52 protein-coding genes (1 of these 52 only partly in view) are annotated in these 57,671 nt (G+C 66.0%); 26 read left to right on the top strand and 26 right to left on the bottom strand.

Translation table 11 applies throughout. The features are described 5' to 3' along the window. Nucleotides 1-83 precede the first annotated feature (83 nt). A complete protein-coding gene (locus tag OG474_RS01610; RefSeq protein WP_405060360.1) occupies nt 84-1,301 on the bottom strand; it encodes an SWIM zinc finger family protein in 1,218 nt (405 codons plus the stop codon). Further along, nucleotides 1,298-4,123: a DEAD/DEAH box helicase gene (locus OG474_RS01605; RefSeq protein ID WP_405060359.1), complete on the bottom strand. Its 2,826-nt coding sequence runs from the start codon at nt 4,121-4,123 to the stop codon at nt 1,298-1,300. The genes OG474_RS01610 and OG474_RS01605 overlap by 4 nt, the downstream gene beginning before the upstream one ends. Nucleotides 4,124-4,218: 95 nt before the next feature. On the opposite strand from OG474_RS01605, the gene OG474_RS01600 reads away from it, so the two are divergent. After that, nucleotides 4,219-5,193, top strand: a complete 975-nt coding sequence (locus OG474_RS01600; protein WP_405060358.1) for a zinc-binding dehydrogenase — start codon at nt 4,219-4,221, stop codon at nt 5,191-5,193. 3 nt (nt 5,194-5,196) lie between these two features. Here OG474_RS01600 and OG474_RS01595 read toward each other — a convergent pair whose 3' ends face one another. Beyond that, the gene (locus tag OG474_RS01595) at nt 5,197-6,528 is read right to left on the bottom strand and encodes a diguanylate cyclase (protein WP_405060357.1); all 1,332 of its coding nucleotides are present in this window, start codon (nt 6,526-6,528) and stop codon (nt 5,197-5,199) included. Nucleotides 6,529-6,646: 118 nt separating this feature from the next. On the opposite strand from OG474_RS01595, the gene OG474_RS01590 reads away from it, so the two are divergent. The 3 genes from OG474_RS01590 (at nt 6,647) to OG474_RS01580 (ending at nt 10,650) form a co-directional block, all read left to right on the top strand. Continuing rightward, nucleotides 6,647-6,844 (top strand): DEAD/DEAH box helicase, encoded by a 198-nt coding sequence (locus OG474_RS01590; RefSeq protein ID WP_405060356.1) that lies wholly within the window; start codon nt 6,647-6,649, stop codon nt 6,842-6,844. A 644-nt stretch (nt 6,845-7,488) separates the two neighbouring features. Continuing rightward, nucleotides 7,489-10,041 carry an MXAN_6230/SCO0854 family RING domain-containing protein gene (locus OG474_RS01585; RefSeq protein WP_405060355.1) on the top strand — a complete coding sequence of 851 codons (2,553 nt, stop codon included), beginning with the start codon at nt 7,489-7,491 and terminating at the stop codon, nt 10,039-10,041. A gap of 105 nt (nt 10,042-10,146) precedes the next feature. Next, the gene (locus tag OG474_RS01580; RefSeq protein WP_405060354.1) at nt 10,147-10,650 is read left to right on the top strand and encodes a hypothetical protein; all 504 of its coding nucleotides are present in this window, start codon (nt 10,147-10,149) and stop codon (nt 10,648-10,650) included. Here OG474_RS01580 and OG474_RS01575 read toward each other — a convergent pair. Beyond that, the gene (locus tag OG474_RS01575; protein WP_405060353.1) at nt 10,647-11,402 is read right to left on the bottom strand and encodes a FadR/GntR family transcriptional regulator; all 756 of its coding nucleotides are present in this window, start codon (nt 11,400-11,402) and stop codon (nt 10,647-10,649) included. The genes OG474_RS01580 and OG474_RS01575 overlap by 4 nt on opposite strands. Nucleotides 11,403-11,591: 189 nt before the next feature. Between OG474_RS01575 and OG474_RS01570 the strand changes: the two genes are divergently transcribed. From OG474_RS01570 to OG474_RS01530, 9 genes are all read left to right on the top strand, one after another. Further along, entirely contained in the window at nt 11,592-13,103 is a 1,512-nt protein-coding gene (locus tag OG474_RS01570) for an ABC transporter substrate-binding protein (RefSeq protein WP_405060352.1), read from the top strand. Nucleotides 13,104-13,107: 4 nt separating this feature from the next. Continuing rightward, entirely contained in the window at nt 13,108-14,058 is a 951-nt protein-coding gene (locus tag OG474_RS01565) for an ABC transporter permease (protein WP_405060351.1), read from the top strand. Beyond that, nucleotides 14,055-14,873 carry an ABC transporter permease gene (locus OG474_RS01560; RefSeq protein ID WP_405060350.1) on the top strand — a complete coding sequence of 273 codons (819 nt, stop codon included), beginning with the start codon at nt 14,055-14,057 and terminating at the stop codon, nt 14,871-14,873. Before OG474_RS01565 ends, OG474_RS01560 begins: the two co-directional genes overlap by 4 nt. Then, the gene (locus OG474_RS01555) at nt 14,870-15,835 is read left to right on the top strand and encodes an ABC transporter ATP-binding protein (RefSeq protein ID WP_405060349.1); all 966 of its coding nucleotides are present in this window, start codon (nt 14,870-14,872) and stop codon (nt 15,833-15,835) included. The genes OG474_RS01560 and OG474_RS01555 overlap by 4 nt, the downstream gene beginning before the upstream one ends. Next, on the top strand, nt 15,828-16,667 hold the full coding sequence (locus tag OG474_RS01550) for an ATP-binding cassette domain-containing protein (protein ID WP_405060348.1): 840 nt from the start codon (nt 15,828-15,830) through the stop codon (nt 16,665-16,667). The genes OG474_RS01555 and OG474_RS01550 overlap by 8 nt, the downstream gene beginning before the upstream one ends. Beyond that, nucleotides 16,664-18,097: an aldehyde dehydrogenase family protein gene (locus OG474_RS01545; RefSeq protein ID WP_405060347.1), complete on the top strand. Its 1,434-nt coding sequence runs from the start codon at nt 16,664-16,666 to the stop codon at nt 18,095-18,097. Before OG474_RS01550 ends, OG474_RS01545 begins: the two co-directional genes overlap by 4 nt. Nucleotides 18,098-18,112: 15 nt before the next feature. After that, the gene (locus OG474_RS01540; RefSeq protein WP_405060346.1) at nt 18,113-18,913 is read left to right on the top strand and encodes an SDR family NAD(P)-dependent oxidoreductase; all 801 of its coding nucleotides are present in this window, start codon (nt 18,113-18,115) and stop codon (nt 18,911-18,913) included. A gap of 48 nt (nt 18,914-18,961) precedes the next feature. Next, nucleotides 18,962-20,338: an amidase gene (locus OG474_RS01535; RefSeq protein WP_405060345.1), complete on the top strand. Its 1,377-nt coding sequence runs from the start codon at nt 18,962-18,964 to the stop codon at nt 20,336-20,338. Nucleotides 20,339-20,437: 99 nt separating this feature from the next. Then, nucleotides 20,438-21,283: a chitosanase gene (locus OG474_RS01530; protein WP_405060344.1), complete on the top strand. Its 846-nt coding sequence runs from the start codon at nt 20,438-20,440 to the stop codon at nt 21,281-21,283. A 10-nt stretch (nt 21,284-21,293) separates the two neighbouring features. On the opposite strand, the gene OG474_RS01525 is transcribed toward OG474_RS01530, so the two are convergent. Then, a complete protein-coding gene (locus tag OG474_RS01525) occupies nt 21,294-22,178 on the bottom strand; it encodes an NAD(P)-dependent oxidoreductase (RefSeq protein ID WP_405060343.1) in 885 nt (294 codons plus the stop codon). A 109-nt stretch (nt 22,179-22,287) separates the two neighbouring features. Between OG474_RS01525 and OG474_RS01520 the strand changes: the two genes are divergently transcribed. Both OG474_RS01520 and OG474_RS01515 read left to right on the top strand, forming a co-directional pair. Further along, entirely contained in the window at nt 22,288-22,668 is a 381-nt protein-coding gene (locus OG474_RS01520; protein WP_405060342.1) for a winged helix-turn-helix transcriptional regulator, read from the top strand. A 1-nt stretch (nt 22,669) separates the two neighbouring features. After that, a complete protein-coding gene (locus tag OG474_RS01515) occupies nt 22,670-24,520 on the top strand; it encodes a hypothetical protein (RefSeq protein ID WP_405060341.1) in 1,851 nt (616 codons plus the stop codon). Here the strand turns inward: OG474_RS01515 and OG474_RS01510 are convergent. From OG474_RS01510 to OG474_RS01500, 3 genes are all read right to left on the bottom strand, one after another. After that, nucleotides 24,445-25,935, bottom strand: coding sequence for an SDR family oxidoreductase (locus tag OG474_RS01510; RefSeq protein ID WP_405060340.1), 1,491 nt, complete (start codon nt 25,933-25,935; stop codon nt 24,445-24,447). The genes OG474_RS01515 and OG474_RS01510 overlap by 76 nt on opposite strands. 36 nt (nt 25,936-25,971) lie before the next feature. After that, a complete protein-coding gene (locus tag OG474_RS01505) occupies nt 25,972-27,975 on the bottom strand; it encodes a catalase (protein WP_405060339.1) in 2,004 nt (667 codons plus the stop codon). A 154-nt stretch (nt 27,976-28,129) separates the two neighbouring features. Then, nucleotides 28,130-28,342, bottom strand: a complete 213-nt coding sequence (locus OG474_RS01500) for a CDGSH iron-sulfur domain-containing protein (RefSeq protein WP_405060338.1) — start codon at nt 28,340-28,342, stop codon at nt 28,130-28,132. A gap of 78 nt (nt 28,343-28,420) precedes the next feature. Between OG474_RS01500 and OG474_RS01495 the strand changes: the two genes are divergently transcribed. Further along, complete coding sequence (locus OG474_RS01495; protein ID WP_405060337.1) at nt 28,421-29,416, top strand: iron-containing redox enzyme family protein; 996 nt, start codon at nt 28,421-28,423, stop codon at nt 29,414-29,416. Nucleotides 29,417-29,421: 5 nt separating this feature from the next. Here the strand turns inward: OG474_RS01495 and OG474_RS01490 are convergent, their stop codons facing one another. Further along, nucleotides 29,422-30,234, bottom strand: a complete 813-nt coding sequence (locus OG474_RS01490) for a L,D-transpeptidase family protein (RefSeq protein WP_405060336.1) — start codon at nt 30,232-30,234, stop codon at nt 29,422-29,424. 171 nt (nt 30,235-30,405) lie between these two features. Here OG474_RS01490 and OG474_RS01485 point away from each other — a divergent pair, with 171 nt between their 5' ends. Next, nucleotides 30,406-33,345 carry an AfsR/SARP family transcriptional regulator gene (locus OG474_RS01485; protein ID WP_405060335.1) on the top strand — a complete coding sequence of 980 codons (2,940 nt, stop codon included), beginning with the start codon at nt 30,406-30,408 and terminating at the stop codon, nt 33,343-33,345. Here OG474_RS01485 and OG474_RS01480 read toward each other — a convergent pair. After that, a complete protein-coding gene (locus OG474_RS01480; RefSeq protein ID WP_405060334.1) occupies nt 33,342-33,755 on the bottom strand; it encodes a hypothetical protein in 414 nt (137 codons plus the stop codon). The genes OG474_RS01485 and OG474_RS01480 overlap by 4 nt on opposite strands. Nucleotides 33,756-33,757: 2 nt before the next feature. Beyond that, entirely contained in the window at nt 33,758-34,519 is a 762-nt protein-coding gene (locus tag OG474_RS01475; RefSeq protein ID WP_405060333.1) for an SEC-C domain-containing protein, read from the bottom strand. A 51-nt stretch (nt 34,520-34,570) separates the two neighbouring features. Between OG474_RS01475 and OG474_RS01470 the strand changes: the two genes are divergently transcribed. After that, nucleotides 34,571-34,741, top strand: coding sequence for a hypothetical protein (locus OG474_RS01470; RefSeq protein WP_405060332.1), 171 nt, complete (start codon nt 34,571-34,573; stop codon nt 34,739-34,741). A gap of 276 nt (nt 34,742-35,017) precedes the next feature. On the opposite strand, the gene OG474_RS01465 is transcribed toward OG474_RS01470, so the two are convergent. Further along, nucleotides 35,018-35,422: a hypothetical protein gene (locus tag OG474_RS01465; RefSeq protein WP_405060331.1), complete on the bottom strand. Its 405-nt coding sequence runs from the start codon at nt 35,420-35,422 to the stop codon at nt 35,018-35,020. 509 nt (nt 35,423-35,931) lie between these two features. Next, nucleotides 35,932-36,531, bottom strand: coding sequence for a DUF6318 family protein (locus OG474_RS01460; RefSeq protein WP_405060330.1), 600 nt, complete (start codon nt 36,529-36,531; stop codon nt 35,932-35,934). Between the two features lie 142 nt (nt 36,532-36,673). Between OG474_RS01460 and OG474_RS01455 the strand changes: the two genes are divergently transcribed. The 3 genes from OG474_RS01455 to OG474_RS01445 are packed head-to-tail and all read left to right on the top strand — an operon-like array spanning nt 36,674 to nt 40,614. Continuing rightward, nucleotides 36,674-37,561, top strand: coding sequence for a LysR family transcriptional regulator (locus tag OG474_RS01455; protein ID WP_405060329.1), 888 nt, complete (start codon nt 36,674-36,676; stop codon nt 37,559-37,561). Between the two features lie 29 nt (nt 37,562-37,590). Further along, complete coding sequence (locus OG474_RS01450; protein ID WP_405060328.1) at nt 37,591-39,099, top strand: plasmid pRiA4b ORF-3 family protein; 1,509 nt, start codon at nt 37,591-37,593, stop codon at nt 39,097-39,099. Nucleotides 39,100-39,159: 60 nt separating this feature from the next. Further along, a complete protein-coding gene (locus OG474_RS01445) occupies nt 39,160-40,614 on the top strand; it encodes a plasmid pRiA4b ORF-3 family protein (protein WP_405060327.1) in 1,455 nt (484 codons plus the stop codon). A 62-nt stretch (nt 40,615-40,676) separates the two neighbouring features. Here OG474_RS01445 and OG474_RS01440 read toward each other — a convergent pair whose 3' ends face one another. Beyond that, complete coding sequence (locus tag OG474_RS01440; RefSeq protein WP_405060326.1) at nt 40,677-41,651, bottom strand: aldo/keto reductase; 975 nt, start codon at nt 41,649-41,651, stop codon at nt 40,677-40,679. A gap of 155 nt (nt 41,652-41,806) precedes the next feature. On the opposite strand from OG474_RS01440, the gene OG474_RS01435 reads away from it, so the two are divergent. Both OG474_RS01435 and OG474_RS01430 read left to right on the top strand, forming a co-directional pair. Next, the gene (locus OG474_RS01435) at nt 41,807-42,562 is read left to right on the top strand and encodes an alpha/beta fold hydrolase (protein WP_405060325.1); all 756 of its coding nucleotides are present in this window, start codon (nt 41,807-41,809) and stop codon (nt 42,560-42,562) included. After that, nucleotides 42,559-43,218 carry a YdcF family protein gene (locus OG474_RS01430; protein ID WP_405060324.1) on the top strand — a complete coding sequence of 220 codons (660 nt, stop codon included), beginning with the start codon at nt 42,559-42,561 and terminating at the stop codon, nt 43,216-43,218. Before OG474_RS01435 ends, OG474_RS01430 begins: the two co-directional genes overlap by 4 nt. Before the next feature lie 15 nt (nt 43,219-43,233). Here OG474_RS01430 and OG474_RS01425 read toward each other — a convergent pair whose 3' ends face one another. From OG474_RS01425 to OG474_RS01385, 9 genes are all read right to left on the bottom strand, one after another. Next, a complete protein-coding gene (locus tag OG474_RS01425; protein WP_405060323.1) occupies nt 43,234-44,370 on the bottom strand; it encodes a hypothetical protein in 1,137 nt (378 codons plus the stop codon). A gap of 536 nt (nt 44,371-44,906) precedes the next feature. Further along, on the bottom strand, nt 44,907-46,145 hold the full coding sequence (gene fxlM / locus OG474_RS01420; RefSeq protein ID WP_405060322.1) for a methyltransferase, FxLD system: 1,239 nt from the start codon (nt 46,143-46,145) through the stop codon (nt 44,907-44,909). A gap of 148 nt (nt 46,146-46,293) precedes the next feature. Further along, on the bottom strand, nt 46,294-47,307 hold the full coding sequence (locus tag OG474_RS01415) for a hypothetical protein (protein WP_405060321.1): 1,014 nt from the start codon (nt 47,305-47,307) through the stop codon (nt 46,294-46,296). Further along, on the bottom strand, nt 47,301-48,323 hold the full coding sequence (locus OG474_RS01410; RefSeq protein WP_405060320.1) for a hypothetical protein: 1,023 nt from the start codon (nt 48,321-48,323) through the stop codon (nt 47,301-47,303). The genes OG474_RS01415 and OG474_RS01410 overlap by 7 nt, the downstream gene beginning before the upstream one ends. After that, nucleotides 48,323-49,615, bottom strand: coding sequence for a serine--tRNA ligase (gene serS, locus OG474_RS01405; RefSeq protein WP_405060319.1), 1,293 nt, complete (start codon nt 49,613-49,615; stop codon nt 48,323-48,325). Before serS ends, OG474_RS01410 begins: the two co-directional genes overlap by 1 nt. Nucleotides 49,616-49,693: 78 nt before the next feature. Continuing rightward, nucleotides 49,694-50,296: a histidine phosphatase family protein gene (locus OG474_RS01400; protein ID WP_405060318.1), complete on the bottom strand. Its 603-nt coding sequence runs from the start codon at nt 50,294-50,296 to the stop codon at nt 49,694-49,696. Beyond that, complete coding sequence (locus OG474_RS01395) at nt 50,293-51,219, bottom strand: phosphotransferase (RefSeq protein WP_405060317.1); 927 nt, start codon at nt 51,217-51,219, stop codon at nt 50,293-50,295. Before OG474_RS01395 ends, OG474_RS01400 begins: the two co-directional genes overlap by 4 nt. Then, nucleotides 51,219-52,415: a methionine adenosyltransferase gene (locus OG474_RS01390; protein WP_405060316.1), complete on the bottom strand. Its 1,197-nt coding sequence runs from the start codon at nt 52,413-52,415 to the stop codon at nt 51,219-51,221. The genes OG474_RS01395 and OG474_RS01390 overlap by 1 nt, the downstream gene beginning before the upstream one ends. 106 nt (nt 52,416-52,521) lie before the next feature. Then, nucleotides 52,522-53,529 carry a phosphotransferase gene (locus OG474_RS01385; RefSeq protein WP_405060315.1) on the bottom strand — a complete coding sequence of 336 codons (1,008 nt, stop codon included), beginning with the start codon at nt 53,527-53,529 and terminating at the stop codon, nt 52,522-52,524. Nucleotides 53,530-53,979: 450 nt separating this feature from the next. On the opposite strand from OG474_RS01385, the gene OG474_RS01380 reads away from it, so the two are divergent. Genes OG474_RS01380 through OG474_RS01370 form a run of 3 tightly spaced genes read left to right on the top strand, consistent with a single transcriptional unit; the run spans nt 53,980 to nt 56,042 of the window. Continuing rightward, nucleotides 53,980-54,918: a hypothetical protein gene (locus OG474_RS01380; RefSeq protein ID WP_405060314.1), complete on the top strand. Its 939-nt coding sequence runs from the start codon at nt 53,980-53,982 to the stop codon at nt 54,916-54,918. Then, nucleotides 54,911-55,600: a RibD family protein gene (locus tag OG474_RS01375; RefSeq protein ID WP_405060313.1), complete on the top strand. Its 690-nt coding sequence runs from the start codon at nt 54,911-54,913 to the stop codon at nt 55,598-55,600. The genes OG474_RS01380 and OG474_RS01375 overlap by 8 nt, the downstream gene beginning before the upstream one ends. After that, nucleotides 55,593-56,042 carry a dCMP deaminase gene (locus tag OG474_RS01370; RefSeq protein ID WP_405060312.1) on the top strand — a complete coding sequence of 150 codons (450 nt, stop codon included), beginning with the start codon at nt 55,593-55,595 and terminating at the stop codon, nt 56,040-56,042. The genes OG474_RS01375 and OG474_RS01370 overlap by 8 nt, the downstream gene beginning before the upstream one ends. Before the next feature lie 148 nt (nt 56,043-56,190). Here the strand turns inward: OG474_RS01370 and OG474_RS01365 are convergent, their stop codons facing one another. From OG474_RS01365 to OG474_RS01355, 3 genes are all read right to left on the bottom strand, one after another. After that, nucleotides 56,191-56,412, bottom strand: a complete 222-nt coding sequence (locus tag OG474_RS01365; RefSeq protein ID WP_405060311.1) for a hypothetical protein — start codon at nt 56,410-56,412, stop codon at nt 56,191-56,193. A 304-nt stretch (nt 56,413-56,716) separates the two neighbouring features. Then, nucleotides 56,717-57,322: a hypothetical protein gene (locus OG474_RS01360; protein ID WP_405060310.1), complete on the bottom strand. Its 606-nt coding sequence runs from the start codon at nt 57,320-57,322 to the stop codon at nt 56,717-56,719. Next, nucleotides 57,315-57,671, bottom strand: the 3' portion of a protein-coding gene (locus OG474_RS01355; protein WP_405060309.1) for a very short patch repair endonuclease. The gene runs 51 nt beyond the window's last position; the window shows 357 of its 408 coding nt (coding positions 52-408); its start codon lies off the right edge, out of view; its stop codon occupies nt 57,315-57,317. The genes OG474_RS01360 and OG474_RS01355 overlap by 8 nt, the downstream gene beginning before the upstream one ends.

The following is a 57,671-nucleotide window of genomic DNA, read 5'->3' as shown; positions in this document are numbered from 1 at the left end:
AGATGGCCAAGGGGATGGCGCGGTCGGCGACCAGGGATCTCGTGGCCTATGGCTGGGGCAGCTGCCGTCCAGCTAGCCAACCTTCAGGAGTCCAGGAGCTCTTGTGGGTAAGGGGATGGTGGGCGGCTGAGGGTCCAGTCGCCGAAGTGTTGGTCGAAGCGGTACCAGAGGTTGTCGGGGCCTAGGCGGAGTTGGCGTTTGCCGGCGGTGATGCGGTTGGCTTCGACGGATGCTTTCGGCATCAGGGTCGCGGCTTCGGCGAGGGCCTCCGGGTCCAGGTCGGTCGGCGAATCCACGGCTGCTGACAGGCCGCCCGGGCCGCCTAGGCGCCAGGCGGCCGCCCAGCTGGTCAGTTGACGAGCCGGTACGCCGGAGCGATGCGCCAGCTCGGCCAATTCCGCCGTACCGGTCAGGAGTGCAGCGCGGCGCGCGAGATCCTGCTCGAAGGTCAGCACGGAAGCGCCGTCACCGGACGCCAACTCCCATGCGCGCTGTGCAGCGTCGGTAGCCAACGCCACCAGATCCCGTACGTCGATCTCCGACGATCGAGGTGGATCCAGCGCCTGCACAGCGGCCGGCGTCCGCGCCGTCCGCAAGGGCCGCGGGACCACCGGCAGGACACCGATCCGAGCCGCATAGGCAGCGCGGGCGGGGATGCCCGGGGGAGCGGCCTTGACTACAGGCGCGGTTTCGGACGTCCCGCGACGCGCGCGGAGAGCCGCCAGCAGGTCGTCTTTGGAACGACCCCGAAGCAGCAGCAACGCGAATGGATCGCTGTCGAGCGCGTCGGTGATCACGTAGCAGACGGCCGCCGAGTGTTTGCACGGCACGGCGAAGTCGGGGCAGTTGCAGTTCGTCAGGATCTCACCCGCGCCAGGCAAGAGATCCAGCCCAGCGGCTCGGACATCATCAACCACCTCGGGCGGCAGCTCCCCATCCAGCAACGCCGCCACGCGCCCGATCTGCGCAGACACGACGTCGAGCACGGCATCCCACTCGGCACCCGAGAACGCGCGGATCCGCACCGTCACCTGATACGGATTCACCCGGCTGCCCTGCACAACGGCTTCGACCTCGCCGGGCGTGACCGTCAGCTCCAGCACGCTGCCGCGCCGCGCATAGGAACGCCCACGCGCCAACCGGTTCGGATCGAGTCGGGCCCGTTGCTCCAACGCCTCCAGCCAGGCGCGTCCCCACCAGGTCGCGCCGAAGGGCCGCCGGCTGCCCGGACCTCGTGCCGCGGGAAGCCCCGCGTTCTCGCCCTTGTCGCGCCAGCCCTGCCATGGCGTCCGGTCGCTCATGGCCGCGCCTTCCCAACAGCAGAAGGGTTGTACCCACTCGCCGACCCCGAACGAGCCGGCCCGGTCGACAGCTCGACAAGCTCGGACAGCTCCGCGTTGGACAGCTCACTGAGCCACGCCTCACCCGAGCCGATCACCGCATCGGCCAGCTCGCGCTTGGCCGCGATGACCGCCGAGATTCGGTCTTCCAGAGTGTTCTCCGTGACGAGGCGATGCACCTGCACCGGCCGATCCTGGCCGATCCGGTACGCGCGGTCGGTCGCCTGATCCTCGACCGCCGGATTCCACCAGCGGTCGTAGTGCACGACATGGGTCGCCTGCGTCAGCGTCAGCCCGACACCACCAGCCTTGAGCGAGAGCAGGAAGACGGGCGACTCGCCGGCCTGGAACTGTGCCACCATCTGCTCCCGCTTCCGCACCCCGATCCCGCCGTGCAGGAACAGTGTCGGCACGCCACGCGTCGCCAGGTGAGCCTCGATCAGTCGGCACATCTCGACGTACTGGCTGAAGATGAGGACTGATTCGCCTTCGGCCAGGATCACATCGAGCAATTCGTCGAGCGCGGCCAGCTTGCCGGACCGCCGCTCCAACGGCCCCGGCTGATGCAGGAACTGGGCCGGATGGTTGCAGATCTGTTTGAGCTGAGTCAGCAGACTGAGCACCAGCCCACGTCGCGCGATCCCTTCGGCGGCCTCGATCTCCGCGAGCGTCTCCTTCGCGACCGCTTGGTACAGCGTCGCCTGCTCCCCGGTCAGCGGCACGACAACGTCCTGCTCGGTCTTCGGTGGCAGCTCCGGCGCGATCCCCGGATCGATCTTGCGCCGCCGCAACAGGAACGGGCGGGTGATCCGCGCCAGCCGGGACGTCGCCTCTTCGTCGTGATACCGCTCGACCGGCACGGCGATGTCCTGCCGGAACCGGTCCAACGTGCCGAGCAACCCGGGGGCGGCCCAGTCCAGGATGGACCAGAGCTCGGACAACCGGTTCTCCACCGGTGTCCCGGTCAGCGCGATCCTGGTTGCCGACGGCAACGTCCTCAGTGCGCGGGCCGTCCGGGACAACGGGTTCTTCGCGTGCTGTGCCTCGTCGGCGACAGCCAGCTCCCACTGCACTTCGCCGAGCACCCGATGATCCTGCCGAACAACGCCGTAAGTCGTCAGCACCACCTCGTCCGGCGCGAGATCGCTCAACGATCGCCCCGCCCCATGGAATCGCCGCGTCGGAACGTCAGGCGCGAACCGGGCGAACTCCCGCTCCCACGTGCCGAGCAGCGTCGATGGGCAGACCACCAAAGTCGGCCCGCGACCACGCCGCAGCAGGTGCAGCGCGATGACCTGGATCGTCTTCCCCAGGCCCATGTCATCGGCCAGACAACCACCGAGCCCGAGATCGGCCAGTTGCGCCATCCACGCGACTCCGCGGCGCTGGTAGTCGCGAAGCGTGGCCTGTAGCCCGGCAGGCTCAACGAACGGAGCATTCTCGTCACCCGACCGCAGCCGGGCCAGCATCTCCGCCAGCGACCCGTCGGCGTCGAACGCGACCAGCTCACCATCGATCGCGATCGTCCCGGTCAGAGCAGCCCCGAGGGCCTCCGCACCGGTCAGCTTGTGCGCGCCGGCGCGGCGCAGCTTCCGGACCAGGTCGTGATCGACACGCACCCAACGCCCGCGCATCCGGATCATCGGCCGCTTCGCCTCCGCGAGCGCGGCGACCTCCTGCTCGGTCAGCTCCTCCCCGTCCAGCATCGGCCGCCACCGGAACGCGACCAGATCGCTCAAACTGAAGTCAGGCCCGGTCACGGCTCCGGGAGTCGGAGTCCCGACCGTCCCGCGAACGGCAAGCCCGCTTCCGAATAGCTCAGCTGGCCAGAGCACCTCGATACCTGCGCCCTCCAGCGCCGTACTGCCCTCGGCCAGCTCCTCCAATGCCTCGTCATCGATGTCGACCGCCGCCGGTGCCGCGTCCTGTAGCGCGGCCGACAGCGGCGGCCACACCCGCGCTCCGCGACGCAAAGCCAGCAGCAGATCGGTCTCCGCTCGCTCGCCCAGCGCGGCAAGCACCGCCGCTGGTGCGGTCCAGACGTCGGCCACATCGACCAGCAGACTCGGATCCAGCTCACTCCGAAGCTGCAGGACGGCTTGAAAGTCAGAGAGCTCCACAGACGGTGGCTCGATCCGCAGCACCAGCCGCGCTCCCGCGTCCTCGCTCTGCGCGCTCTCGGCCAACCACGCCGTCGGCCCGGTCACCGCCACCGGCTCGATAGCCGCGAACGGCGCCGCTCCGGCATCCACTGAAACCGCAGCTGCTGGACTCCGCACGAGCGTGTCCGCGATCGCATCCCAGAACGCCCGAATGAGCTGCTCCGGATCGACCAACCGCACCGGCCGCGAGCCCTCGATCGGCAACGCATGCCCGTACGGCGGCATCGCGGCGGCCAGCTGCTTCAGCCAGCCGCGGTCTAGCGGATCCAGCGGAGCGACCCGCCAGCCGCCCCACCCACTCGGGGTGAGGTCTGGCACCAGCCGGCCGCGCGCGATCAGCCCGAGCCCGGCCAAGGCCGCTGCTCGCCACGCCTCCCAACTTGCGTTGCCCTGCAGCGGTGTCGCCGCCAGCTCAAGCGCTTGCGGGATGGTCAGCAGTCTCGCCGAGACCGACGTCCTCCGGACCTGCGATCCCTGTGGGAGCACGAGGTTGACGGTCGAGTCGGTCGCGTCGACCTCGCCGTACAACGCCAAACGGCCCGCTCGGGGCGGGTCGGCTGGCACGAAGACGGCGTCGAACATGCCCTGCACAGTACGCCGGACGACCGACAACTTTCTCATCGCCGGAGCAGGCCTGTGGACAACTTCGAGGCGGCTTGACCTCAACCAAGGTTCAGGGACGAGTCTGGGGGCTACTCGACGACCAAGGAGCAGGAATGCATGCAGCAGTGGTGACCCAGTACGGCGACCCTTCGGTGATCCGGACCGAGGAGTGGCCTGACCCGGTTCCGGGCGCGGGACAGGTGCTGGTCGAGGTCGAGGTGGCCGACATGATCTTCGTCGACACGGCGATCCGCCGTGGCCAGCATGGAGGGTTCTTCGACGTACAGCCGCCGTACGTGCCGGGCACCCGGTTCGGTGGACGAGTGCGGTCGACCGGCCCCGGCGTACCGGACTCCTGGATCGGTAAGACCGTCGTCGGGCGCGGTGTGGACTTCGGCGCGCACGCCGAGCTGGTAGTCGCGGCCGTCGACACCCTGTCCGAGGTACCTGCCGGTCTGAACCTGGAGACCGTGGTCGCCGTGACCGGCGACGGTTTCACCACGCTGCTGCTCGAGCGGCTGGCACCGGATCTACAGGGCAAGGACGTACTGATCACTGCGTCGGCAGGCGGCATGGGGCTGTTGCTGATCCAGCTCGCCCACCGTGCTGGCGCGCATGTCATTGCTGCGGCGCGTGGACAGGCCAAACTCGACCTGAGCAAGGCACAGGGCGCAGACGTGGTGATCGACTACTCACAGCCGGGCTGGGAGAAGGCTGTCCTCGAAGCGACCGGCGGCCGCGGCGCCGACCTGGTCTTCGAAGGTGCCGGCGGTGAGCTGGGGGCGACAGCGTTCGGTGTGGTCAAAGACGGTGGCTGGTTCTCCGCGCACGGTGCACCGAGCGGAACCTTCGCGCCCTACGACCCAGCCGACGCGGAGCGCCGGGGGATCATCGTGAAGGGGATCGCAGACCTGCGGGTCGACCTCGTCTCGACGCCGGTGACCAACGAGGAGGTGTTGCAGCGGGCCGCCGCTGGCGACCTGGTGCCGGTGGTCGACCGAGTCTTTGACCTGGACCACGTGGCAGACGCGCACACGGCCCTCGAGCAGCGCGCACTGCTCGGGAAGGCCTTGATTCGAGTGCGCTGAACCTCAGTCGACCGGCTGGTCGGCGTGGTCAGTGACAGCAGGTGGGTTCGGCTGGGCCGCGACGATGCGGTTCCGGCCGTCTCGCTTGGCGGAGAGCAATGCGTTGTCGGCAGCCAGCACCAGCTGATCCATGGTCTTCGCGACGTCCGGATAGACAGCAGCTCCGATCGAGGCCGGCACACCGCTGAGCACTGCCGTCTCCTCGGCCGCAGTGTCGACGGACACGGTCAGCGTGCTCAGGCGGTCGCGAATTCGCTCCGCGACCTCCAGCAGCTCAGTCTCCGAAGCACCGGGCAGCAGCACTGCCAGTTCGTCGCCACCGACCCGCGCGACCAGATCGCCCTGCCTGACCTCCGCACGGATGCTCTGACCGACAGCCTTCAGGGCCTGGTCCCCAGCCGGGTGACCGTAGGTGTCGTTGATCTCCTTGAACCTGTCCAGGTCCAGCATCAGCAAGCCAACCGTGCTGCGCAGAGTCTCCGCCCGCGCCAGCTCAACCGGCACTGCGTTCGCCCAGTACGCCGGGGTCGCCAGACCGGTCTTCACATCAGTCCCGGCCGCACGCTGGAACTGCGGTAGCAGCAGATCGCGGTGCAGCGCCAGCACCGTCACCATCAGGATCGGCACAACCCAGGGGTACGACGCCTGGAGCGCACCGACTGCCACCCCGAGGCCCAGGCCGGCGACCACCACCAGCTGATCGGACAGGTCACCCAGCGCACCACGTGCAGTGGCATCAGGGGACGACATCAGGATCGCGCCGATCACCAGCGCGAAGTTCACCAGCCACCAGGTGGCCGCAGCACCCAGCACGACGATCAGCGAGAACGGACCGGTCGGCACCCGCGGCTCAGTGACCAGCCCACCACCACGCAGTACGGCGGTGGCCGCAGCGCTGGCCAGGATGAACGTGCTCGCGGAGAACACCTTGCGGTGCGCGACTGTCCGTCCGTAGACGCGGATCCACGAGTACCCGTACGAGACGGCGATCAGAGCGATCACCAAGCTGAGTGGCAGCAGCAGGAGGCCGGCGAAGACCCAGAGGCTCTTCAAGTTCGTGTACGGCGAGCTGTTGGCCGCCATCTCGCGTCGCCGCTCGATTCCGCGGGCGGACTCCAGATGCAGGATCGAGGCGGTCGCGAGCACTGCGAACGCGATCCACTCGGAGGGCCTGACGCCGGCTTTGGCGCCGAAGATCGTCGAGGCCACAGCCAAGGCGGTGATCGTGACTGCGACAGCCTCCACACCCAGGACATAGCTCAGCGCCGGGCGTGGCAACGACCAGAGCGTCCATTGGCGGGGTGGCACCCACTTGCTCCGACCGATCAGAATCATGTGGCCTCACACGGATAGACCTGAACGGTTATTCCTGAATAGTAACTGCCTGTTCACGCGAGGTCATCCCGGACCGCGCGTTATTCCATCTGGCGGATGGTGAAGGAAGGATCCCACCATGTACAGGATCGGCACCGGCAACGAGTGGTTCCGCGGCTCCAGCGGGCGCTTGGCAGGCGGCGGAAACGAGTGGCTGCACGGCGGGAACGAGTGGTTCCACGGCGGGAACGCGGCGTTCACGGAGGGTGGCAACGAGTGGCTGCACCGGCCGGCCGGAGGCGGCAACGAGTGGTTCACCAACGGCAACGAATGGTGATCCACGGAACCTTCTTGGAATTCTTTACAAATACTTTACGGAGTGCCACCCGGAGATAATTCCCGGAATTCTCCGGGCGGCCCGCCGAAGCGGTTCAGCGGGAAATCAGGCGAGGCGAATTCCTCCCGGGCGGCGGGCGCGCGACCAGGCGCGCCCGCCGCCACGGGAAGGCCTGGCGCATCAGTGCCAGTTGTCGGAGCCGGCCTGCTACGGATTCAGTGCCGCGGACGCCTGGAGTCGATCCACTGTCCGTAGGCCCACACTTCCCGTCCGTGACGAGTCGGGGTTTCGGGCACGGATCCGGTGTGGTTCAAAGGTTTGCTGGCGGCGCATCAGTGCCATCTCATGTCCAAAACGGCTACCCAGTGACGTGAGGTTTGATCAAAGGTTCTATTCTGTAGATGTTCCGGTACCGGGGTCTGGGCGGGGCGGCCCCGACCCTGGTGCCGGACTTCTCTTTGTCCGGGCGGCTCTCTGAGCAGCCGCCCGAGCCGGGCCGCAAAAACTGTCGGTGGCGCCCGGTAGCGTTCTTCTTGCCAGGGGCGGCTCCTGGACGTGCTTCCTTCTCCTTCACCAGGCCAAGTAGCGCGGCCACTCTCCGCCCCTGGCGTCATTCACTCATGACGTCTTGCGGGGAGGACGCGATGCGGGAGGCTGCTGCCGTTCTGTTGCGGCGCCGGCGACTGGTCGACGCGGTCGCGCTGACTCCGCCGGTGCGGAGCTCTGCCTGGCAGTGGCTGCGGCGTCCGCTGACGATCCAGGCCGGCATGTCCGCGTTGCAGGCCGACCTCATCCAGCGCGGCTTCCTGCTCTCGGTCGGCCTCTACCGGCACTGCGCCGGCCTGTCTGCTCCCGCTCTGGCTGGTCTGGGCGGCGCACTGCTCGACCTGCTCGACGCAGAGTCCGGTCACGACACCGACCACGTCCTACTGTTCCGTGGCTTCCCGGACACGGTCCCGGCCGACACCGAAGCCTTCTACATCAACCGGGTCTTCGCCCGGCTGCTCCAAGAGCCCCAGCAGCCCTGCGTGCTCTGTGGCGACGCCAAGTCGGTGCATCCGGTCTCGCCCTGCGCACACCTGGTCTGCCACACGTGCTGGGACGGCGCAGACCTGAGCGCCTGCCCGCTGTGTCTGCGCCGGATCGATCCGAGCGACCCGTTCCTGGAGCCGTCGTTCGACGGAGTGCCGGAAGGCCAGGTCCGCTCCGATCGGCTTCGCCTGCTGTCGCTGGCCGGTCCGGACGCAATCCGCACCACCGTCGATTCCCTGCTAGTACGACGTACTCCGCCGGCTGCCGTCGATCGTGCCGACCTGCAGGTGCTGCTCCAGGTGGCAGACGTGTCCTGGCTGCCGGCTGACATCCCGGTCCGCGAGACCCGAGCCGTGGTGCTCGCACACTTCCTGGCCGACGAGCCCACCGTGATCGACCGAGCCAGTACGGCGACCGACCTGCTGCGACTGCTCTACGCGCTGATGGACGCGGACCCAGGTCTGCGGACTCCGCCGGTCCGCCGCAAGTCGCTGTCCCGCGCGACGAGGCGTCTGGTGCTGGCTCGCCTGGACAGACTGCCGGCCGAGGCGCTGATCGAGGACATGCTGCGGCACGAGCGCGCCTGGAAGCGGATGGGCGAGGTGCTGCACCCCTTCGAGTTCGCGACCAAGCATCCACGCGCGGCGCTCGCCTTCGCCGTACTGCGCCGTACCGATCTCGAGGTGGATACCGGGACCGGGCGGGCGCTGCTGGCCGAGGCGGCCAACCATCCGTTCGTGCGGTTCGAGGGCGGGCGACTGCTCATGCGCACCTTCGCCGCGCGCGTCGAGGGCGCGTTCGTGGACGGCCGTCCTGGGCTCGCGCTCGATCTGCTGCGGCAGCGGCCGGGAGAGCTGCTGCGGAGACTGGTGCAGCTCGCCCGCGAGCTACCAGCCGACCAGCACGGCGATCTGGTGACCGCAGTGGCCACTGCGGTCTCGGACGTGTCGCCGGTCGTCATCACTGCCGCACTCGGACAGGTGCGTACCCCGCCGGGCGACCTGCGGTTGTTCTTCCCTCGCGGCGGCAGCACTCGGGTCTGGACGACCGTCGACAGCAGAGAGCCGCTGCCATCCCAGCTTGCGGCCGCGCTGGCCGGCGTACTGGTCGGTGAGATGTTGCGCCGAGCCACTGACCTGCCGCGGTGGCGGCGCGCGTTCCTGGATGAGGAGCTCGTCAGGCTGGCCGCACCGGGCTCGGAGCGCGGTTCGTCTGCGTCGCTGCGCCGGATGACTCGGGGGAGCGCGGTAGCGATCCCACCGGAGGATTCGCTGCGGCTGTTCCTGCACTGGGTCGAGCCGCCCGAGCAGCGGGTCGATCTGGACCTGTCGGTCGCTGTGTTCGGAGAGGAGTGGGACTTCGTCGGGCTCTGCGACTACACGCTCCTGCGCTTCGACCAGGAGGCGTTGGTGCACTCGGGCGATCTCACGTCCGCTCCAGGGCCGGGCGGCTCAACGGAGTTCGTGGATCTCGACCTGCGTCAGCTGCGCCGAGTCGGCGGGCGGTATGTGCTGCCGGTCGTGTTCAGCTACAACAACGTCCCGTTCGACCAGCTCGAGCGTGGTTTCGTCGGAGTGATGCGGCAGCCGGTCGGACTGTTCGATCCGGCCGCGGTCGAGGAGCGGTTCGACCTGTCCGGCCCGGCCAAGATCCTGCTCCCGTTCGGCATCGACCTGCACACCAAGGAGCTGCGCTGGTACGACATCAACCTCAGCGCCGCCGGTTACGGTCACAACGTCGCCCGGTACGGCGGCCACCTGGCGCTGATGTCAGCTGCGCTGGAGGACGTGTACGGCTCGGGTGATCGGGTCAGTCTGTGGGAGATCTGCTGCTGGCATGCCGCGGCCCGCACCGACGAGATCGCCGTCCGGTGTGATGACGGATCGGTCGTCGGCTACCTGCGTGATCCCGCCGAGGACGTGGCGACGTTCGCCCGGCGACTGATCGCCAGACTCGAGCCGGACCGCGTGTGGGACGAGGATGCGGCATCCCGGTCCGATTTCGTCGGGGTGCTGAGCGGAGACCTCACCCCACGGGCCGGCACGGAGGTCTACGCGCTGCACCCACGCCTGCTCGACGCCACCGCGCTGTCGCTGGTCGACGCGTCGTGGCTGCTGAGTGCTTTGGCTCCGGACAGCAGGGCGCACGCTCCGGTCAACCTGTGAGGACCCTGAGAACAGTTTGACAATTCCGTGACGGTGGCGCGCCAGATGCTTCGGACTGGTCGGCCACAGGAGTACAACGGGAAGTGACTGCGAAGGGAGCCACGCATGACCTACGACGTGGTGGTGCTCATCGAGCGGGAGATGAGTGAGGGCGACGCGCGCCGCGTTGCCGCCCTGCACGCAAGGCACGAAGAAGCCGTCAACTACCACCTACTGGTCTCCAGTCATCCGGAGCGCGGATTCGGTGGTCCGATGGCCTTACTGGGAACGACGTTCGCCGATGTGGCCGGCATGATCGGTCCACCGGGGAGCGCCCCTGCGGGAACGGCTATGGCCACACTCGCCGATCCGGACCTCGACATGGCCTCGGTCATCGAACACAGCGCACGCCAGCTCCGCGGAGCCAGCAGATATCCGGTGCACGTCTCCATCACCCACGGCGAGGTGCTGCTCGCCCTGAAAACGCTGGTGATGCGCAGCGGCGGCCAGGAGGTCGTGGTGGTCGCCTGGCCGGAAACCGCGGCCAGCTACCTCTGCTCCGACTGGGCCACCAAGGCCCGCAAACTCCTCAAGGTCCCGAGGGTAAGAATTCTCGAGCACGACAACTAACCGGTGAGTGCCCGGAGCGCGTCACGTTCGCCTTCGGGCACATAGCCCGCGTAGTAGTCATACATGTTCTGACGGGCGATCCGTGCGGCCGCGTGACCGTCGCCGGAGCGAATCGCCTCGACCACGTCGGCGTGGTGCTGCAACGACTCCAGCATCAGCGCGCGGCTGTTCGGCGCGTGCGCGATCTTGTCCGAGATCAGAGTCAGTACGACGCCTCGCACCACTTCGTTGCAGGTCTGGATCAACGAGTTGCGGGCGATCCGCGCGATCACGTCATGGAAGGTCAAATCGGCCTCGCTGAACGCCGCGAAGTCGACGTCGATCGCGGTCCGCATCGCGATCAGCGTGTCCTCGAGCTCGGCGAGCTGCTCCGCCGTGCGCAGCTGGGACGCGACCTGGATCGCGGCGCCGTCCATGATCATCCGGAACCCGATCAGCTCGGCCAGGGTCAGCTCGTCCACCCGCGTCAGCCGGACCAGCTGCTTGCGCAACGCGATCGACGAGAACGGCAGGATCTCCGGACCGTTCGGGTCGCCGGGCCGCGACCGTACGACGCCGTTGCTCTCCAGCACCCGCAACGCCTCGCGGACCGTGGACCTGCTGACGGCGAACTGGCTGACCAGCTCCCGCTCACTCGGCAGCCGCTGACCGGGCGCGAGGTCGCCCCGGACGAGCGCTTCCTCGACCTGTTCGACGATCCGCTGGTACGCGCGCACGGGCTGGACCGGCTGGAACCGCGGACGCTCGGCCATTCCGGACCCTCATTTCACCTTGACAGACCTGTCGGTAGCGACAAACCTAGTGCCCCACTGACACCTAGTCCACTGGTCGGACCAGTCACAGCTGGACGGCGAACCCCGCCGTACTGCGTGCCCGCTGCCGACCGCGGTGGGCCGGGTCGGCAGAATGCGGCGAGAGTCCGGTGATCTGGAGGAGTTCGCGTGAAGTCGTACACCACTCGAGCGGTCGCGTTCGTCGCCTCCGCCGCATTGCTCGCCCTGACCGCCTGTTCGGCCGGTTCGAGTACGTCGGGCGGCGCGACGACCGGCGGTGACCAGTCACTGTCGCTCGGCCTGGTCGCGGAGCCGGCCAGCCTCGACTTCACCACCACCGACGGCGCGGCGATCCCGCAGGCGCTGCTCGGCAACCTCTACGAGAGCCTGGTCAAGCAGGACGAGTCCGGCAAGATCGTGCCCTCGCTGGCGAAGTCGTGGACGGTGTCGCCGGACCGCAAGACCTACACGTTCGACCTGGTCGACAACGCGAAGTTCACCAACGACAAGCCGTTCACCGCGGCCGACGCCGTCTTCAGCATCAACCGCGTGAAGACCGCCTGGACAACCTCGCTCAAGACCGCGATGGACGTCGTCCAAGAGGCCAAGGCGCTGTCGCCGACGCAGCTGCAGGTGACGCTGGCCAAGCCGAGCAACGGCTGGCTGTTCCGGATGACGACCCGGATCGGTGCGATGTTCTCCGAGACCGGTGTCAGCGCGCTGGCCACCGCACCGGTCGGCACCGGGCCGTACAAGTTCTCGAAGTGGAACCGCGGCGACTCGATCGTGCTGCAGCGCAACGACGCCTACTGGGGGACCAAGCCTTACTTCCAGCAGATCACGCTGAAGTACTTCAAGGACCCGACCGCGCTGAACAACGCGCTGCTCACCGGCACGATCAACGTGATCACCACGGTCCAGGCGCCGGAAGCGCTCAGCCAGTTCACCGGCAACTCGAAGTACCAGGTGATCGAGGGGACCACGAACGGCGAGGTGCTGCTGTCGTTCAACAACTCCCAGCCGGTCTTCCGCGACATCCGCACGCGGCAGGCGATCCGGCAGGCGATCGACCACAAGGCTTTGCTGGACACGTGTTTCGCCGGCCGCGGCAAGCTGATCGGTTCCATGGTCCCGCCGACCGACCCGTGGTACGAGGACCTGACCAACGTGGCGCCGTACGACGTGACCAAGGCGAAGGCATTGCTGCAGGCATCTGGCGCGGCCGGCGCCACGCTGCGGTTGCGGCTGCCCACTCTGCCGTATGCGATCTCCTGCGGTCAGGTGGTGAAGAGCCAGCTGGAGCAGGTCGGGCTGAAGGTGAAGATCGACAACCTGGAGTTCCCGGCGGCCTGGCTGAGCACGGTCTTCAAGAATGTCGACTACGACATGTCGATCATCGCGCACGTCGAGCCGCGTGACCTCGGTGCGGTGTTCAGCCCGACGTACTACACCCGCTACAACGACCCTGAGCTGCAGAAGCTCCTGGCCGCGGCGGACTCGGGCGACGAGGCCGCGCAGCTCGACAACATGAAGAAGGCGGGCAGGCGGCTGTCCGACCAGGCGGCGGGGGACTGGCTGTTCCTGCTGCCGAACCTGATCGTCGCGGACAAGAACCTGACCGGACTGCCGCAGAACGCGATCACCGAGAACTTCGACCTGTCCCGCCTCGCCCGGTCGTGACGCCGTGATTCTTCGCCTGATCGAGCGCACAGCTGTGCTCTTGATCAGTCTTGGAGTCAGCTCGGTGCTGGTCTTCGGGTTCATGGCTGTGCTCCCGGGTGACCCCGCCCGGGTCGCACTGGGCGTGAACGCGTCCGACGAGGCAGTGGCCGAGCTGCGTCGCCAGTTCGGGCTGGACCGGTCGCTGCCAGCCCAGTACGTCGATTGGCTCGGCGGACTGCTTCGGGGCGACCTCGGTACGTCGTACGTGTCGAAGGCCGCGATCGGACCGCAGGTGTTCGATCGGCTCCAGGTGACACTGCTACTGGTGCTGGCGGGGATGCTCATCGCGCTGGTGCTCGCCGTACCGGCCGGGACGGTGATGGCGGCGCGACACCGGCGACTGTCCGGGGTAGCGCTCTCTGCGCTCTCCCAGGTGGGCGTCGCCGTACCGGCGTTCCTTGCGGGCATCCTGCTGATCATGGTGTTCGCGGTGAAGCTCGGCTGGCTTCCGGCGAACGGGTGGACCCCACCGGCTGAAGACCCAGCACAGTTCCTCCGTCAGCTCGTACTGCCAGCGTTGTCGCTCGGATTGGTACAGGGCGCCGTACTGACGCGGTACGTGCGCAGTGCGGTGCTGGACGTGTTGCGGGAGGACTACCTGCGTACGGCGCGCGCGAAGGGGCTGCGACCGTTTCCAGCGTTGTGGCGGCACGGTCTGCGCAATGCCGCCGTACCGGTGGTGACTGTGCTCGGTCTGCAGCTCGCAACGCTGCTGATCGGCGCAGTGGTCGTGGAACGCGTTTTCGTCATCCCAGGCCTGGGCAGCCTGCTCCTGGATGGTGTGTCGCAGCGAGACCTCATTCTGGTGCAGGACGTAGTCATGGTGCTGGTGGTCGCCGTACTGCTGGTGAACTTCCTGGTCGACCTCCTGTACGTCGCCCTGGACCCGCGACTGCGGACGGGGTCGCGATGAGGCGACTGAACCCGAGCCTGGTCGCGGGCGGCGTGATTGTCGGAGTCATCGTCGCTATGGCGCTGCTGTCCTTCGTCTGGACCCCGTACGACGCGACGCTCGTCAGCCCGTTGGAGCGGCTGGCGCACCCGTCGTGGGAGCACTGGTTCGGGACGGACAAGTTCGGGCGGGACGTGTTCAGCCAGATCATGGTCGGGTCGCGGACCACGCTGTTCGTCGGAGTGGTCGCGGTAGGCGTGGCCGCGGTGATCGGCGTACCGCTTGGGGTACTGGCCGCGATGACTCCGCGCTGGCCGAGTGAGTTGATCATGCGGACCAACGACCTGCTGCTGGCGTTCCCGGCGCTGTTGCTGGCGATCATGTTCGGCGCGGTCTTCGGAGCGAGCACGCTGACCGCGATGGTTGCCATCGGCATCGCTTCGGTGCCGAGCTTCGCGCGAGTGATCCGGAGTGGAGCGCTGCAGGTGATGCGGACCGAGTACGTGCTGGCCGCGCGCGCAGCCGGCCGAAAGCCGTTCCCGATCGCCGCCCGGCACGTCCTGCCGAACGTGAGTAGCCTGGTGACAGTGCAGGCCTCAGTGTCGTTCGCGATCGCCGTTCTGGCCGAGGCAGCGCTCTCTTTCCTCGGCTATGGCACTCCGCCTCCGACGCCGTCCTGGGGCCGCATGCTCCAGGAGAGTCAGGAGTTCCTGTTCAGCGCGCCGCGGCTGGCCGTCTTCCCGGGGATCGCCATCGCCATCGCCGTACTGGGCTTCAATCTCCTCGGTGACGGCCTTCGTGACCGCTTCGACCCCAAGCTAGAAGATCGCCGATGACGACCGACGTACTGACAGTCCAAGGGCTCAACGTTTCCGTTGGCGACACCAGCCTCGTCTCCGATGTCGATCTGACGGTCGGTCCGGGGGAGCGGGTCGGGTTGATCGGCGAGTCCGGTTCGGGCAAGTCGCTCACCGCGCTCAGCATCCTCGGTCTGCTCCCCGACGAAGTGACCGCCACCGGCTCGGTCCACCTGACCGGTGTTGCCCACGACCTGATCGGCGCCGACGAGAGAGCGCTATCTCGGATCCGGGGCCGCGATCTCGCCATGGTCTTCCAGGAACCGATGACCGCGCTCAACCCCACCATGCGGATCGGCGACCAGATCGCCGAGTCCATGCTGATCCACCACACCCGCCCTAACAGAAGCGCCGCCCGCGCAGTCGCCGCTGACCTCCTCGAACGGGTCCAGCTCCCGGCCGATCTGCTCCGCGCCTACCCGCACCAACTGTCCGGCGGTCAACGTCAACGCATCGTCCTCGCGATCGCGCTGGCCAACGACCCGGCGCTCCTGATCTGCGACGAACCCACCACCGCCCTCGACGTCACCGTCCAAGCCCTTGTCCTCGATCTGATCCTGCAAGGCGTGCTGGCCCGCTCGTCGGCGTTGTTGTTCATCACCCACGACCTGGCCGTCGTCGCCACCGTCTGCGAACGAGTCCTGGTCATGTACGGCGGCCGCGTCGTCGAATCCGGCCCTGTCCGCGAAGTCTTCACCAACCCCCGCCATCGCTACACCCAAGGCCTCATAGCTGCTTCCAACCTGGAGACAGCCGACGCTCGCGGCCGCCTCACCACCATTCCCGGCAGCGTGCCTTCCGCCGGCCACTTCCCCTCTGGCTGCGTCTTCCGCAACCGCTGCCCGCACGCCACCGACCGCTGCGCGACCACCCCCGCCTGGTCCGGCACCCCCGCCACCGGCTACGCCTGCCACCACCCCGCCGGAGCGCCTCATGCCTGACACACCCGCCATTCAGGTGATCGACGTGGTCCGCGACTACCCCCGACCCCGTACGTCGCTCCTGCGCCCAGCCCCGGTCGTTCACGCACTGCGCGGGGTGAGCCTGGAGGTCAAGCAGGGCGAGCGCTTCGGCATCGTCGGTGAATCCGGCTGCGGCAAGTCGACACTGCTCCGCCTGATCGCCGCCCTCGACCGCCCGACCTCCGGCCAGATCGTTGTCGAAGGCACCGATATCACCAGCCTCCCCGAACGTCGGCTGCGGTTCCTCCGCGAGAACCTCCAGCTCGTCTTCCAGGACCCGATGAGCTCCCTCGACCCGCGCATGCGCGTCCGCGACATCATCGCCGAACCCCTTGTCGTACAAGGTCATCCCGCCTCGGGAGAGCGCGTTCGCGAGTTGCTGGACGCGGTCGGCCTGTCCGCGGACGCGGGCGATCGCTATCCGCATCAGTTCTCCGGCGGTCAGCGTCAGCGGATCTCGATCGCGCGAGCCCTGGCCCCGCGCCCACGCATCCTGGTCGCCGACGAACCGGTGAGCGCTCTCGACGTCTCCGTCCGCGCCCAGGTCCTCAACGTGATCTCCGATCTCGTCGACGAACTCGACCTCACGCTGATCTTCGTCTCCCACGACCTCTCCGTGGTCAAACACGTCTGCGACCGCGTCGCCGTCATGCACGCCGGCGAGATCGTCGAGACCGGCCCCACCGCCGACGTGTACGCCGCTCCCCAGCATCCCTACACCCAGCGCCTGGTCGCCGCGATCCCCACGCTCGAAAGAGCGCTCTCCGGCGCGACCACGGCCGACCTGCTAGCGAAGGGAGAATCCGCGTGAAGTTCCCGTCCGGCCTACCGATCGGCGAATCCTGGATCGCAGCACCCACGACCGCCCCGGTGACCTTCCCGTACGACGGTTCCACCGTCACCGAGGCGCCCGTCGGGGACACCGACCTCGCCCGCCAAGCCCTGGATCACGCGGTCGTCGTCCGGGAAACGGTCGGCCGCCTCCCGTCGTACGTGCGCCGAAATGTCTTGCAGGCAACGCATGCCGCGGTGCGGGCCGAGCGCGATGCCTTCGTCGATCTCCTCGTCCTCGAGACCGGCAAACCCCTCGTCGACTGTCGGGTGGAGATCGACCGGACGCTGCTCACCCTCGAGACAGCGGCCGAGGAAGTCGCCCGCCTCCACGGCGAGACAGTTCCGCTCGACCTCCTTCCGAGCGGCGAAGGCCTGCTCGGCTTCTGGGTCCGCAAGTCGATCGGTGTCGTCGTCGGCATCACCGGCTTCAACTACCCGTTGCTTCTCGCCGCGCACAAGATCGCTCCGGCCTTCGCAGCCGGCTGCCCGATCATCGTGAAGCCGGCCCCGCAGACCCCGCTCGCGACCCTTTGGCTCGTTCACCTCATGCGCTCCGCGCTGCTCGAGGCGGGAGCGCCAGAGAGCGCTCTCCAGTTGCTCACCGGCGGCGCTGACGTCGGCGCGACCCTCACTACCGACCACCGCATCGGCGCCGTCTCATTCACCGGCTCGGCCGCCGTCGGTCACCAGATCGCTCGTGATGCGGCGCCAACCAAGGTCCTCCTCGAACTCGGTTCGAACTCAGCCCTGGTCGTAGCCGAAGACGCCGATCTGGACGCCGCCGCCGACGCGATCATCCGCGGCGGGTACTACGCGTCCGGCCAAGCCTGCATCTCGGTCCAGCGAGTCCTTGCTGTCGAGTCGATTCGCGAACCCCTGCTGGAGAAACTCGGCGCCCGGCTACCAACCGTTGTCGTCGGCGACCCACGTGACCCGGCGACCCGAGTGTCCGCGCTCATCGATCCCCGCTCGACCGCTCGTGTCCTCGAATGGGTCGACGATGCCGTCCACGCCGGTGCGACCATCGTGTACCGCGCCGAAGGCGACATCCTCGGCCCGATCGTGCTGACCGACGTACCGTCCGGCCAGCCGGCCTGGGACGAGGAAATCTTCGGCCCGGTGATCGCGGTGCGTTCCGTTCCCGACCTGGAGAGCGCTTTCGCGACCGTGAACGCTTCGCGCTACGGCCTGCACGCCAGCGTCTTCACGGCCTCGCTAGACACGGCCTTCACGGCTATCGACCAACTCGACGTCGGGGGAGTCGTGATCAACGAGGTCCCCGGTTTCCGCTCCGACGTGATGCCGTACGGCGGCGTCAAGGACTCCGGGATCGGCCGCGAGGGCCCACGCTTCGCGATCGAGGAACTGACCACCACCCGGATGGCAATCATCCGCCCCCGTCCCTGAGAGGGTGTACCGGCTGTGACGGACTACGCGAACCTCTTCCGCCTCGATGGCAAGCACGCCCTGGTGATCGGCGCCGGCAGCGGCATCGGCCGAGAAAGCGCTCTCGCCCTCTCCGCCCACGGTGCCCAGGTCACGTGCGCGGACCGCGATCTCGCAGCGGCCGAATCGACTGCGTCGACCCGAGACCTCACGGTCGCCGGCGAACTCGGCACGCCCGACATCTCGGCGTACCAGCTGGATGTCCTCGACGACGACGCGATCACTCGAGCCGTCGCGGAACTCGATCCCGTCGACGTCCTCGTGTTCACCGCCGCGACCAACGTCCGAAAGCGGATTCTCGATTACACGATGGAAGAGTTCGACCGCGTCGTCTCACTCAACCTGCGGGCGTCCTTCCAGCTGATCCGTGCCTTCGGCAAGGACATGGCCGAGCGGGGGAGTGGCAGCATCATCGGCTTCAGCTCGATCCGCGGTACCACGGTCGAGCCCGGGCAATCGGTCTACGCGGCCACCAAGGCCGGTCTCGTACAGCTCCTCCGAACCGCCGCCGCCGAGCTCGGCTCCTCCGGCGTCCGCGCCAACGCGATCGCCCCGGGTGTGGTCGAAACCCCGCTCACCGCACAGATCAAGGCCAACCCCGCCTGGTACGACGCGTACGCGCAGAAGGGAGCGCTCTCTCGCTGGGCCCAGCCGAGCGAACTCGCCGGCGCAGTCGTCTACCTGGCCTCCGACGCCGCGAGCTTCGTCACCGGCAGCGTCCTCGCCGTCGACGGCGGCTGGACCGCGATGGACGGCCGTTTCGACCCGCCGAACTAGCAACGCGGCCCGATCCCGAGCACAACCCCCGATTCGCCAGGAGCGTGTATGAGTCTCGCCGATCTGACCGCGACCGAACTCCTCGAGCGCTACCGAGAGCGCTCTCTGTCGCCCGTCGAGGTGATCGAGGACGTACTCACCCGGGTCAACGAACTCGAACCACACCTCTGCGCGACCTACGCCCTCGATCCAGACGGCGCCCGCGCCGCAGCCCGCGACTCCGAGTCCCGCTGGCGCGACAACACCGCCGGCCCGCTGGACGGCGTACCGGTCACTGTTAAAGAGAACATCGCCACCCGCGGAACTCCAGTCCCACAAGGGACGGCCGCCACCGAACTCATCCCCGCCACCGAGGACGCGCCAGCTGCCGCCCGCCTTCGCGAGGCTGGTGCGGTGATCTTCAGCAAGACCACGATGCCGGAGTACGGGATGCTCTCGTCCGGGGTCTCCACCTTCCACCATCTGACCCGCAACCCTTGGGATGTCTCGAAGACGGCAGGCGGGTCGAGTGCTGGAGCCGCGGCTGCCGCGGCGGCCGGGTACGGTCCGATCCACATCGGCACCGACATTGGCGGCTCGATCCGACTGCCGGCCGGATGGTGCGGACTGGTGGGCCTCAAACCCACTCACGGCCGGATCGCCGTCGGAAACCCCTACCCAGGCAGGGCAATCGGCCCACTCACCCGTACGGCGGCCGACGCGGCGCTGGCGCTCTCGGTCATGTCGGGCTACGACCCGCGCGACCACACGTCGTACCCGGCAACTCCCGAGAACGGGCCAAGATCACCAGAGAGCGGTCTCCGCGTTGCTCTCCTCCTGGATGCCGGGCTCGGCCTCCCGGTCGACCCTGAGGTCACCGCAGCGGTCTCCGCAGCCGCCGCCGTCCTGGAGAAGGCCGGCGCGATCATCGAACCGATCGCCCCGATCATCACTCGCGAGATGCTCGACGGCCTCGACCGGTTCTGGCGGATCCGATCCGCTACCGACATCGCCGCACTCCCCGAAGAACGCCGGGCAAAGGTTCTCCCACAGATCCGCGACTGGGTCTCCACAGCCGGTGAGCTCACCGGGTCCGACGTCTTCCACGGCTACAGCCAGATGGGTGCGATGGCAGCCGCCGTCACCGCGATCTTCACCTCGTACGACGTGATCCTGTCACCGGTCGCCCCGATCACAGCGTTCCCGGCCGAGCTCGCCTACCCCACCGATGACCCGGCCAAGCCGTTCGAACACATCGCCTTCACGGTCCCCTACAACATGTCCGCCCACCCCGCCACCACCCTCAACGCGGGCTGGTCCAGCACCGGCCTCCCCATCGGCGCGCAGCTCGCCGTACCGCATCATCAAGACACCACAGCCCTGGCGCTGGCTGAATATTTGGATAGCGCTCTCCCAGCGCGACGCCCCTGGCCGACCGGCTTCTGATCGCACTCGCTGCCGATCGAGCTCTGGTCAGCACTGGCGTTCATCTGATAGGAAACTTTCCTATCAGATGATGTAACCGCTCTCATCGGGAGTCCTCCAGTGCGTACCCGCCCCGTGTCCGCAGCCTTCGCTGCCCTCGCTCTGCTCGCCACCGGCCTGACCGCCGCCGACGCCCTCAAGCCCAGCTCACCGCCCACCTCGCCCACTTCGGCCACCTCGGCGAACGGTGCCGCGGCCCTTGCCGGCCTGGACGACCCGGCCAAGAAGGACATTGCGATGCAACTCGTGTCCAGCGCGGAGAACTCGTCCCTGGACTGGCGAGCGCAGTACAAGTACATCGAGGACATCCACGACGGCCGCGGCTACACCGGCGGGATCATCGGCTTCACTTCGGGGACCGGCGACATGCTGGAGCTCGTCGAGCTCTACACGAATCGCAAGCCCAACAACCCGCTGGCCAGCTATCTCCCCGCGCTACGTGCGGTGAACGGCAGCGATTCGCTCGAGGGGCTCGACGGCTATCCGCAGGCGTGGGAGGAGGCGGCGCAGGACCAGGCGTTCCAGCAGGCCCAGAACGAGGAACGGGATCGCGTGTACTTCAACCCGGCCGTGCAGCAGGGCAACTCGGACGGCGTCGGCACGCTCGGCCAGTTCATCTACTACGACGCGCTGGTGGTGCACGGCGATGGGAGCGACCCCACTGCGTTCAGCTCGATTCGCAACCGCGCGAAGGCCCGCGCGGCGACCCCTGCCGATGGTGGGGACGAGACCACCTACCTGCACGCCTTCCTGGACGAGCGGGTGTGGGCGATGAAGCAGGAGCCGGCGCACGAAGACACCAGTCGGATCGACACCGCCCAGCGCGTCTTCCTCAACAACGGGAACCTCAACCTGAACACGCCGCTCGACTGGCACGTCTACGGCCAGCCGTTCCACATCTCCTAAGCAGCAGAGCTCAGGTGCGCGGACTACGGATCCCGTCGATGATGCGGGTCCAGTTGTCGCCCCCGTGCCCGTCCTCGATCGCACGGAGGTAGTGCGCCTGCACCGCCCGCGGGAGCGCGAGGTCGATACCGGCCGCCGCGCTCGCGCCGACGATGTGATCGGCGGTCGCGCTCATCATGGTGATCGTGCTCAGGTCCCCAGGATGCTTGCCTGCGTCGACGTCCGCACCAAAGTTCTCAGCGCCCGCCTCCAGCATCTCCGGGATACCGCGGACCGTCTGGAGTAGCTCCGGCAAAGCCTCGGCCGCGGTCACTCCCGCCGTACCGAGTAGTGCCGTCGCGTGCATCAGCGAGGAAAGCGTCGTCAGGAAGACGTCGAGCTGAGCCTGGTACATCAGTTGCGCCAGGCCCGGATCCTCGCCCAGATACCGCGGTGCTCCGATCAGAGAGAGCGCGATCTCGTGTTGCTCGAAAACAGCACGTGGGCCGCTGTAGTAGACGTAAGCCTGATCGGTCCCGACCATTGGCGCGGGGATCATCACCCCGCCGGTCAGAAACGTCGCCCCGTGCTCGGCTGCCCACTCCGCGGCCGACCGGGTGCGATCAGGAGTATCGGAGCTGAGGTTGACCAGGGTGCGGCCGGCCAGCGAATCGACGGCCGGCCCGAGTACGTCGTACATGGCCTGGTAATCGGTGAGGCTGAGAATCACGAGATCGCTGGCCCCGAGAGCGGTTGCCGGGCTCGAGGCGAGAAGCGCGCCGTCGGCAACGACCCCGGCGGCGCGAGCGGGGGTCCGGTTCCAGACGGTCACCGGGTTTCCGGCCGCGAGCAGGGTTCGGGTCATCGCCTGTCCCATCGGGCCGAGGCCGATGAGCGTGACGGGAGTGCGGGGCATGAGGCTCCTTGGTTGTTCGGTCGGTCGCCTCCATGCTCAGCTGTCGCCTAAGATCTCGGAAGTACGCACTATTTTCTGGGGTACTTACTTTTTGGTTAGTGGGGTTCGCGTGACCAAATCGGCGCGGCAAGGCCCGTACATCTGCGGTATCGACGCGGCGCTCGACGTCGTCAGCGGCAAGTGGAAGGGCCTCATCCTCTGGGAGCTCGACGCCCACGGCATCCGCCGCTTCGCGGAGCTGCGCCGCGGACTCCCCGGCGTCAGCGAGAAGATGCTGACCCAGCACCTGCGCGAGATGGAGCATGACGGCCTCGTCATCAGGACCGTGTACGCCGAGGTCCCGCCGCGGGTGGAGTATTCGCTCACCGACGACGGCCGCTCGCTCAACGCCGCCCTCGCACCGCTCGGCAGCTGGGGATCGACCCGGATCCGCAGCCAGGGGATCCCCATGGTCGACCACCAGGACGCCGCGGCAATGCCCCGCCCCTGATATGGACCTCTACCATTTCGAGCCGGTCGGCCGCGTCATCACGGCGCTCGGCCCAGCCGTCACCGGTACGCCGCTCACCGGTGCCAATAGCGGGTACGTCGTCACCCGGGGCCTCGCGCCATGCGCCGTGGCGGAGATCGGTCCCCGCGTGCGGCGACGAGTGAGCCTGCCGAACGGTCACGGCGGCTGGGGGATCGCGCTCTCCGACGAGGCAGTGTTCGTGGGCACCTATCCAACGGCGAACGTGCACCGCTGGGATCTGCGCTCCGGCGCGGTCACCAGCTTCGGCCGACTAGGTGAGGAAGAGTACGTCTTCGCGCTGGCTCTCGGCCACCGGCTCTACGCGGGAACCTATCCCGGTGGAAAGGTGTACGAGCTCGACGACGCGTCCGGAATGGTCCGCGACCTCGGCTCTCCCTTGCCTGCAGCAACCTACGTTCGCGCTCTCGCTGCTGACCCGGACCGCTCTCTGATCCACGTCGGGACCGGTTGCCCGGCACGCCTTCTGACGCTCGACCCAGCCACAGGGGCGACGCAAGAGCTACCGATCCTCGAACTGGCCGGTGAAGACTTCGTCTACGCCCTCGCAATCGCCGGGGATCTCGTTGCCTGCGGCACCGAACCCGGCGGCCTGCTGATCGTCCTCGACCGCGGAACGCCGTACCAGGTGATCGAAACCCACGAACGAACCATCGACACGATCGCCATCGACGGTCGGATTGTCTGGTGCACCGGGAGACCGAGCGGTTCGCTCTTCCGCTACGACACCGCGACCGGCCAACTCGATCGGGTCTGTACACCGCTGCCCGGCCAAGAAACCCGAAGTCTCGCCGTGGACGCAGACGGCGTTTCCGGCATCTCCGGCGGCGGCCAATCCTGGCGCTGGTCAGGCCAGACCACGACCGTCATCGACCTCGGCCAACGAGGGCTTCCCGCCCACGTCGAACCGCCGCAATCCGTTTGCACACTGGGAGATGAGGTCTTAGTAGGCGGCAATTTCGGCCTCTGCGTCCACCGGCCGACCGAGCCGAGCATGCGCCGGTACGTCGTCGACGGCGAACCCAAGGCAATGGTGTCGACCGGCGATGCCGCTTACCTCGCGCTGTACCCCGGCGCCGGAATCTGCCGCTACGAGCCTCAGACCGAGACGATCAGCCAGATCGGAAAGATCGGCGGCCTCTCGAATCGCCCGCGCGACATCGCCTGGTCACCCGAACTCGACCTGGTCCTGGTTGCCACCCGCAACCAATACGGCCATCGCGGTGGCGCGCTCGCCGTCATCACCGCGGCGACAGGCACCATCGAACGGTACGACGATCTCCTCGAAGATCACGCTCTCTCCGCTCTCGCGCTCGGCGGCGGCACCGTGATCATCGGCAGCGAAACGATTGCGGACGGGCTGGAGCCAGCGACTGCCAACGCGCTCCTCGCCGGATTCGACCTGCTCGAACGACGGCTCCGCTGGACCTGGCGCCCGCTGGCCGAGGTCACGCAGTACACAAGCCTGGCCTGGCACCGCAACCTCCTGTACGGCGTCACCCGCGACGGCCGCCTGTTCGCTGCCGCCCCCGAAACGCCGCAGCTCGTCGCGCTCGGACACATCGACTGTGCCGAGCCCGGCCGACTGATCGAGGTCGACGATCGCCTTTACCTCGCCACGGAAGACGCAATCCTGCAAGTGGAAGCAGACCTGTCCACCACGGAGATCCTCACCGGCCTGGCCAGCGAGTGGCACAACGCCCCCCAACTGGCCGCGAACCCAACCACCGGAGACCTCTACGCCTGCGGCCGCGAACTACCGGCGGCCGCCTCGGCGATGTTGCGTTGCATGCCGCCGAACACGACGCCGTGAAACGGTTTGATGGCCCACCAGTACAGGTGACCGGGGAGACCGTGAGGATGGAACAGCGCACGCTGCCGGAAGATCGTGTTGCCGGCCTCGTCGTGATCGACAACGAGCTCCAACCAGGCCAGGCCGGGAAGCCGCATCTCCGCGCGCAGGCGCAGCAGTTTGAGGTGTTCGACGTCCTCGACGCGCCACCAGTCAAGGGGATCACCAACTGAGAGGTCCCGTGGATTGCGTCTGCCGCGACGCAGACCCGGACCACCGAACAGACGGTCGAGCAGACCCCGCGCCCACCAGCCCAGTCGCCACGAGTACCAGCCGTTGCCGCCGCCGATGCCTTCGATCACGGTCCAGAGTCGCTCGGGGCTGGCCGGTACGACGCTTGAACGCTCGTCGACGTACAGCGAACCTCCGGACCAATCCGGATCGCTCGGTAGTGGGTCGCTCGGTGTGCCGGGTGTCGCTGCGGACGCCCATGTCGTGGTGACGTCGAGCTCCTGGACTTTCTTCAGCGCCAGCTCCACCGCGCGGTCGAACCCGGTCAGGCCCGGTTCGGGATCGGCGACGTACTTGGCGATGTCGTGTTCCTTGCAGACGACCTCATGAATCAGGCTGTCGACAAGCGGACGCGCGATGCTGCTGGGTACAGGAGTGACCAGTCCGACCCAATGGCTGGACAGCGAAACCGTCAGCAGGGGGAGTGTGACGATACGACGTTGGTTGAGTCCGGCAACCTTCGCGTACCGCTGCATCATGTCGCGGTAGGTGAGGACGTCCGGACCGCCGATGTCGAAGCCCCTGCTCACATCCGCGGGCATCGCGGCGCTGCCCACCAGATAGTGCAGGACGTCGCGGACGGCGATCGGCTGGATCCTGGTGCTCAGCCAGCGCGGCGTGACCATCACCGGCAGCCGGTCGGTGAGGTGCCGCAGCATCTCGAAGGACGCGGAACCCGAGCCGAGGATGACGGCGGCTCGCAGCACGGTGACCGGTACGCCGGACGCCAGCAGGATCTCACCGACCTCGCGGCGCGAGTCCAGATGCGGCGAGAGCTCCTCACCTTCCGGATAAAGACCGCCGAGATAGACGATGCGTCGTACGCCGGCTTCCCGCGCAGCGGTCGCGAACGTCAGCGCGTTGTGCCGGTCCGTGGCCTCGAATCGGCGCCCGGTTCCCAGTGAATGGATGAGGTAGTACGCGACGTCGACGCCCGCCATCGCGGCGCGAAGCTGCTCGGCGTCACCCGCGTCGGCCTCCGCGACCTCGACCTCGCCGTACCAGGGGCGATCACGGAGGCGTCGCGGGTTGCGAGCCATCGCCCGGACGTCGTACCCGGCCCGCAAGAGCTCCGGAACCAGCCTCCCGCCGATATAGCCGGTCACCCCGGTGACCAGGGCTACCCCCGATTTCGACTGCTGCATGACATCCCTTCCGCTGGAAAGCCCCGGCCGTCACAGTTAGACGCGGTCCCAGGATCGGTGCAGGCCGACGGCTGCGAAGAGCTCTGTGGTGTAGGGCTTCGCGATCGTTTCACCGAGCACGATGCCGGGTGCGGTGACGTCGATACCGGCCGCGGTGAGGACCTCGACGCCGTCGCCCCAGGCGCCGATCACCTTGCAGTGGCGGAACAGTTCGCCGAGCAGGACGGTCAGTTTGGCGTCCGTCAGCGACGGGATGCCGGCGGCAACGATCACGGCGTCGTACTCGATCGATCGCGTGGTCAGGAAGGTCCGCTCGACAGTCTGTCGCGTCCTGGCCCGCTTGACCTCGCCGCCTACGGGAGCCACCAGCCTCAGTACGGCGCCTTGGGCCTCGACCGCGCGCCGGAGTTTGGTGATGCCGGCCAGGTCGGCGCCATCGGCACCGATCACGCCGATCACCCGTCCCGTGATCGGTCCGGGTTCGACGATGATCTGGGAGAGCGCGGGGGAGGGAACGACACCGGTGGCGGGCGCGCCGTCCGGTGCCGGCAGACCGAGACCGGCGGCGACGGCCGCGCAGAGCTCGGCGTCGACATTGGCGAGGACGCCGAGCATGCGTTCGCGGATCGGTTGCTCGTAGCACTTACCGAGCTCGAAGGTGAACGACTCGACGATGTGGGCCCGCTCGACCTCGGTCATACTTGCCCAGAACAACGAGGCCTGTGAGAAGTGGTCGGCGAACGAGGCCGGGTTCTCCCGCACCTTGGCGCCGGTGATCTCGCGGGGGACGTGGACGAAGGCGCCCTCGCTCACCTCGGCGGGTACGGGTTCGCCTTCGGCGCCGAGACTGTTGGGCAGGTACGGCGCGATGCCGCGAGGGACCGCGGTCTGGTGCATCCCGTCGCGGAGGTTGTCGTTCACCGCGGCGTGCGGGCAGTTGATCGGCAACTGGGTGAAATTAGGCCCGCCGAGCCGCGTCAGCTGGGTGTCGAGGTAGGAGAACAGCCGGGCCTGCATCAGCGGGTCGTCGGTGACCTCGATGCCCGGGACGAGGTTGCCGGTGTGGAACGCGACCTGCTCGGTCTCGGCGAAGTAGTTCGTGGGATTGCGGTCGAGGCTGAGCTTGCCGACCAGCTGGACCTCACACAGCTCCTCGGGGACCAGCTTCGTCGGGTCGAGCAGGTCGATGCCCTCGAAGGTCTGCTCCGCGGTGTCCGGCATGATCTGCAGGCCGAGCTCGAACTCCAGCGGCGCTCCGGCGTCGATGCCGTCCGCCAGGTCGCGGCGGTGGAAGTCAGGATCGGTCCCGGCGGCGAGCTGCGCCTCTTCCCAGACCAGCGAGTGGACCCCGGCGACCGGCTTCCAGTGGAACTTGACCAGGCTGGTCTCACCCTTCGCGTTCACCAGCCGGAAGGTATGGACCCCGAAGCCTTCCATCGTCCGGTAGGAGCGCGGAATGCCGCGGTCGGACATCGCCCACATGACGTGGTGGGTCGCCTCGGTGTGCAGCGAGACGAAGTCCCAGAACGTGTCGTGCGCGGACTGGGCCTGCGGGATCTCCCGGTCGGGATGCGGCTTGCCGGCGTGAATGATGTCGGGGAACTTGATCCCGTCCTGGATGAAGAAGACCGGCATGTTGTTGCCGACCAGGTCGAAGTTCCCTTCGTCGGTGTAGAACTTCACTGCGAAGCCCCGGACGTCGCGAACGGTGTCGGCCGACCCCCGCGAGCCCAGCACGGTCGAGAACCGGGCGAAGACCGGCGTCTGCCGGCCGCGCTGCAGGAAGCCGGCCTGAGTGACCGTTGCCGCATTCCCGTACGACGTGAACGTTCCGTGTGCAGCCGCTCCCCGTGCGTGCACGACGCGCTCCGGGATCCGTTCGTGGTCGAAGTGGGTGATCTTCTCGCGAAGATGGAAGTCGTCCATCAGCGTCGGGCCGCGCGACCCCGCCTTCAGCGAATGGTCGGTGTCCGGGAGCCGGACGCCCTGCGCGGTGGTGAGCAGCGAGCTGGTCTGGAGCCTGCCCTCAGCTGCCTCCACCGGACGGTCCTCCGTACGGCGCGCGGGTGCTGCGGGCGCCGCGCTCGATCGACGAGGAGCGCTGGAAGCTTTGCGTTTCGGGGGCATGCGGTTCCTCCTGAGAGATGCTGACCGCACCCGGTACCCCCGACGTACACATCTTTGCCCGGGCTGCTCAGTCGCGGTTGTGGCGGGTGAGCACGGCGTGCGTGCCATCGCAGAGCGGGGCTATGGCTGAGCGGCCGCAGCGGCAGAGAGCGATGGTACGGCGCTCGGTCGGGACCGGGTTGCCGTCTTCGTCGAGGAGTTCGAAGTCACCGCGGACCAGGATCGGGCCGTCGGGATAGGCGCGGATCACGGTGGCGGGGTCCTCGGCGTTCGTCGTCATACCTGTGCAGTACCCATCGGTCACACGGTTTCTGCTCGGGGTACCGGTGCGCAGCTTTGATGGAACGAGGAGACGCGAATGCAGGTACCACCCCCACGGGGACCACTCAGCGGTTGGCTGATCAGCCGGCTGGCGGGGCGCCGTACCGAGGAAGTTACTGTCTACGGATCGAGTGAGCCGTGGGCGGACGACGATCTGCAGCTCGCGCTGTGGATCGCGTACGAGTTGCACTATCGGGGCTTCGAGGACGCGGTGGTCGACGGCCAGTGGCATCCGGAGATCATTGCCTTCCGCACCCAGTTGGAGCAGCCGTGGACGGCGTGGCTGGAGGCGAACTGCCGGACGCTGCCGAGCGACGTACCGGGCGACGTACCAGTCGCGGAGCAGTTGCGTGCGTTGATCGATGCCGACGACGGGCCGAAGCTGTCGGCCTATCTGCGCCGGCACGCGACTCTCGAGGAGTTCCGCGAGTTCGTCCTGAATCGGTCCGTGTACCAGCTGAAGGAGGCCGATCCGCACAGCTTCGGCATCCCGCGGCTCGACGGCGCCGCGAAGGCCGCGCTGGTAGAGATCCAGTCCGACGAGTACGGCGCCGGCCGTGCCGAACGCATGCATGCGGAGCTGTTCCGGACCACGATGGGATGGCTCGGTCTGAACGATGCCTACGGCCACTATGTGCCGGAGGTCCCCGCGGTCACGCTGGCGATCTCCAACGTGATGTCGCTGTTCGCGATGCATCAGCGCTGGACGCCCGCCCTGCTCGGCCACCTGGCCGCACTCGAGATGACCTCGACCCTCCCGAACCGCCAGTACGCCGCCGGCGCGCTCCGGCTCGGCGCAACGGACGCACAGGCCCGCTACTTCACCGAACACGTCGAAGCGGACGCAGTCCACGAACAGATCGCCGCTCACGACCTGTGCGGCAACTATGTCCGCGAGCACCCGTCCGCGATCGGCGACGTACTCTTCGGCGCCAGCTGCTCACTCGCCCTGGACAACCTGTTCGCCCAACACCTACTGACCACCTGGCAACCCAACTCAGCAGCCTTACATCGGACGGCTGGGCGTTCGTAGGCTGTTCAGCTCCACTGATACTTCCCGTAGACGGAGACCGTCGTACCGATCGGGGTGTCGGCGAAGATGTGATGGATTTCCGGGCGCAGGACGCGGACGCAGCGGTGGCTGGCCGGGTACGGCTTGATCAGCGAGTTGACGCGAGATCCGTGGAGAGCGATTCCCGGGCGATCTTTGAGGAAGTAGAGCGAGTCGTACATGTAGGCGTCCTCGTACAGGCTGCTCTCGTGCGCGCCGGCCCACTTGCGCCAGACCTTGCCGGTCCGGTTCGGGGTGTCGTACCCGGGAGCGCCGGTCGAGATCCAGACGATCCGCTTGTACTGCTTGTTGACGATCTGGTACAGCACCTGGCAGGTCTTGTTGACGTAGATGCCGTCCGGGCGGGTCGGCGTCGGCTTCGCGGTCGCGTTGATCACCGAGTACGCCTCGTCCAGGCTCAGGCCCTTGCGGCTGATCGGCATGCCGTTCGTCTCACGCCAGGCGCACAACGCCTGCCGGCCGCGCACGGTGATGTCGCCGTCGGCGTCGCCGACCGGGTAGCCGAGCTTCGCCAGCTTCTGCTCGACCTTCAGCGCGTAGTACTGCGGTTTGTGCGGGTTCTTCGGCTTCTTCGTCGGCTTGACGGTGGGCGTGGCTGTGGGCTTCGCGGTGGGCGTTGCCGTCGGTGTGCTGGCCGCCGGGGCGCTGGGCGTCGGCGTACTGGCGGTCGTCTTCCCGGGCGGTGGGGAGCTCGTCTCGCTGGCGGCCACATCCGAACAGCCGACCAGGACGAACGACGTAACGACGGCACCAGCTACCAGACCATGTCGACGAGACATGATTCCCCTCTCCCTCGAGCACCTTCAAGAGTTGCAGAACCACGCCGAGTGAGCGCGCAGCGACCCGCCGAGACTAGTGTCCGGGGGATTCAGCGTCGCGGGATCGCGCTCTCCCGTCACCGAACCGTTGTCAAGCACCCTCGCGAACTCCGGCCCTGCCAGACTGGGCCGATGGAGTTCCGCGTCCTCGGCCCGCTCGAGATCGTCGTCGACGGACGAACGATCCCGGCGCTCGCGCCGCGCCTGCAGACGCTGCTCGCGACGCTGCTCCTGCGCCCGCACCGGGTCGTCTCGGTCGACGAACTCATCGATCGGCTCTGGCCCGAGGACACCCAGCCGGCAAATCCCAAAGCCTCACTGCACACCTATGTACGGCGCCTGCGCGAGATCGTCGGCGCCGATCTACTGCTGACCCGCGGCCAGGGCTACCTGCTGGCGGCCGAACCGACCGATCTCGTCGCGTTCCGCGCAGGCGTGGCCGAGGCCGCCGCTGCCCCTGTCCGGCAGGTCGAGCATCTGCGGAAGGCCCTCGATCAGTGGCGTGGGGAAGCGCTCTCTGTTGATCCCTACGTTGCTGTTGGGCTGAACGAGGAGCGGCTGGCCGCTGTTGAGCAGTACTACGACGCTCGGCTGGCTCGCGGCGATCACGCGGACGTACTGCCCGAGCTTCAAACCCTGTCCGCCCAGGAACCCTTGCGGGAACGGCTCGGCGGGCTGCTGATGATCGCGCTCTATCGCTGCGGACGCCAGGCCGAGGCACTTTCGGCGTACGACGCGATCGCTGCGCGGCTTGCGGAGGAGTTCGGGCTAGATCCAGGCGACGAACTGCGCCGGCTTCGACAGGCAATCCTCACCTCGGCCTTGGAAGCGGCTCCCGCCTCCCCCTCGGAGGATTGGAATCGGCAGAATCAGCTCCCGCTCGATATCCGGCAACTCGTCGGGCGAGACGGTCTCGTCGCGGAGGTTGCGAAGCTGGTCTCCACGACTGACGGCGTACCGGTTGTGGTGCTCTCCGGTGCTCCGGGAGTCGGAAAGAGCGCTCTCTGCGTTCGCGTCGCGCATCAGCTGGTCGAGCAGTTCCCGGACGGTCAATGGTTCGTCCGGCTCCGAGGCGCATCGGGTCAGCCGCGGCGCGCGGGCGACGTACTGGCTGAGCTGTTGCGTTCTTCGGGCGTCGATCCTTCGGTGATTCCCGACGAACTGGATGATCGGGCGGCGATGTTCCGGGCTCGCCTCGCGGATCGCAGTGTGCTTCTAGTACTCGATGACGCGCGGGATGCGGCGCAGGTTCGGCCGCTGCTGCCGGGGCGAGCCGGGAGCGCGGTGATCGTGACGAGCCGCAGCGCGCTGGGCGGCCTGGTGGCGCTCGATGGGGCGATCGGCGTGCGGGTCTCGACATTGACCGACGATGACAGTGCCTCGCTGATCAGTTTGTTGCTCGATGCAACTGATTCCGGTGCTGCTGTTCGAGAGTTGGCAGCTGCCTGCTCCGGTCTGCCGCTGGCGCTACGGATCGCCGGCGCGAACGCCGCTCGCGGTTCAGTCTCCGAGTACGTCGCTCGTCTGCGTTCTGCCGGTGCATTGCCGATGCTCGCCATTGACGACGACATCGCGGTCAGTGCCGCGTTCCAGACGTCGTACGAGCTTCTTGAACCCTTTGTCCAGCGGGGTTTCCGGCTGCTGTCCCAATTCCCTGGTGCCGAATTCGGTGCGGATGCGGCCGCCGCACTGATCGGCGTAGACCATTCCCTCGTCCTTGGGAGCCTCGAAGCCGCCAGCTTCCTGGAGCCGGTCGGCGAGGGCCGCTACCTGATGCACGACCTCGTCAAGGAGTACGCCGGCCTGCTCGACGCGCCCGACCTCGACGCCTGGAACGCCTTGTGCAGCTGGTATGTCGGTACGGCGGATGCCGCGATCAGCGGGTTGTTCCCGAACGCGGTCCGGCTGCCGATCACGGCGTACGACGGCGTGGTCGTCGGCGACGCGGAGACCTGGCTGGAGGCGGAGCTGGCCAACCTCGAAGCGGTCGCCACCGAGGCACTCCGGATCGGTCCGGCCGAGGTCGTCTGGCTGCTCGCGGACATCGTCCGGCCGTATCTCTACCACCACAGCCTGATCAGCATCTGGCGCAATCTGGTCGAACTCGGCGCTGCAGCCGCTCCGGACACCCGAGGGTGTGGTGCGATCGAGCATGCCCGCGGCGTGCTCGCGCGGATCACCGGCGACGCGGTCAGCGCGACGGAACACAGCACCCGAGCCATCGCGCTGTACCGCGAGAGCGGCTTCTCAGTGGGGGAGGCCGCGCTCTTGTGCAATCTCGGGCTCTCCTACAACGACCGGGGGCAGCTCCGGAAGTCGTCCGAGCTGCTCGCGGCCGGGATCGCGCTCTTCCGTTCGCTGGGCGAACTCGATCGACTGCCGGTCGCGCTGCTGAACCAGTCGCTCAACTACCTGCATCTCGGCAAGTTCTACGAGTGCATCGAGTGTGCGACGGAGAGCCTGGAGCTGGGGCTGACCGATCAGGGCTGGGTCGCTCGGGTGAACCGGGCGGCGGCGTACACGGATCTGGGGGAGTACGACAAAGCCGAGGCCGACATGGCACTGCCGCCGGGTGACAATCGCCTGGACGTGATCAGCTGGCGCAACTCGCTCGCCGAGGTCGATCGCTCCCGACGCAACTACCCGGCCGCGCTGGCGCATGCCACCGAGGCGCTCAGGCTCAGCCTCGAGATCACGTCGCCGTACCACGAGTGCTTCAGCCGGCTCGTCCTCGGCGAGATCAACCTGGCAGCCGGCGATCTACCCGCCGCCCAGGTGCACCTCGCGCAAGCCGAACTGATGGCTCGCGAGGCCGGCTACGGCACGATGCTCGCGGACACCCACGGCTGGCAGGCCCTCTGCCTCTACCGCGCCGGCGACCCTTCGAGCGCGCTCGAGTTAGGCCGCACCGCACTGGCCGAGGTCGAGGCCGTCGAATACGCAGTCGGCCAGTACCACGTCAACGCATTGCTAGCCGACTGCTACCGAACCCTCGGCCACCCCGAACAGGCCGCCGTACACCAGTCCGCCGCCGACGAAATGCGGCAGCGGACAGGCTACGTCCCGGCCTAGAGCCCGAGGTCGCGCAGGAACTCCGGCTTGTACGCCTGCAGCACGACGTACCGCGGATCCGGCACCTCCATGCCAGCGTTCTTGGCCTCGTCACTAGCCGCGTCGTGCTCACCAACCGGCACGCTCGGATCAGTCCACTCCTGCTCGGCCGCATTCCACCGAGTCACCGTGTACTCCGCCGTAAGGTTGTCGCCCGCAACAAGCTCCTTGACGGTCCGCTCCGCCTCCAACGCATCCTCAAGAGTCTGCGTGTACAGCAGCATCCTGTTCCCGTCCCGCGTCACCGTGACCTGACTACCGAGCCGCTTCCGCGCATCGTCATCCAGATCCAGCGCCCGCACCCGATCCCAGAACGTCAGCCCATGCTCCTCATTGCCGAGCACAACCTCAACCCGAAACTCATCCGCCATGCTCACACCCTACAGACAGCCAACCCCGCCCCGCCGCGCAACCGGGTAGGACCCCACGCGACGTCGCCGTTGCCCTGCAACGCCGCCGCACCGCAGCACCTTTTGTACTTCACTCCGGACCCACACCAGCACGACTGATTGCGCCCCGGCGGCCACGCAACCCCCACGACATCGTCCCGAGGCCACTTGATCGCGGTGAGGACCTGTCCAGATTCCCTCAGCAGCGGCTGAGCCTCATCGATGCGCTCGAAGAAGAACGCGGCAGTCCGGTGCATGACAAGTACCGGCTCGTTGAGCCGGCGCAATCCACGCTCGACCTCGTGGTAATAGTCGACGATGCTGTCGAGGCTGATGCGCACAGGCCAGTCCTCGTGGGTCCCAACGAGCTCGGACCGACTCCAGACGTGAACCTCCCCGTGACTGATCCGCGGCTCTCGCAACAGGTCAAGCACATCCAAGTAGATGTTGGTTCTCTCGACCGCCCCAACATCAGCCAGCACCTCGAGGCCGTCCAGCTTGACGCCCAGCGCCCACTTCATCCGCCGCCGGCCATTCAGCATCACTTGTGCCCACCCCGAGCAACACTTCTCATCCTCGGTCAGCGCGTTGAACCCCTGTGAGTACAAGATCAGCGCTTCCATGCACTCACCCCGCAGCTCGTGCGCCCACGCTGCCGCCCAGCGGTCCGCAGCAGCAGAGGCATCGTCCGTCAGCGGGTCTTCGTCGTCGTAACAGTCGAAGTCGTCCGTCAGTAAGTCATTCATACCTGGAACATATTGAGATTGACCCCCCGCGAAGCCGCCACTTTCCCAACTGTGGATAACCACCTCTCGGGTGCCAAGGCTCCGGCTTCCCTCCCGGCGCTCGGCCAGGTGATCTGCCACCACCTCGGTGTCGAGCGGCCGCAGTCCGCTCTGGAGCAACGCCTGTGCGCGAGCTCGCCGCCGCGGGACTGCGGCATGAGCCGGGCGGACCGCCAGCACTGACTAACTCGGTGCGGCTCGGGCAGTTCACGCTCAGCGTCACCGGCCCGAGCGCCCCTGCGGGAGGTTGGGCAGTGGCGCAGGTCCGCCCCAGAGGTCTATGGGACGCATCCCGGGGGTGCGCACACTCTGCGGGGGCCTTGAACAAGTTATGCCGTGTTCACGGCCCCTATTTCTTGTCCACACCCCCCGCAACTGACCTGCCAAAGGGGGAACAGGCCGGTGTCACGGCCGCACCACCCACCGGGATAGGGCAGAAGAGCCTCACACGGTGGGCACTCAGCGCGGCGGATCGACCAGGACTGGCACGGCCTCGCGGATCACCAGTGGTGTCGAGGGCCCAGTGATCGGAACCGGACCGACGTACTGAATAGGTCCACCAGCGACCTGGAAGCTAGCGGCGTACTCAACGGTGACCGAGAGGTTGACGTCCCCGCGCTTCAAGTACTTATGCGTGATCTCCTTCGACGGGTACGGCGCGCCGGGGGAGTAGGTGCTCTTGGAGGTGCGATCGCCAAAGCTCCAGACATACTTCGACGGAGTCGCCTTCACCACCACCGGAAACCCAAGAATCGTCACCTGATAGGTGAGAACACCGGTCTTGTCCGTGTAAACGATCGTGTCCAGATTGACAAGAGTCTTGTCCTTCGGCTGCACATGCACCGTCAGCTTCCTGAACAACACATTCTTAGACTCACTAAACACCTGATCCCAACTAACATCCTCCGGCCGAGGCCGCACCACCGGCTGCGGCGTAGTCCCCACCGGCCCACCAGGCCGCCCCGGCTCCACAGGCTGACACCAATCCGGCCCCGGCACAGACCCATCCGGCTGCACCCGCCCACACAAGCCCACGTTCAACCGCACGCCCTGCTTGAGGCGGGTGCTCGGCGGCCTCTTACCATCCTGGCTCCGTGGACTCTTCAGATTGGCGGTCGGCTTCTTATGGCGCCTGGGCTTTTGCTTCGGAGTCGTCGTTCCCTCGGTCAGGCGACCTCGTTTCACCTGTTTTCCGGTCGCCATGGCGCCCTCTTTCCCCTTTTCGACAGTGATGACAGGCGGGTTCGAAGTGCGGGCGGCCGGTAGCAGGAGAGCAGGGTTGTCCCGCCGCGTTTGTGGCGTTGCGACAGCACCGATCGGCCACGAGAGTGCTGCCAAGGTCAGTAGGGCCACGGAACCCACACGCCACGGACTCATTGTTCCGCCAGGTCCGTTTCGTACATCACCCAGTTCTCGCCGCTCGCGGAGAGTGCGATCGAGTCGATGTACTCCGCAGGCTGGACGATCGCAGGCTTCTCCGAGGGCGATTCCTTGACGGTGTACTTACCAACTGCAAGCAGGGCTTTGCCGCCGACTCGGCCGGTGCTGCCACGGGCAAGTTGGTAGACGTCCTTCACCTTCTCGTCGAAATCTCCAGACATCCCGCCGTTGGCAACATTCACCTTCTTGATGTAGTTGACGTATTCCTTGCAGCCTTCGCATCCGGCCTCGCTCTCGGCGACCAGTGGTGCAGTGTCACCGGTCCTGGCCGCGTAGTTCCTGAGGTCGATGTAGTACCTGTAGAACGCGTCGGCGGCGGGCAGGGTCAGGCCGTTGGCAGCCGCGGGGCGCTCAGGCGGACCGCTGGGGGTTGCCGTCGGCGTCGAGCTGCTGCCGGGGGCAGTGGGAGCGGCGGTCGGCGGCGGTGCGGTGTTGGGGCGGCCGGCTTCGGGGCTGCCGGGGCCGCAGGCGCTGAGGAGGAGTGCGCTGAGACACGTGGCAGTCAGGAAGGCCGGTTTGTTGCGGATTGTCACCGAGTTCACCTCTCCGTAGTCATCACTGATCGTAAACGGAGGAGGTGCCACCCGGCGATGCCCAATCCGCCCACCTGTGGATAACCCGGCAACATTTCACACAGCAGAATGGCCTTGCTTCGATCGACTAGAGTTCTTAGTCATGGAGCTCAGGCACTTGGAACACTTCGTGGCCGTCGCCGAGCAGAAGCACTTCACGCGGGCGGCCGAGGCGATGTCCATCTCCCAGTCCGGTCTGTCCGCGTCGATCCGCGCGCTCGAACGTGAACTCCGAGCGTCCCTCTTCGTCCGCAACACCCGCAGCGTCGAGCTCACCGAAGCGGGCCGCGCCCTCCTCTGCGAAGGCCGCCGTACCCTCGCCGCCGCCGAAGCCGCCAAGGACGCAGTAGCCGCAGTCCAAGGCCTCCTCCGCGGCCACCTCACGGTCGGCCTGGAGCAGTGCCTCGGCGTAGTCGACGTACCCGCCGTCCTCGCCAAATTCCGCTCCGCCTACCCCGGCGTAGAGATCGAGGTCCGCCAAGGCGGCTCCACCCCGATGCTCGACGAACTAGCCTCCGGCCGCCTGGACGTCGCCTTCGTCGCGACCGCCGGCGACCCGATCGACGGCCTCGACCTCCGCCCGCTCTCCCGCGAACCCATGGTCCTCGTCTGCGCCCCCGACCACCGCCTGTCCGCCGGCCGGCCAGTCTCCCTGGACGACCTCGCAGGCGAGTCCTTCGTCGACTTCGACCCGACCTGGGGCGCTCGCACCATCTCCGACCGCGCCTTCACCACAGCCGGCGTCGCGCACCCCGTCACGATCGAAGTGAACGACGTACACACTCTCCTAGCCCTGGTCGCCCACAACCTAGGCGTAGCCCTGGTCCCAGAGCGCATCGCCGCCAAACGCGGCGACCACATCACCGTCCCGCTCACCCCCGGCAGCGCCTCCGAGTGGCAGGTCTCCGTAGCCGTCCCCACCGGCACCGCCGCCTCCCTAGCCGCCGACGCCCTTCTCGGCATGCTCCCCACGAGCGCAGTCCACAACTAGCCCGCGAGACCCCAGTAGTGTTTGCCTGCATGGCACGCAAACACGACCCGCTCGCCGATACTGCTGACTTGCTAGTGCAACTCCACGCAAGCATGTCCGGACTGAACCCAGACGAGCGGAGAGCGCGGATTGCGGGCCTGCTCAGCGCGCGTCCGTCTGGTCAGCTACAACAGACCCACCCGTCCCGAAGAGGTCCGCGCCGCAAGACCGATGTGACATACCAAGTGCGGGTCGAGCTTGAGGGAACCCGGCCCCCGGTGTGGCGTCGACTGGAGATTGCCTCCGACCTCTTCCTGAATGAGGTTCACGACATCATTCAGACCGCGTTCGGCTGGACTGACAGCCACCTGCACGAGTTTGCTGCCGGTCCGAGTTACCACAGCCGCACCAGCGAGCATTACCTCTGTCCGGTCCAGGTCGAGCAACGCGCAACCGGCGTACCGGAAGAGGACGTGCGCCTTGACGAGGTCCTGGCCAAGCGGGGCAGCAAGCTGTTTTATCTGTATGACTTCGGCGATGACTGGATGCACGTCATCAAGGTCGAGGCTGTGAAGCCGCGGGACGAGTCCGCTCCTCGAGCCGTTTGCCTCGACGGTGAGCGTCCTGGTCCGAGCGAAGACTGTGGCGGCGTCTGGGGCTACGAGGTGGCCTGTGCGGCCATGGAGCACCCAGACAGCGCTGCCGCTGTCGCTGACTACGCCCGTATGTTCGGCGATGACTCCGAGCTCGAGGATTTCGCCCCGACCCCGTTCGATCTCGCGAACATCAATGCGATGCTCAGCTACAAGATTGCAGAATCCTCCGGAGTGCTGGAAGCACTTGCCAACGCGATCGATTCGATGGCTGACCGACAGTACTTCCAGCAGATGGTTGCCAGCGCTGACCTGGACGCGCCGATCGACATCGACGCCGACACGGCCGCCCAGATGGTCGCGCCCTATACCTGGCTGCTGAATCGGGTCGGGACCGACGGCATCAAGTTGACCGGCGCAGGTTACCTGCCGCCCGCCCACGTCGAGGCTGCCCTGGCCGAGCTCGGGTTTGGTGACGAATGGATCGGCAAGGGGAACCGCGAGAACCAGACCCTTCCCGTCCTGCACCTGCGGGAGTCGGCACAGGCGATGGGCCTGCTGCACATGGGTCGCGGAGCACTCGTACTCAGCGAGCTCGGCCGTGAACTCCGCGACGATCCTCTCGCCTTGTGGTGGCTGCTTGCCGAACAAATGCCGCTGGACTCAGAGGACTTCTGCGAAACCCATGCCGGTCTCCTGCTCCTGGTCGCCCTTGCCGGGGGTTCGGCGGATGACCCCTATCCCGCGGTCGCCCGGATTCTCGACGCGATCGGTTGGACGGACATTGACGGAACGCGAATGACGCCGGCGATGGCCCGCCTGGCGGCGGCAGAAACCAGTTTCGTACTGCGACGACTCCGCGGCTTCACGAACGAGCCGGGTATCCACCGCTGGGACGACATCCCGACGCCGCAAGGGGTGCTGTTCGCCAAAGCCGCCCTAAGCACCTGGCTGAGCCCGGCCTAGCGCCACGGCATCGGGGCCGGTACGCCGGGCGTTCGGCGTACCGGCGCTACAGTTGCGGGCGTGACGCGTGATCATGATCCTCAGCCGGTCTCGCCCATCACCACTGCTCTGATGGAGCGGTACATGAACCGCGACCAGCCGCGCCCGTCGCGCCGCAGGCCACGCCGCGACGACGTCGTCACCTACCAGGTGCGCGTCGAGCTCGAGGAGACCGAGCCGCGGCTATGGCGGCGACTGGAGCTCGCCTCCGACATGCTCCTGAACGAGGTCCACGACGTCATCCAGATCGCGTTCGGCTGGACCGACAGCCACCTGCACGAGTTCGCGTCGGGGGAGGCGTACTACGACAACACGAGCGAGCACTACCTCTGCCCCTTCTCGGTCGAGGACGGCGGAACCGGCGTACCGGAGAACGAAGTACGCCTAGACGAGGTCTTGGTGGATCAGGGCGACAAACTGCTCTACCTGTACGACTTCGGCGACGACTGGATTCACGTCATCGAGCTCGAATCCGTTCAGCCGCGCGACGAGTCAGCTCCTCGAGCAGTCTGCATCGACGGCCAGCAGCCAGGGCCGAGCGAGGACTGCGGCGGAGTGGGCGGCTACGAGCTGATTCGCGCGGCCGTCGATCCCGATCACCCGGATCATGCGGCAGCGGTCGCCGAATACACCAGCCGGTACGGCGCTGAGGCCGACCCCAGGTACTACGCTCCGACCCTGTTCGATGCCGAGAGCGTCAACAGGCGACTGGTTGCGCTCAGCAACAAAGTGGAGCTCCCCGAACCGCTCAAAGCACTCGGCGACGCGATCCGTTCGCCAGATCATCAAGAGCAGTTCGACCAATTGATCGCCGACGCGGGGCTGGATGCGCCGATCGACATCGATGCCGAGACGGCAGCTCAGATGGTCGCGCCGTACACCTGGCTGCTGAACCGTGTCGGTGTGGAGGGTCTCAAGCTGACCAGCGCCGGCTACATGCCGCCAGTGCACGTGGAGGCCGCCTTCACCGAGCTCGGACTCGGCGACGAGTGGATCGGCAAGGGCAATCGCGAAGACATGACCCCGCCCGTACTGACCCTGCGAGACACCGCACAGGCATTGGGCTTGCTACGCAAGTACAAGGGATCGCTCGTGCTCACTCCGCGCGGACGTACCGTTCGCCAGGATCCCCTTGCCTTGTGGTGGCATCTGGCGGAACAGCTGCCGGCGACCTCCAAAGATCCCTACGCGAACCAAGCGGGATTGATCACCTTGGCCGCTCTCGCCGCGCAATCGACCGATTCCGTGAACCGGACTGTCGCTGACCTGCTCACCGCGATCGGTTGGCAGGCCAGCGATCGAGGTCCTGTTACTCCATCGATGGCGATTGAGGCGACCTGGGACACCAGCGTCGTACTCCACCGAATCGGAGCACTCGTTGACGAGCGAGGCATGTACGGCCGGTCTGACATCCCGACACCGCACGGTGCGATTTTCGCGCGAGCCGCGTTGCGCACCTGGCCCAGCAAGACCTAGTACACGGCAAACCGCCTGTACGCCGACGCTCGGCGTACAGGCGGTTCGTTGAACAACTCAGGTCACCAGGCGTAGTCCTCGGGGGAGGTCTTGTAGCCGGGGAAGATCTCGTCGAGCTTGGCCAGGGCCTTGTCGTCGAGCTTCACGTCGACCGCGCGTACGGCGGACTCCAGCTGCTCCATCGTCCGCGGCCCCACGATCGGACCCGTGACCGCCGGCTGGTGCAGCAGCCACGCCAGCGCGACGTCGCCCGGCTCATGCCCGAGCTCATCCGCAAACGCCTCGTACTGCTCGATCTGCGGCCGCAACCTCTCGAGCGCTTCCTTCGCGCGCCCCTCGGTACGACGTACACCCTCGTTTTCCTTGCGGATCACGCCACCCAGCAGCCCACCCTGCAACGGCGACCACGGGATCACGCCAAGCCCATACTCCTGCGCCGCAGGCAGTACCTCGCGCTCAACGTCACGCACGATCAGGTTGTAGATCGACTGCTCACTGACCAGCCCGTTGAAGCTCCGCTTCGCCGCGGCAGCCTGCGCCTGTGCGATGTGCCAGCCAGCGAAGTTGCTGCTCCCGGCGTACAGGATCTTGCCCTGCTGTACGGCGACCTCGATCGCCTGCCAGATCTCGTCCCACGGCGTAGCGCGGTCGATGTGGTGGAACTGGTACAGGTCGACATAGTCCGTCTGCAGCCGCTTCAAACTCGCGTCGAGCGAGCGCCGGATGTTCAGCGCCGACAGCTTGTTCGTGTTGGGCCAGTCCGACCCCATGTCCCCGTAGACCTTCGTCGCGAGAACAGTCTTCTCCCGGTTCTGGGGATCCTTGGCAAACCACTCGCCAACGATCTCCTCAGTACGCCCCGGATAGATCGACCGCCCGTACCCATTGGCGGTGTCAAAAAAGTTGATGCCCTTCTCATGAGCCGCATCCATGATCGCGTGCGAGTCGTCCACGCTCGTGTGCGGCCCAAAGTTCATCGTGCCCAGGCAGATACGGCTGACAGTAAGGCCGGTCCGGCCAAGATGAGTGAATTCCATACCTCCCAACCTCCTCCCCGACACGCAACCTGTCCAACAGGAGAATCCACTCAGTCCAATCACCACACGTTCTAAGTCTCTTCCGACGGCCAGTGGACCTGTACGGCGCGCCGCGGTGCACGTCGCGGTCGAGCCGAGGTCTTAGTCTCGTCGGCATGGCGACCACCAATCTCGACGTTGGCGGCTACAAGCTCGCAGCTGATATCTCGGGGGAGGGCACGCCAACGGTGGTCTTCATCTCCGGCTCCGGAAGCGGTAAGGATTCCTGGGACGTGACCATCGCGACTCTGCGCTCCTCGACAACACTCCTGACTTACGACCGCGCCGGGATCGGCGACAGCGAGGTCCCGCCAGACTCAGCGACCCGCACGTTCGGCGACTCCGCGGCGGAGCTGCACCGCCTGCTTTCCGCGACCAACCTCCCAGGCCCGATCATCCTGGTAGGCCACTCCTTCGGCGGACTGATCGCCCTGACCTTCGCTGCCCGATGGCCCGAAGCTCTCGCCGGCCTAATCCTCGTCGACGCCTCTGACATCCACCTCTATCGGGACATCGACACAAAAATCCTGATAGCCGCCGATGGCGACAGAGAGGGCCACCTCTCGTACGACGTCGCAGGCAGCGTGGATGAGATCACGGCCAGCCGACGCCCCCTCGGCGTACCGACTGTCGTCATCGCCAGTCGCGTAGGCCACTGGCTCGAACTCGACGACTTCACCCGCTGGCAACCCTTCACTCCCGCCGAGCTCGACGACCGCTGGCAGCGTCACCAACAGTCGCTAGCAGCTGACCTCCAGGCCACCCACAGGGTCGCCCGGTACGGCGGCCACAGCATCCAGAACGACGACCCAGCCCTCGTCGCCGAATCAATCGACGCCCTCATCGACCTCGCCCGGCAGCCAGCCCCATGATCGACAAACTGACCCTGCCATCTGACGAGGTCCTGGCCGACGCCCAACTCATCTGGGCCTACCACCAGATGAACCACGCCCTGCGTCCCGCCGATATCGGCATCGGTCTCGGCAGCCACGACCTAGGCGTCGCAACCTTCGCAGCCGACCTCTTCCACCAAGGCCTGTTCCCGACCCTCATCTTCACCGGCGCCAACAGCCCAAGCACCACCGCCCGCTTCCCCCGAGGCGAAGCAATCCACCACCGAGACCACGCCATAGAACTCGGCGTACCCGCGTCCAACATCCTGATCGAACCCCGAGCCACCAACACCGGCGAAAACATCACCTTCACCCGTGACCTCCTGGCCGGCACCGATGTGAAGTCAGTCCTCCTGATCTCCAAGCCCTACATGCAACGCCGAGCCTTCGCCACCTGCCAAAAGCAATGGCCGGACGTAGAAGCGACCTGCGCCTCCGACCCAATCGACCTGATCAGCTACATCGCCACCATCGGCGACCCCAACCTCGTCCTCAGCATGCTGGTCGGCGACCTCGAACGCATCACCACCTACCCCGCCCGCGGCTTCGCCATCAAACAAGAGGTCCCGCCCGACGTACTAGCCGCCTACGAACGCCTAACCGCCGCCGGCTACACCAACCACCTGACGACGTGAGGCAGACAGCCTGACTCAGTCGTCTATCAGGTCTGTGATCGCCTGGAACACGATTGCCTCCGCGCGAGGATCGTCGACAATCTCGGCCAGGCGAATCGACGGATACCGGCGCCACCCGCTGGCGCGCGCCTCGACGATCTTGGGTCGCAGGGATTCGACCTGTTCGAGCTTCGCGGTCGCTGTTTCGATCCGGCCAGGTCCCGTCCGCTCGATGATGTCGCCGAGGTAGAAGACCAGGTATGCCTTGGTCGTCGGACTGTCGGTATTGGCGTTCAGCACCCAGACCGCCGTCGGACGACCTTCGACGTTGTACCAACCGCCGACGCCTGGAGTCGCTCCACGGCCCCACGACAGCCTGACCCCGCGCGACTCGACATCGGCCAGCAGCTTCTCCACCAGCAGAAACTCCTGTTGACCGCAGCGTGCCTTGGTGGTTGCGAGGAAAGTCTCGCGCGTCCACTGATTGCCACTCGAACTCTTGGCGCCGATCGCAGCAGACGTCCTGCCGACCACCCGTGGGACGTAGGCGACGGATGCGGCCGATACGAACTGACGCAGTTCAACCCCTAGCACCTCGGCGGGACTCATCTGCTCATTCAAAAACTCGATCACTCGCACCAACTCCGGTGGGAGTGCATCAGCGACAAAGATCATTCGCACGCGGCCTGCGATCAGATTGGACTCGACGGTGCTCCAGAACTCTTCGGGGTCCCGCCCAGGCCGGAGCTCGCCCAGCAGTGCCTCGACCGCAGTGCCCTCTTCGGTTGCTCGACGCTCCAGCGCCTGCCTGATCAGCGCAAGCGGCCAATGCTTCACCGCGTTCGCCGCGTAGTCGAGCATCTGCCCGACCACCTCGCGGCGAATCCGAGTGTCGGACGCGCGCTTAACCTCGACCAGCACAGGGATGCACTCGTGGTCTATGAACAAGTGATCGAGGCTGAAGTTGGCCGCCCCCTGCTCAGTCGAAGGCACGCCCATCTCACGACTGACCAGCATCAGCCGGGCGTCGCCGCTGCCATCCGTCGTTGGCCCGGCCAGCACCTCCGGAAACTTCGCCAGAGCCTCCTGCAAAACGTCTTCGGAGTCGTACGGTGTCTCCGCTAACAAGGTCAGCGCGTCCCCAACCTTCAAAAAGATCCCGGTAGCGTCCATTTCGTCCCCTCCTGCCCCGGAGCCTTAGGCTAGACCTGGCGGACCGATCACGGGAGGGCGTGTCTGCGGTTGGGTCCAGCAGATTGGTGCACGACAGGTAGAGCCAGTGGGCGGCGCCGTTGTGCTGAGAATCCGGCACTTGCCGGCGGCGAGCTTCACGATCCGGTAGACGGCCGCGCTCCTTCAGGCATGCTTCGGCCTGGCCGAAGCGTGCTCCGCAGTTCGGTATCGACCTGCTGGGGTTTCTCCGATCCGGACGATCTGGCCAGACCGCGACGGGTGCCAAGGAAGGAGCTGTGCCTGATCTCGCCGCAGCCGTGCTCGATGCTGCTGTCTGCCCTGATTGCACTCACGGTTGCTGATGTCATCCCACCGGCCGCCGGGATCTTTAGCTCCAGCTCGGCCCAACCGCCAGGCCATGATTGGGACACTGACCGATCACCGGCAGTCAGCCGTTCCTGTGCTTCATCGGTCATCACTGAAGCCACAGTTCGGGTCTGCGGTGCTAACTTGCACCGCCGACCCGAACTAGACGACTAGGTAGACGCATGGCGGGCCGATCTTCGGGACACGCTGACGACCAGCCGCGATGCAGCCTTCTCGATCGCCTCATTGCTCAGCGCGTGGTCGAGTGAGATCGCCGACCTGGGCGCATCGGTCAGATATGCGCGCACGGTTGGCCGGGCGTTGCGGTCTTGATTCCAGACCTCGATCTCATTACAGAGCTGTCCGGCGAGATGCCCGCCGTGCGGCCCATGCCCGATGGCGCCGAGCTCGAACCTGCCCTCTCCAAGTTTCCTGAAGGCGAGGTAGCCCAGGCTGTCGTCTTCGACCAGAGCTGGGCTACGGATGGGGATGGCAGGAGTGCAGAGGCCAGCGTTGACGGCGACGGGATCAGCGGAGATGCGACAGACGCGGCCGTCGTGGCCAGTCATCCGCAGCCAGACACCGTCGAAGGGATCCTGTGATCCAACGAGGACCTTGGACCACACGGTTTCCTTAGGCTGATCGAGGACGCCGCTCAGTTTCGTAGGATCGATCGTCTGGTCGACGTCCCAGTACAGAGTCACCAGGCCATCGGTGTCGATGGCGCCGGTGCGCTCGCCTTCTTGCCCGATCATCGGGACGAAGCCGCAGAGCTCCATCGAGTCTGACACGAGGGCTTCGCCGTCTCGGACGAATGCGATGCTTCGGGTCTGGCCGCGCCAGCGGAGCGGAACGACCAGGCGGCCGCCGGGAGCCAACTGCTCCCAGAACGCCGGCGTCAGGTCCCAAGCGCCGACGGTGAAGATGATGCGGTCGTACGGCGCGTTCTCGGAAGCTCCAAGCGATCCATCCCGGGTGACGACGTGCACCTGTTCGTTGCCAGTTGCGTCCAGTCCTCGGCGTGCACCGGCGGTGACGTCAGCGTCGATATCGACGGTCGTGACTGAGCCGCCAGGCCCGGTGAGCTGCGCTAGCAACGCGGCGTTGTAGCCGGTGCCTGCGCCGATTTCAAGGATGCGGTCGCCGGGTTGCACCTGGAGTTGGTCGAGCATCATGGCGACGATGGCGGGCACGGAGGCGCAACTGAGCGCGGTGCCATCGTCAGTGCGCTTCGTGACTACGGCAATGTCGGCGTAAGCATCTTCGGTGCTGGCCTCGGGGACGAACTCGTGCCGCGGGACGGTGCGCATCGCCGCGTCGACAGCTGGAGTGCTGGCATGGCCGACTCCGCGGATTCTGTCCACCATGGCCGCGCGCAGAACCTCAGGCGAGTAACTGATGGTGCTCATTGATTCCTTCGCGAAGTCGGGTTCGGGGACATGACGGTAGCTCGACAGTAGTTGGGCCGACGGACAGATTCGGGGGCATGCCGCCCGATCAGGACACCGCCTTGCCGGGACCGCATGAGCGCAAATTGACGCGGTCAGTCGCATCACGTCAAGAAGGTGCCGGAGCTGTCTGGCAAGAACTTCTTAGTCGTCGCGATTGCTCCTCTTCGATCGCCGAGGCGATGGCTGGCCATTCAAGGTGGAGCGGGGCGATTGGATGCCAGTAGCGATGTGAGAAGCGGACCATGGCGTCTACGCCGAGGGGCGCCGACTCGGGTGCGATCGTGTTGATCATTCGCCGGGTAGTACCTCCCGCACCCCTGCCGCCTGGGCGGATGCCGTGACCTAGCAGGAGTGTCGCGGTGCGGATGGCGTCCAGCGTTGCTGGTGGCGCGGCATCTGCGAAAGGCCCGAAGACGAGATCCTTCCAATCGGTCCGGGATCTAGCCCAAGCCAAACGCTCCAGGCCGCTGCCAAGGTCCACCGCCATTCGGTCGGGTTGATCTGCGTTCCACAGGAGATTTACGTCTCCCAGCGTCAGATCCAGGTGCCCAAAGCGCAGCGTTATGCCCTGAACCGAGTCGCGCCGCCACGTCTTCAGCCGCCCGAACAGACTGAGGTGTTTGGCGTGCAGGCCAAGATCTGAGAGAACCGATAGCCAGATGTCGATTACCTCCGAGAACTCGTCGTGGCGCTTGATCGGCTGGATGTGGGAGATGTTGACGAACGAGGTGAGGAACCCGTCGCGCAGGTCACCATGGCCGTCGCGCTGGCCGGTCAGGCGTACGACGGGCTGAGGGAGGAATCCGGACCGATAGACCCAGTCCTGACCATCTTTGATGAGCGGGTCGAGCGCCTGGACTGCGGATACGGTTAGGTCGGTGTCGCGACCCCAGCGAAGCGGCAGAGGTCGTGCGCGGGGAACATCATGCGCCGCGAAGCTGCGCTCGAGTACGTCGAGTAGATCGCTGAAGGACAGGGATCGTCGTGGCGGCAAGTAGTGCTCGGAGCGATCGTGGTGCAAGACCGTCAGGAGATCGCCTTCGACACGTGTATCCCAACTCGGCCCGAGCGTCCGGTGGAGCGAATCAAGAACCCACCCCACCGACTCTCGGATCAGCACCGCCTCGTGGTCATCGCTGCGAAATGACGCGCAGGATCGAATCGCTGCTGTCCGATCGCCTGGACGGTCGAATGATCGAGTTCCTCGGCTTGGATGATGGCCTCTGCCAGCCGGCGAGCCGCCGCCTCATCGCCCTCGGCGGGATCGGCTACTGCAACGGCACCGGTTTGATCGCAAGTGGCCGCGTCGGCGCAGGTGCCTCCTCGCCACGTCAGTGCGGCTACTGGCGTTCCGGCGCGCAGCGTCTCTCCAAAAACGGCGGCGCCTGCCTCGACGTACGTTCGGGCGTAGGTGTAGACGAAGACGGAGCCAGCCTGGAGCGCCGCTATCTTGGCAGGCCCACCGAGTTCACCGGTCAGGTCGACATGCTCGGCGCCGAACAGGCGTTCATGTGCCCGGACATACGACTCGTCAAATATCGGACCGACGATGCGAATACGTCGGCCGAGGATCTGGGCGGCCCTGACAGCGAGGTGTGGGGCCTTGTCGCTGTCGATTCTCCCAAGCCAGACCAGGTCATCGCCCGCGGTGGCTTGAGGTTCGTGCTCATTGATGCCGAGGTGGACTGCTAGTTCGGCTATCGGTTGGTGATCTTCGTAGCGTTCGATCATCTCGGGCGAGTAGCAGTAGAGGCGTGATCGCTTGCCGTCAAACGCGTCTTCGGAGTGTCTGAAGGTCGGCGAGTGCTGAAACGTGGCGACGTCGCAGTCCATCCGATCCCACGTGCGGACCCAGTCAGGCTGCGAGGGGTACTCGTGACCGACGATAAGCAGGTCGTACGCCGAGCTGCGCAGCTCTCGTTCTGCCAACGAGCCGGCGGCGACGTCTTCCAGGCGGATCGGCTTGCGGGTCCAGTCTTGGTCGAGTTCCGAGATCCAGCCTGGTCCGAGAAGGTGTACGTCGGCGCCTGCGGCTCGAGCTCCAACAGCGACTGCCCAGAGCCACCGCTCTATGCCGCCGTAGGCAGCGGGCGGAAACGGGTAGTCACTTGGGAAGTCGCAGACGCCGACAAGCACTATTCCTCCGGTGTTCCGTCCGCCGCGATGCGACGGAAGCCGAGATATGGGACGAGCGATTGGGGGAGTACGATCGAGCCGTCCTCCTGCTGGTGCTGCTCGAGTACGGCGGCCATGGTCCGACCGACGGGAAGCCCCGAGCCGTTGAGTGTGGCGACTAACTTCGGCTTGCCGTCGTCACCGCGGGTGCGGATGTTCGCGCGGCGGGCCTGGAACGTGCCGAAGCTGGAGACCGACGAGATCTCGCGATACGTGTTCTGGCTTGGGAACCAGACCTCGATGTCGTAGGTGAGTTGTGCTGAGAAGCCGGTATCGCCTGCGGCGAGCATCACGACCCGGTACGCGAGGCCGAGCTCCTTCAAACATGCTTCGGCGTGGCCGACCATGCTCTCCAGTTCGGTGTCGGCTTGCTCGGCATCGACGATCCGGACGATCTCGACTTTCGTGAACTGGTGTTGGCGGATCAATCCGCGGGTGTCGCGGCCGTATGACCCAGCCTCGGACCTAAAGCACGGAGTACTTGCTGTCATGGCTACCGGCAGGTCTGCGGCCGGGATGATCTCGTCGGCGTATAGGTTGGTCAGCGGGACCTCGGCTGTCGGGATCAGGAACAGATCGCGATCGGCGACTCCGGTCTTGAACAGGTCTGCTTCGAACTTCGGCAGTTGCCCGGTGCCGGTCATGGTCTTTCGGCTGACCAAGTAGGGGACCGAGTGCTCGAGGTAGCCGTGGCGCCTGGTGTGTAGGTCGAGGAAGAGCGTTGACAGAGCGCGTTCCAGTGCTGCGCCTGCTCCGCGGGTGACTGCGAAACGCGGTCCGGACAGCTTGGTGGCCCGAGCGAAGTCGAGAATTCCCGTCGCCTCCCCGAGGTCGACATGGTCCTTCGGAGTGAACGCGAAAGCGGGCTGGGCGCCGACGCGCCGGACCTCGGTCGCGAACTCGTCAGAGTCGCCTTCGGGCGTTCGGTCGTCCGGCAGGTTCGGAATGCTCAGAAGAAGACTGGTGAGCTCGTTCTGCGCAGCTTCCTGCTCGACCTCGATCTCGCGAATCTGGTCCTTGAGTTTGCGCGCGGTCTCCTTCAGAGCAGAGATGTCTCCACCCTGACGTGCCGTTTGCTGGACCTCGCTGGCAACCCGCTTCGACTTGGCCCGTAGTTCGTCGATCGAATGGATACTCCGGTTCCGCCGAGACTGCAGATCCTGTAGCGCAGACAGGTCCAGGCTGTAGCCCCGACGAGCCAACTTACGTACCGCTTCCGGACCCATCTCGATGAGAACACGAGCATCATGCATGGCGAGATTCCTTCATTTCCAGCTGTGGACAGGTGCCGTCGAAGTTAGCAGCCAGGCCGCGGTCGCCATGCGCGGACATCATTGACCGACCTCGGACGGCGCAATCCGCTCGAGCAGGGTCGCTACCAGGCCAGTCAGTTCGTCGTCGGGAAGGACAAGAGGCTCGACGTATGGCGCCTCAGGGAGGAGGAGAGGAAGGATCTCGTGTCGTGGGCTGTTGAGTCCCCAGGTCAACACGGATGTCAGCAGGCCGTGTCCGACGATCACGCGATCGCCCGGATATGTGGGTACGACGCTCAAACCCCTGAGCATTCGTACGATGCCCTCTCGCTGGGACTCGGCTGCCCCCTCGGGGCGCTCATCCGCACCGTTTCGATCGAGCCATTCGCCGTACGACAGGAACGGAGTGCCCTCGAACATCCCGTAGTCCAGTTCGTTTAGCTGTGGATCAACCAGCGGCTCGGCCGTGGATGAGCCCATGAGCAGCATCGTGGTTTGACGCGCTCGTGGGAATTCGCTGGTGATCCAGGTCCGCGTGTCAGATGACGGCATCGAAGCGCGGGCCCGCCCGCAGGCCCGGTGCCCTGCACGGTTCAGCAGGATCGGATATGCGGGGTCACCATTGACGCGGTGTTGCATGCTGTAGTCCGTCTGGCCGTGGCGGTAGATCAGACTGTTCACGACCTGCGCCCTTCCTCGTCCAGGGCAAACGCGACGGCCGTATCTCCAAACCGTGACGTTCGCGGATCGTCGGTCTCGCGGTAGTACAGAAGGCCGTCGAGGAGCAAGGCCGCGCACCAACGGCGGATATCTAGATCCGGCAAGCCTGAGATCTGTACCGCGAGCGCCATCCGATCTTCGAGCCGATGACCGACCTCGTAGTACACAGTCCAGAAGGCCCAGTCGAACGCTGCGGATCCGACCATGGGCAACGGATCCACGAAGACCGGACGCTGGGCTTCGGAGAACAGCACGTTCTCTCGGTAGAGATCTCCGTGAAGCATCGTTTGATGGCCGCCGTCACCCCGCGACTCCCTCAGGACGTCTGCCAGAGCACGGAGACCAGTGCGTGCGACCGGCCGCCAGCGTCCGAGATCACGGCCTCGCAGCCGCGCCAAAACTCGTGGTGTCAGCTCCTCCCGCAGGTAGTCGGCAAGCAGCGGGAAGCCAGCGGGAGTCCGGCGGCGGCCGAGGGCATGTAGCGCGTTGAGAGCCTCCGCCACCTCTGCGAGCTCGCCGACCGGACGATTGCTTCCTCCCGGCTGTCCGCCAACCATCTCCAACGCTGCCACAGCCAGATCGTCGGCGCTGTCAACCACCTCTACGGCCGGCCCGTCTGCCCAATGTCTTAAGGCTGCGACCTCGTGGCGGTACCGCATGGGGTCGGTCCATGCCTTAAGGGCCAGCGCTCGGCCTTGCCGGCTGACGGCTGTCACCACAACGGACGCATGTCCGACGTCGTGATACCCCACCAGCGAGAGGCCCCAACGCACCGCCGCGACGTCCAACAATGAGGGCGCCTGAGCGATCCAGGCGGTGGCCGTGGCTCCGTAGTGGCCGACCAGTCGCCGCCGGCAGTCCGCTGAGACCTCGCCAAGAGCCATCAGCTCAACACGATCCCTTCCGTGACCAGTTCGTCGGTCAAAGCCGGGAACTCTGCCAGTGCATCGGCGACCAATGCCTGGACTTTGTCGACATCGGCATCGCCGTCTGACAGACGCACCAGAACACGCCAAGGCTGATCAAGACGCTGCCCCGTCAAGCTGACGAGATGGACCTCTGCATGGTCCCCGGTCTCGTCGGACAGGCGTTCCGCCAGCCGCTGAGCGACGATGTTGTAGAGCTTGCCCACGTGATAGACGGGATTCTTGCCGTTGGCACCTTCCAGGTTCATCGGTCGAAGCGGGGTGATAAGCCCGTTGACCCGGTTGCCTCGGCCAACGACTCCTTCGTCCCCGGACTCGATCGAACTGCCGGTATGGGTCAGGTACAGCTCGTCCCGATCGGGCACGTCCCGGGCATTGAGCCGGAATCGCACATTGGTGCCCGGCAACCTGGCGTCGGCGAGCCGGTAGCACTCCTCGAGAACGACCTCGAGGTTTCGCACGTACTCTCCGCGGCTGCCGACGAACCGCGACTTCTGCGGCACGCAGAGGACGACATCGGCGAGGTCTTCATCCCAGTAGCCCATGAGCTTCACATCCGAGCCGCACCAGGGGTTGGCGAGTGTGAACTCAGATCGCCCCGAGAAGCGGTTGACGAGTTCCCGCACGAACGATTCGAAGGCGTTCTCCGGTGCCCAGCCAGTCCCCAGTGACGTGTCGTTCGACAAGCGAACCCGACGCTCACGAAGATCATCGATCGAGCGCGGATTGAACCACCGGATGCGCTCTGGGACAGAGTCGCCGGTGATCACCGCTCCTGGGCTGGAGTTGCTGGTGATGTTGTAAACGATGTCGAGATGGTCCGTCAGCTCAGGAAGTCGTTCGGCGAAGAAGCTCCGGACTTCGGCGTCCACAAGCTCCGCGACCGGAATGACCTCGTCGCCACACACGCGCGCCGCTCGACCGTTCACGAGGACTCGTACTGGAGAGGTCATGCGGCCGCCGCCATAGCGGACCTCGCACGCACCGCCCAGGAGCGCAAGCTTGTCGAAGTTGTGGTGCAGGACCGCCCCGAAATGATCCAGCGTGTAAGAGCTGTAGGCGCGCGACAGGCGTTCTGCGAGATGATCAGCAAGGGTGTCTGGGTGTCCGAGACCTTTGCGCTCAACGATTGCTGTCGAGTCCGGTCGGGACATGCCGGTGTCGATAACGAGACGGCCCGGCCCGATTGCAGTACTGGTTCTTGGCATAGCAGTTCCAATCTCAGAGTCGAAGCGATAGGTGAACGGCCGCCGTACATCGTCAGCGGGGGACACCCTTGGCGCGAAGAGCGGTCATGACTTGCAAGAGCTTGTGACAGGCAATCGCCGCGTCGGATTCAACGGCGAGTTCAGTGAGCTCTCGGGGTGACACGAGAAGAAGGTCCTCGGGCCGGCGTCGATCCAGCCATCGAACCAGTCGCCAGGCCAGGACGGCTCCAGGAGTTCCGAGCTCGCCAAGCAAGGCGACCACGGTCGGCGGAACCGCAACCCCATCGTGAACCAAATCCCGAAGCACGTGAAAGACAACATCGGCTTGGTCACAGGCCACGGGCCCCCGACCACACGCCTCCCAATCGACAACGTGGATTGCATCCTCAGCGATCAGAAAGTGCTCCGCCTTCAGATCGCCGTGAAGATAAACGGTGCGCTCCGAGTCGACGACCAGCAGACTTCCACAGAGATCGCCCCACCACTCATACGCCCGGCACCGTTCAGACAGTTGCTCAAGTAGAAACTGTCGATGTCCCGTTGGCCCCTCGCTAGAGGACTCGGCCCAGCCGTCACCTGGCGCAAGACCGATGGAGTTCGCGCCGAGCGTCTCAGTCAGCCCGCGCACATCCTGTAGATGCTGGCGGACATCGTGCTCACTCCGCAGGGGACGTCTTGTCCCTGGCACGACGCTGAAGACGCTCCATGGCCCATCTTCGTGAAGGCCTGTCGCGAGCACTGTCGGAACAGCGATTCCCCACCCAGCGGCGATCAGCACCGCCTCGGACTCGCGACGCTGCCGCTCGTGCGGCTCGATCCCGCGATACACCTTCCAGACCCAGCCTGGACCACCCAGCCAACGCAAAATTGAGAACGGCTTGACAACCTCTCGCCGCATACCAGACAACAACTCCTTCCAGTCATAAACTCCGATCTGCTTGGAACAGCAGGCAGACGCAGACGCAGGGATCAGTACGCCTGCCCGCTGGATCAGTGGACTGCGAGCGTTCCGGGGTGATTGGTTCATGAGAGAGCGCAGACTTGGCTCGGTCTCAGACATCTCGCTTCGCTCCTCCTTGGTCTGATGCGAATGTCCGCGTGGGTGACGCCGGGACGCACTGACCTCGCCGGGCCGTGCGTTCAGCCGCGCTCAGGGCCGGGTTATGTTCATTGGCGGGCTTGGCCGGCTCGTTGGTCACCCGCAGGCTGGAGAAGCGCTGTCGCATCGCTGTCTCGTAGGCGGCAGCTGACTCGAGGTCAGCGACGTAGTCGAGGATGAGGTGCTCACCGAACCACACACAGACCCGACGATCGGTCGCCAGCGGACGAAGAGCACGGCCTCGGACCGGCCAGGAAACAGTCGCCATCTCAGTCACTCCAAGTCAGCAATCGGATACCTCATACTTGGCCTCGTGACTACGGAGCGAAATCGACTGAACCCGTGGTCCCAGTCCACAGGTTGGTTCCATCCCGCTACGCTCGGTGTGTCATTGGCGAGGGAGGAGACTGCGTGACCCGCCGCAAGGTGTTCGATCCGAACGCGGTGCCGATCTCTTTCTGGCGCGGGAACGACGTGCAGACCGCTTTGGCCCGACGCGACATCGGAGCACTTTTTCGAAGCTATCTGACGGCCTTCGACGAATGCACCCAGACTCAACTCGCCTTGCTGACCGAACATGACCGATCCGACGTGTCGAACTGGGTTCGCGGAGCACGGCACGGCCAGGTGTCGGACATCGGCGTGCTGACACGCATTGCTGAAGGACTTCGTCTGCCTGACACTGCTCGGATGCTGATGGGCCTCGCCCCTGCCGACGCGCTGATGTCGTCAATCCGGGATGAGCGCGAAATGGCGGATTCTGCCAGAGTGCCGGCCGATCAGGAGCGTCGCCGATTGGATGGTTCTGAGCCTGGTAGCACCCGGATCGCGATTTGTGGGAGTCGTGTGTCGGGCGTCCACGACTCAGTCGTCGACGCCGCCGTCCGCGCGCTGGCCCGTCTTGTCATGGTCCGCCGACTGCGAGTCAATCATGGACCTATCGGAGTAGGCATCGAGGTCATGACCCACATCGCCGACCACTACCAGCCACCCGGTCTCCGCGGTGCGGTCGCGATCTTCGGGCGCCGAAACGTCATCGCCGACGCCGAGTACGTCGTAGTGGTCGGAGGTGGATCGGGTACGAGAGCCGAAGCTGACCTTGCCATCGCGCTGGGCAAGCGCGTCCTGCCGTATGGTGCCAGCGGCGGGACGGCTCGAGCCATGTTCCAACAGGTACGACGTCACCCGCCCCTGACTTCGTGGATTCCGAGTGACCAGCTCGCGACACTGGACAGCTGCTCCAGCTTGGATTCCGGGGCAAGCACAATGGACATAGAGCAGATGACGGACGATTTCGTCGAGCTGCTCGACAACGTCGTACACACCGACCGAGGAGAACCACGTGTCTGATCGTCCCTACGTCCTGCTGTCCGTGGCGGCATCACTCGACGGCTATATCGACGACAACACCGATCAGCGTCTCCTCCTGTCCAACGACGAGGACTTTGATCGAGTCGACGAGGTCCGCGCCGGCGTCAATGCGATCCTGGTCGGAGCCAATACGATCCGGCGTGACAACCCTCGCCTACTCGTCCGCTCGGACGACCGCCGCAAGGCACGTCTCGATGCAGGCGAGACCGAGTCCCCGATCAAAGTCACAATCAGCGGAACCGGTGATCTGGACCCCTCATCGAAGTTCTTCAGCACTGGAGACGTAGAGAAGATCGTCTATGTCCCGTCCTCTGCAGCCTCCAAGGCCAGCGAGCAGGTCGGCCAGGTCAGCACGGTCGTCGACGCCGGCGAAACGGTGCAGCTCGATCAGGTCCTCCAGGATCTCGCAAAGCGAGGGGTCGCCCGCCTGATGGTCGAGGGCGGTGGCACGATGCACACGCAATTCCTATCGGCTGGCCTCGCGGACGAGATACACCTCGTGGTCGCGCCATTCTTCGTAGGCGACAGCACCGCGCCTCGCTTCGTAAACGACGGCACCTTCCCTCAAAACCCCTCAAACCGAATGGCCCTGGCCGAGGTACAGCAGATCGGCGACGTTGTCCTCCTCCGCTACCTCCCCAATGCCGCGACCAATGGCTGACCTCGACGACCGCTACTGGCTGGGGCAGGCAATCGATCTGTCCCGCTCCAGCCCACCATCGACGACTGCCTTCTCCGTCGGCGCCATCATCGTCAGCCCGACTGGCGACGTCATCTCGAGCGGCTATTCCCGGGAGACAGACCACCACGACCACGCCGAAGAGATCGCCCTCGCCAAGCTAGACCCCCACGACCCCCGCCTCACCACCGCAACGATCTACACAAGCCTCGAACCCTGCAGCAAACGAGCATCCCGCCCCCGAACATGCACGGAACTAATCCTCGCCACCACCATCCCCCGAGTAGTCCTAGCCTGGCGAGAACCACTCCTCTTCGTAGACTGCGAAGGTGCAGAGCTCCTAACCGCCGCCGGCGTAGAGGTCCTGGAACTCCAAGACCTCGCAAACGCCGCCCGTCAGATCAACGCCCACCTGCTCCGGTAGCTTGGCGCCGGCTGGTATCGATGCGCCACTTGAAACCAGCGTGCGGCCGAGCAAGCCCGCGCCCATCGCTCAATTTGGCGATGCGGTCCGGGGGGTGAGGAGACGGACCGGCTGAGGGTCGGAGACGAAGTGCAAAGAACATGGGACATCATGTCTTGATGTTGAAGGTCTCCATGAGGATCTTTACAAGCGTCTGGGCGGCCTCGGTGCCCAGTTGGATCGTTTGACTGCTCTTCGGGGCTGACTGTCTGTCGTCCGACCCAAACGTCGTCAGATGGAGGATCCGCTCGCCCGACGGATCGACGATGGTCTGGTAATAGCAGTCAACCTCCGTCGGATGGACTCGCACCGCTTGCATTCCGGGCTTCAAGGATCGCACCCTTGCCATTGAACGCCTCACTATCAGCTCGTCGTTGGGAACCACACAACCGTATGTGCATCCACTCATGGTTGGCGAGGCTTTGATCTTCCATAGCTGTCGGGGCATTGGTACTGAACCGGGCCGCGACCAGTTCGCGGCGCAACCTTCAAGTACTCGCGGTCTGGCGGTCCTAGGCCGGGATCGACTCGTTTCGCGGCTCAGAGCGATGGTGCTTCGTTGCTTGCAGGAGCGCGAGGTGGCTCGGTCGGCGGGCGCTGACAGAGTGCTGCGCTTCATGTGTGAACCTGAGCATTCAATGCGGTGTGTGGTTCTCCCAGCGTCGTTCAACATATCTGAGCTCCACTCCGCAATGTTCTGCGATTGCATGCTGTTGCTCTTGTTGGGACGCTGGAATCACCTCATCGCCGAGGGTGTAGACGACGATGATCGGTCGGGATTTCAGACGCACCGCCTGGTTGACGGCCGCCCACACCAGGTCTTTGAACGTGCGTTGGCCACCCCAACATAGGTATCGAGCAGTATGCCCATTTGTCGTCTGACAATGCATCGGCTTCTCGCCAATGCTATCGGGGATGACCTGCCACTCCTTGCCGAGGATTTCCTGGAGAAACTCGTCGGGCGTCGACAGTCGTCTCGTTGTGTAACGTGCATAGGATCCGACGCCCTCGATCGCGCGTGCGTACTCCTTGAGAGGACCATCTTTCAGCCAAACGCGCATGTTGTCGGCGGTCTGGTAGTCCGCGAGCTGCCCCCCGATGGCTGGATCTTCGATCCACTCGGTGTAGTAGCGGGACTTCATTCTTCCTGTCATGGTCATCCAGGGAAGTGCGCCCACGTGTCGGTAGAGCACGGTCAGGACGTCGTCGCGGATGTCTTTAGGCAATGAAATTTCAGGCACTGGCAACCTTCGGGTGGACGTGACCAAGAGATCGCTGATTTACAGCTGCTGCCACTTCATTTGCTATCGCCTCAACGTTTTCATGCTCCCAGTGTCGAATCACCGTCCAGCCAGCATCACTGAGAATCTTGTTTGTTTCGACATCGCGACGCTGGTTGCTCGCGATCTTGTCGTGCCAGAAGGCGGAATTACGTGAGGATGCTCGGTAGTGCTGCTCGCAGCCGTGCCAATAGCACCCGTCAATGAAGACCGCTATCTTCACTCTGGTGAACAGAATATCGGCGGTTCTTCGGATCGCCGGAAGTGGGCGTGTTGACACGCGGTACCGGAAGCCGCGTGCGTGTAGCAA

This window comes from Kribbella sp. NBC_01505 (assembly GCF_045040285.1).
Classification (GTDB): Bacteria; Actinomycetota; Actinomycetes; order Propionibacteriales; family Kribbellaceae; genus Kribbella.
The sequence above is the reverse complement of the archived record's forward strand: the minus strand, read 5'-3'. Positions and strand labels throughout refer to the sequence as shown.

Excerpts from the sequence above, each read along its gene's own strand:
- OG474_RS01560 (WP_405060350.1), top strand. The coding sequence starts at position 14,055 with ATGAGGCGACTGAACCCGAGCCTGGTCGCGGGCGGCGTGATTGTCGGA.
- OG474_RS01500 (WP_405060338.1), bottom strand. The coding sequence starts at position 28,342 with ATGACGACGAACGCCGAGGACCCCGCCACCGTGATCCGCGCCTATCCC.
- OG474_RS01480 (WP_405060334.1), bottom strand. The coding sequence starts at position 33,755 with ATGGCGGATGAGTTTCGGGTTGAGGTTGTGCTCGGCAATGAGGAGCAT.
- OG474_RS01580 (WP_405060354.1), top strand. The coding sequence starts at position 10,147 with ATGACCTACGACGTGGTGGTGCTCATCGAGCGGGAGATGAGTGAGGGC.
- OG474_RS01370 (WP_405060312.1), top strand. The coding sequence starts at position 55,593 with ATGGCTGACCTCGACGACCGCTACTGGCTGGGGCAGGCAATCGATCTG.
- fxlM (WP_405060322.1), bottom strand. The coding sequence starts at position 46,145 with ATGAGCACCATCAGTTACTCGCCTGAGGTTCTGCGCGCGGCCATGGTG.
- OG474_RS01425 (WP_405060323.1), bottom strand. The coding sequence starts at position 44,370 with ATGGACGCTACCGGGATCTTTTTGAAGGTTGGGGACGCGCTGACCTTG.
- OG474_RS01385 (WP_405060315.1), bottom strand. The coding sequence starts at position 53,529 with ATGTCTGAGACCGAGCCAAGTCTGCGCTCTCTCATGAACCAATCACCC.
- OG474_RS01395 (WP_405060317.1), bottom strand. The coding sequence starts at position 51,219 with ATGGCTCTTGGCGAGGTCTCAGCGGACTGCCGGCGGCGACTGGTCGGC.
- OG474_RS01595 (WP_405060357.1), bottom strand. The coding sequence starts at position 6,528 with ATGATTCTGATCGGTCGGAGCAAGTGGGTGCCACCCCGCCAATGGACG.
- OG474_RS01555 (WP_405060349.1), top strand. The coding sequence starts at position 14,870 with ATGACGACCGACGTACTGACAGTCCAAGGGCTCAACGTTTCCGTTGGC.
- OG474_RS01475 (WP_405060333.1), bottom strand. The coding sequence starts at position 34,519 with ATGAATGACTTACTGACGGACGACTTCGACTGTTACGACGACGAAGAC.
- OG474_RS01450 (WP_405060328.1), top strand. The coding sequence starts at position 37,591 with ATGGCACGCAAACACGACCCGCTCGCCGATACTGCTGACTTGCTAGTG.
- OG474_RS01535 (WP_405060345.1), top strand. The coding sequence starts at position 18,962 with ATGAGTCTCGCCGATCTGACCGCGACCGAACTCCTCGAGCGCTACCGA.
- OG474_RS01605 (WP_405060359.1), bottom strand. The coding sequence starts at position 4,123 with ATGAGAAAGTTGTCGGTCGTCCGGCGTACTGTGCAGGGCATGTTCGAC.
- OG474_RS01550 (WP_405060348.1), top strand. The coding sequence starts at position 15,828 with ATGCCTGACACACCCGCCATTCAGGTGATCGACGTGGTCCGCGACTAC.
- OG474_RS01525 (WP_405060343.1), bottom strand. The coding sequence starts at position 22,178 with ATGCCCCGCACTCCCGTCACGCTCATCGGCCTCGGCCCGATGGGACAG.
- OG474_RS01430 (WP_405060324.1), top strand. The coding sequence starts at position 42,559 with ATGATCGACAAACTGACCCTGCCATCTGACGAGGTCCTGGCCGACGCC.
- serS (WP_405060319.1), bottom strand. The coding sequence starts at position 49,615 with ATGCATGATGCTCGTGTTCTCATCGAGATGGGTCCGGAAGCGGTACGT.
- OG474_RS01495 (WP_405060337.1), top strand. The coding sequence starts at position 28,421 with ATGCAGGTACCACCCCCACGGGGACCACTCAGCGGTTGGCTGATCAGC.
- OG474_RS01440 (WP_405060326.1), bottom strand. The coding sequence starts at position 41,651 with ATGGAATTCACTCATCTTGGCCGGACCGGCCTTACTGTCAGCCGTATC.
- OG474_RS01490 (WP_405060336.1), bottom strand. The coding sequence starts at position 30,234 with ATGTCTCGTCGACATGGTCTGGTAGCTGGTGCCGTCGTTACGTCGTTC.
- OG474_RS01515 (WP_405060341.1), top strand. The coding sequence starts at position 22,670 with ATGGACCTCTACCATTTCGAGCCGGTCGGCCGCGTCATCACGGCGCTC.
- OG474_RS01585 (WP_405060355.1), top strand. The coding sequence starts at position 7,489 with ATGCGGGAGGCTGCTGCCGTTCTGTTGCGGCGCCGGCGACTGGTCGAC.
- OG474_RS01600 (WP_405060358.1), top strand. The coding sequence starts at position 4,219 with ATGCATGCAGCAGTGGTGACCCAGTACGGCGACCCTTCGGTGATCCGG.
- OG474_RS01455 (WP_405060329.1), top strand. The coding sequence starts at position 36,674 with ATGGAGCTCAGGCACTTGGAACACTTCGTGGCCGTCGCCGAGCAGAAG.
- OG474_RS01510 (WP_405060340.1), bottom strand. The coding sequence starts at position 25,935 with ATGCAGCAGTCGAAATCGGGGGTAGCCCTGGTCACCGGGGTGACCGGC.
- OG474_RS01485 (WP_405060335.1), top strand. The coding sequence starts at position 30,406 with ATGGAGTTCCGCGTCCTCGGCCCGCTCGAGATCGTCGTCGACGGACGA.
- OG474_RS01575 (WP_405060353.1), bottom strand. The coding sequence starts at position 11,402 with ATGGCCGAGCGTCCGCGGTTCCAGCCGGTCCAGCCCGTGCGCGCGTAC.
- OG474_RS01610 (WP_405060360.1), bottom strand. The coding sequence starts at position 1,301 with ATGAGCGACCGGACGCCATGGCAGGGCTGGCGCGACAAGGGCGAGAAC.
- OG474_RS01390 (WP_405060316.1), bottom strand. The coding sequence starts at position 52,415 with ATGTCCCGACCGGACTCGACAGCAATCGTTGAGCGCAAAGGTCTCGGA.
- OG474_RS01590 (WP_405060356.1), top strand. The coding sequence starts at position 6,647 with ATGTACAGGATCGGCACCGGCAACGAGTGGTTCCGCGGCTCCAGCGGG.
- OG474_RS01435 (WP_405060325.1), top strand. The coding sequence starts at position 41,807 with ATGGCGACCACCAATCTCGACGTTGGCGGCTACAAGCTCGCAGCTGAT.